We start from the raw sequence: 57,671 nt of genomic DNA on the forward strand, positions 1-57,671 counted from the left end.
GCGACATCGCGACGGAGCTGAAGGGAACGCCGCTCTCTGCCAGCCTGGCCGAGCGCATCAAGGCGATGGGCGGCACGCCGCCCGAGGGTACCCTGGCCGAGGCCGCGCCCGCGGCACCGCAGGAGGCCACCCCCGCCGATCCGACCGGCACCGAGGCGGGACAGGCCGTCGCATCGCTTCCGCCGGACGAGCGGATGAAGATGATCCGCAGCATGGTCGACGGACTGTCGCAGAAGCTGGCCGAAAACGGCGGTGACGTGGAGGGCTGGCTGCGTCTGGTGCGGTCCTATGCCGTCCTGAACGAACCGGAGAAGGCCAGGGATGCGGTGGCGAGGGGGCGGGCCGCACTGGCTTCCGACGCCGGTGGGTTGGCCAAACTCGACGCCCTGGCGCGCGATCTCAACATCGGAGGGTCCTGACGGACCGCTGGAATGACCCGCAAGCAGCGTCGCCTCACCCTGATCGGATCCGCACTCGCCGTGCTCGGCATCGCCGCGGGGCTGGTCCTCTACGCGCTGTCCGACAGCATCGTGTTCTTTCACGGCCCGACGGACGTGGTCGAGAAGAACATCCAGCCGGGGACGCGCTTCCGGCTCGGCGGCCTCGTCAAGGAAGGCAGCGTCCAGCGGGGCGACAATCAGGTCATATCCTTCGAGGTGACGGATACTATAAAGTCGGTGCCGGTCACCTACCAGGGCCTGCTTCCCGACCTGTTCCGCGAGGGGCAGGGCGTCGTTGCCGAAGGGGTGCTCGAGGCGACCGGCCGGTTCCGCGCAGACAGCGTGCTTGCCAAGCACGATGAGAACTACATGCCGAAGGAGGTGGCGGACGCGCTGAAGAAGCGGGGCGTCTGGCACGAATCATCGGGCAAGGACGGCACGCCCCCGGCAGCGGCCCAGGCCTCGGGCGCCGCACCGGCAGGGCAGGCGGGGAGCGCGACGCCATGATCGTCGAAATCGGCCACTACGCGCTCGTTCTCGGGCTCGCGCTCTCGCTTGTGCTCTGCACCGTCCCCGTCTGGGGCGCCGTCACACGGGACGCGGCGCTGATGGCGGTCGCGCGCCCGGTCGCCCTGGCGCTCGCGGGCTTCGTGGCGCTGTCCTACGTTGCGCTGACGGCCGCCTACGTCACCTCGGACTTTTCCGTCGTCAACGTCGTCCAGAACTCCCACTCGGCGAAGCCGCTCGCCTACAAGATCTCCGGCGTCTGGTCGAACCATGAAGGATCGATGCTGCTCTGGGTGCTGATCCTGGCCGTTTTCGCCGGGCTCATCGCGCTGAGGGGCGGGCGCATGCCTGTGCGCCTGCTCGCCACGGTGCTGGCCGCGCAGGGTGCCGTCGCCGCCGCCTTCCTGCTCTTTATTCTCGGCACATCGAACCCATTCGCCCGTCTCTCACCGGCACCGTTCGAGGGGCAGGGGCTCAACCCGATCCTTCAGGACCCCGGCCTCGCGATCCACCCGCCGTTGCTCTACCTCGGCTATGTCGGCTTCTCCGTCGCCTTCTCCTTCGCGGTGGGCGCGCTGGTGGAGGGCCGCATCGACGCGTTGTGGGCCCGATTCGTCCGGCCCTGGACGCTGACCGCCTGGATCTTCCTGACGCTCGGCATCGCGATGGGCTCCTACTGGGCCTATTACGAACTCGGCTGGGGCGGTTGGTGGTTCTGGGATCCGGTCGAGAACGCCTCCTTGATGCCGTGGCTCGCGGGGACCGCCCTGCTGCACTCCACCGTCGTCATGGAGAAGCGGGACGCGTTGAAGGTGTGGACCATTCTCCTGTCCATCCTCACCTTTTCGCTTTCCCTCGTCGGCACCTTCCTGGTCCGCTCTGGCGTGCTGACGTCGGTGCATGCCTTCGCCACCGACCCGACGCGCGGCGTCGTCATCCTCGCTATCCTGGTGGTGTTCATCGGCGGCAGCCTCGCGCTCTTCGCATGGCGTGCGCCGATGCTGCGGCAGGGCGGGATCTTCGCGCCCGTTTCGCGAGAAGGGGCGCTGGTTCTCAACAACCTCTTCCTCGCGGCGTCCTGCGCCGCCGTCTTCATCGGCACGCTGTACCCGCTCGCGCTGGAGGCGGTCACCGGGTGGTGGGATCCGGCCAATCCGGCGAAGATCTCGGTTGGTGCGCCCTTCTTCAATGCCACCTTCCTGCCGCTCGTGATCCCGCTGTTCCTGCTGATGCCCTTCGGCCAGTCCCTTGCCTGGAAGCGTGGCGACCTGCTTGCGGTGGCGCAGCGCTTGGTTGCGGCGGGTGCGATCGCGATCGTGATCGCGCTCATCACGGTCGCACTGACCTGGGGCGGGCCGGTGCTGGCGCCAGTGGCGATCGGTCTCGGCGCATGGCTCATCATGGGATCCCTGACGGAAATCGTGACCCGCTCCTGGCGGCCCGGCGCGACCGTCTCGATCGTCCTGGCCCGCGCGGCCGGCCTGCCGCGTTCGGCTTGGGGAACGGCGATCTCGCACGCAGGCGTCGGCGTGACCGTGATCGGGATCGCTGCGACGGCATGGGGGGTCGAGCAAATCGTGACGATGAAGGCCGGAGACAGGGTCGAACTCGGCGGCTACACGCTGGTGCTCGAGAAGGTCGCCCCGCGCCAGGGCCCGGACTACCGGGAAACAGTGGCTGAGATCGGCGTGTTCCGGGGCGAGACCCGGGTCGGCGAGATAGACCCCGCCAAGCGCATCTTCGAGGCGCGGCAGATGCCGACCAGCGAGGCGGGCCTGCTCACAGTCGGCCTTGGGCAGGTCTATGGCAGCGTCGGCGAGTTCGGGACGGATGGAACGGTCGGACTGCGGCTCTACTGGAAGCCGCTCGTGCTTCTGATCTGGCTGGGGGCCGTCGTCATGGCTCTCGGCGGCTGCCTCTCGCTTCTCGATCGCAGGGCACGGATCGGCGCGCCGGTGAAGGCACGGGCGCCCGCCGGCGCAGTGCCGGCGGAGTAGGGCGGTGCACCGGGCTCTCCGTTCGTTCGTCGCGGTCGCTGTGTTGTGGTCAGCCATGGCCGCCCCGGTGCTCGCGGTGCAGCCGGACGAGGTGCTGCCGGACAAGGCCATGGAGCAGCGCGCCCGCGGCATCTCCTCCGGCCTTCGCTGCCTCGTCTGCCAGAACCAGTCGATCGACGATTCGGACGCACCCCTGGCACGCGACCTTCGGCTCCTCGTCCGCGAGAAGCTGAAGGAGGGCAAGAGCGATTCGGAGATCCGCGACTACCTTGTCGACCGCTATGGCGAGTTCGTGCTGTTGAAGCCATCGTTCACCGGGCACAACCTGCTGCTCTGGGTGGGTCCGTTCGCTGTCTTGGCTCTGGGAGCGGCCGTGGTCTGGGCGAATGCGCGGCGCAGAAGGCCGGCGGCCCCGGCGCCGCTGACGGCCGAGGAAAGGGCGGCGCTGGAGCGGATGACGCAGGGCTGACGGCCGTACCTCCGCCCACCTTTCCAAAGTTTCATCTTCCCGCGATGCGGCTGTAAGCCCGCTTAGCCAATTGTCTTCTTCGAAGCAGGGCCGAGGCCCGCCTTCGAAAGGAGATCAGATCCATGACCACCGCTGACAAGCCCGCCTCCCGGCGCCTCTCGGTCCGCGCCACGCTGATGGCCGGAGCCTGCGCCGCAGCCATCGTCGGCACCGGCGTCGGCGCCATGTATGGCGTCCCGACCCCCGCCCGCGCCGAAATCACCCAGTCCGTCCTGCCGCCGAACGCGCCCGGCACCTTCGCCGACATCGTCGAGAAGGTCCGCCCCGCCGTCGTCTCGGTGAAGGTGAAGGTCGAGACAGCGTCCGATACCGGTGCCGGCATTGCCGACGGCGGTGACGAGGACGGCAACGGCATGCGCGGCCTGCCGCCGGGCATCGAGGAGTTCTTCCGCCAGTTCGGCCAGAAGGGCCAGCGCGGCCAGGGCGGCATGCCCAACATGCATCCGCGTGGTGGGCACCAGTTCGCCCAGGCGCAGGGTTCCGGCTTCTTCATCTCCGAGGACGGCTACATCGTCACCAACAACCACGTCGTCGACCACGGCGTCGAGGTTCAGGTGACCATGGATGACGGCCGCACCGTCGACGCCAAGGTCGTCGGCACGGATCCGCGCACCGACCTCGCGCTGCTGAAGGTGAAGCAGGACGGCAAGTACCCCTTCGTCAAGTTCGCCGGGGCGGAACCCCGTGTCGGCGACTGGGTGATGGCGGTCGGCAATCCGTTCGGCCTCGGTGGAACGGTGACGGCCGGCATCGTCTCGGCCCGCGGCCGCGACATCGGCTCCGGCCCCTATGACGACTACCTGCAGATCGACGCGGCGGTGAACCGCGGCAATTCCGGCGGCCCGACCTTCAACCTGAAGGGCGAGGTCGTGGGCGTGAACACAGCGATCTACTCGCCGTCAGGCGGCAATGTCGGCATTGCCTTCGCCATTCCCAGCGAAGTCGCCGACGGAGTCGTCGAGTCGATCAAGGACACCGGCAAGGTCTCCCGCGGCTATATCGGCGTGCAGATCCAGCCGGTCTCGCAGGAGATCGCCGACAGCCTGGGACTGAAGGACACCAAGGGCGCCCTCGTCGCCGAGACGACCGATGACGGCCCCGCGGCCGACGCCGGCATCAAGTCGGGCGACACCATCGTCAGCGTCGACGGCAAGTCCGTCGCCGGTCCGAAGGAACTCTCGCGAGAGATCGCGATGAAGAAGCCCGGCAGCACCGTCGAGGTCGGCGTGATGCGTGACGGCAAGGAAAAGACGTTGTCGATGAAGCTCGGCGAGTTGCCGAACCAGAAGACGGCGAAGGCCGACACGCAGCAGGAAGATGGCGCCGCCAAGGGCACCAGCTTCGGCCTGAAGCTCGCCCCGGCGGGTTCCGTCGCCGGAGCCGGAAGCAAGGGCGTCGTCGTGACCGACGTGAACCCCGACGGCCCCGGCGCCGCACAGGGCATCAAGGAGGGTGACGTCATCCTCCAGGTGGCCGGCAAGGACGTCTCCGAGCCGTCCGAGGTCAAGTCCGCGCTCGACGCCGCCCGCAAGGATGGCCGCAAGGCGGTGCTGATGCGGGTCAAGACTGGCGACCAGAGCCGCTTCGTGGCGCTGGCCTTCCCCAACAAGGCTGGCTGAGGACGCAGACAGGCGGGAGCGATCCGTTGCTCCCGCCCGTTCTGAAGCCCGGCTCTCCGGCTGCAAACCAGTCCCCACCGCATCGGGGAGCCGCGGTTGTCAGGCGGCAGGTGGACGCGCCCCCGTCCGCCTGCCGTTTTTGTGCCTGGGCCGATCCGGCGGTCTTCCCCGCCGCCAATGTGTGGAAAACTGTCGCGGTGTCGTCAATCCGGCCTTTTGGGCCGCGTTCGTGTCCAGCACGTGATACAACTGATCCAGCCGCTGTTCTGTCGCGTATCGGGACCTCAGATAACAACAAGACGTACCTCATGTTTTTCAACTGGCGCGGTCGGCCGGCGCTGATGTTTCCCACGCTGGCCTTTGTCGTCGAACGTCCAGGAGCAGCGTGGACGAGGTGCAACGCATCCCAGGTTGCGGCTGAAGCGGAGCCGCTGAGCGACGACGAATTCTGGGACAAGTTCGAGGATTGGGCACTGGGCCAGTTTCCGGTGCAGTTCAGTCCGCTCGACAGGTCTGCGGCGCGGCGGCATCCACCCGTCCTGCGCACCGGACAGCCGGCGTCGCATGCGCAGCAGCAGCAACAGCCTCAGGACCCCGAGGACGGCGAATGAGCCGATGCTGGGAGCCGGCTCGCCCTGCTCAGGCGAGCAGGCTCGAGGTCGTGCCGGCGAGAACCGCCGCCGCTGCAAGCAGCAGGGCACCGGACATCACGGAGAAGGCCGTCCGCACCCGCTGGTGCTGGAAAGCGGGAGACAGCAGCTGCCCGGCGAGGCTCCAGCCGTAGAACTTCAAGGACGACGCGATCAGGAAACCCGCGCCGAACCAGCCGCTCGTCCCGGAGTACCCCGACGAGAGCAAGCCGACGAGGAGCACGACCTCGACATAGACGAGCGGGTTGAGCCATGTGACCGCGAGCATCGCCAGCACGGCCTTGCCCCGGCTGCCTAAAGCGGACGTGCTCTCCAGGTCGCACGATGCGTCGGCCCGTCGCAGGATGGCCCTGATGCCGCATGTGATGAGGAAGGCGACGCCCAGCCAGCGCATCGCATCGACTGCAGATGGGTAGCTGGCGGCAGCGAGGCCAAGTCCCGCCAGTCCGACGCCGACGAGGACGATTTCCGAGAAATACCCGGTGGTGGCTGTCGTGAGAGCGTGGCGGCGACTGAGCCCGGCCCTGAGCAGATGGAGGTTCTGTGGCCCGATCGAGAAGATCAGGCTGAACCCCAGAAGAAAACCAGCCGAAGCGGCGGCGAAGGACGTTCCCTGAACCATCATGGCGACAACTCCTCCATCGCGCCTGGCCGGATGTTCGGCGCAGGCGTCGTGGGCCTCGGGCGTTGCTGCAGGAACTCGGTCTGTTTGGTGCCTGAACCGCACTCGGGAGCGGATCTTCAGGCGCGGGATGCACCTCCCCGCCCATGAATGATCCCACCGTTCTCCGTACGGACAAGTGAAAGATCGTGCGTTGACGCTTGAGCTGAACTCACAGTTCGGCCGCAGGAGAAGCCCGCGCGGCGTGCCCCCGAGACAATGTTTCGCATCCTCAGGCGCGGATTGATCAGGTTAAGCTTGCGCGGTCAGCATTGCGTTTGTTCTCCGCGTCGAGGCCAGTGGAGATCGAAGACCATGCCGCGCGTGCCGCTCGTCGCCGTGAGGGCCTTCGAGGCCGTTGTCCGGCTGGGCAGCGTGTCCAAGGCGGCCGCCGAGCTGAACGTGTCGACATCCGCCGTCAGCCACCAGCTGCGTTACCTGGAGGATTGGCTCGGGATACAACTGCTGAAGAAGGAGGGGCGGGGTGTCACGCCCACCCCCGCCGGCCGGATATTCGCGATCACTCTCGGAAACGCCTTCGGCGCGATCGAGACGGCCGCGGCCGCTCTTCGCCAGAGCCGCGACACCCCCGTGCTGACGGTGGCGTCCATCCCGTCCTTCGCGACGCGCTGGCTGGTTCCGCTCCTTCCCGAGTACCAGCGCGAGTACCCGGGCGTCGACATCAGGGTCATCTACGAGCCGCTCGCCGAGCTCAGCGGGTTCGACCGTGCGGAGGTCGTGATCCGGCGTCTGGATGCCGACAAGGCGCGCGATTCGGGTGCCGAACTCCTGCTTCCCGGCTGGACGGCGCCGGTGTGCAGCCCGGAACTCATCCAGAAGCGCGGCCCCTTCCTGTCGCTAACAGATATTGCGCGGGTGCCGCTGCTGCATGACGCCGACAGGCTCTCTTGGCGCACATGGATGGAGGCGGCGGGCCTGGACCCGATGCTGGCGGAGGCCGGGACGATCTTCGAGGACTTTCACCTTCTGAGCGTCGCGGCGGCGGCCGGTCATGGTGTGGCTCTCTGCCCGGTGTCAATGATCGGCGAGGAGCTGCGGTCGGGCAGGCTGGTCGTCCTCTCGGACGTCGCGGGCAACGAGTCGCGGGGCTACTACGTGGTCGTCGCGCCGACGCGGCCGCCCCACGCCGTCACCTTCGCAGGCTGGTTGCGAAACGCCGTGGTCGAACGCCTCGCCCGCGGCGCGACGAACGCCTGAACCCGGCGCGAGTATCGCATGGGGTTCGCCGGAAAAGAGCGGCACTCGGGCACGCGCACGCCTATATTGCACCACGGCGAGCGCTGCCCCGCCGTGGCAAGGCCGCGGGTGACCGGCCGGAGACCTGCGGATAGACCATGAAGCTTTTGATCGTCGAGGATGACCGCGAGGCCGCCGCCTACCTCGTCAAGGCGTTCCGGGAAGCTGGCCACGTGGCGGACCATGCGGCGGACGGGCTGGACGGATACGCCATGGCACGGGAGGGCCAGTACGACGTCCTCATCGTCGACAGAATGCTGCCGAAGCTCGACGGCCTGTCCCTCATCCACGGCCTGCGGGAGCAGAAGGTGGAAACGCCCGTCCTCATCCTGTCCGCGCTGGGACAGGTCGACGACCGCGTGAAAGGCCTCCGGGCGGGGGGAGACGACTATCTCGCCAAGCCTTACGCGTTCTCCGAGCTCCTCGCGCGCACGGAAGTGCTCTCACGCCGCCGCGGCTCCGGGCCTGCTGAAGAGACCCGCTACCGCGTCGGCGACCTCGAACTCGACCGGCTCTCGCACAAGGTCTCGCGAGGGGAGAAGGTGATCGACTTGCAGCCCCGCGAGTTCAGGCTGCTGGAGTACCTGATGAAGCATGCCGGGCAGGTGGTCACCCGCACCATGCTGCTGGAGCATGTCTGGGACTATCATTTCGACCCGCAGACGAACGTCATCGACGTTCACCTTTCGAGACTCCGGGGCAAGATCGACAAGGGGTTCGACAGGCCTTTGATCCACACGGTGCGGGGCGCGGGATACATGGTCCGTGACGGCGCTCGGTAAGCTCTTCCGCACGACGGCCTTCAAGCTGTCGGCCGCCTACCTCGTGATCTTCGTGCTGTTCGCGACCTTCCTGCTCGGCTACGTGGCATGGAACGCGCGTGTACTGATTGCCGAACAGGCGACGGCCACCGTGCAGGCCGAGATCCAGGGCCTTGCGGAGCAGTACAATTCCGGTGGGCTGCGGCGTCTGATCACCACCATCGACCGCCGGTCCAGCCAGCCGGGGTCATCGCTCTACCTCCTGATGACGCCCGCCGGCGACCGGATCACCGGCAATGTCAGCCGTTACCCGGAGAACCTGTTCGAGCATCTCGGCGAGCAGCAGATCCAGTATTTCCCGGGCGAGGACGCCGAGAGCCCGGGCCGCAGCGCGCTCGTCTGGACGACGCGGCTGCCCAGCGGCCACATGCTGCTGGTGGGCCGGGACCTCGGCGAGGCCGACCGGCTCCGCCAGGTTATCCGCCGCGCATTCGGATGGTCGCTGGCTTTCGTCGTGGTGCTCGCCCTGATAGGCGGCTGGTTCGTCACCAGGCGCGTGCTGGGGCGCATCGATGCGATGACGGCGACGACGCGCGGGATCATGCTGGGGGATCTCTCCGGACGCCTTGCCGTCACCGGCGCCAATGACGAACTCGACCGTCTCGCCGGCAACCTCAATGCCATGCTCGACCGGATCGAGGAGCTGATGACGGGGTTGAAGGAGGTGTCGGACAACATCGCCCACGATCTCAAGACGCCGCTCACGCGCCTCCGGAACGGCGCCGAGGAGGCCTTGCGCACGGCGAGGACACCCGAGGAGTACCGCACGACTCTGGAGTCCACGATCGACGAGGCTGACGGACTCATCCGTGTCTTCAATGCGCTGCTGATGATCGCGCGGGCGGAGGCGGGCGGAGCACGCGACGGCATGGCCGAGTTCGACCTGGCGGACGTGGCGCGCGACGTAGGCGAGCTCTATGAGCCGGTCGGCGAGGAGGCGGGGGTGCCCGTGGTGGTCAAGGTCGAGGACGGCCTGACGCTCTTCGGCTCGCGCGAGCTGGTCGGCCAGATGATCGCAAACCTCGTCGACAACGCCATCAAGTACGCCGCTCCTTCAGGAGGAGGCCCGGCGAGCGCCGAACCCGAGGTCATCGTCAGCGCCGGCCGGGCAAACGGTGGCGTGGTGCTCTCGGTTGCTGACCGCGGCCCGGGTATTCCCGATTCCGACCGGGGGCGCGTCCTCGAGCGGTTCGTGCGCCTCGAGGGCTCGCGCTCGCGCCCCGGCTCCGGCCTCGGCCTCTCGCTGGCAGCGGCCGTGGCCAGGCTGCACGGCGGCAGGCTCCGGCTGGAAGACAATGCACCGGGCCTTCGGGTGGTCGTGGAACTTCCGGCCGAAACGCAGGTGATGAAGAGGGCCGCCGAATGACGGCAGCTCCGCAGTCGCTCGCGGCCCGTGTGAATGCGGCACCCGTTCTCGCTAGTCCCGAAGACGCGAAGCGGCGGCTCGATGAGGCGCTCGCTGGCGGGGACGGTGCGGACAGGTCGGCCGATGCCCTCCGGCAACTCGTGTCGGATATTCCGGCCGTGCGCGACCTCCTGCTCGGGCTGGCCGATCACTCGTCCTTCCTGTGGCGCCTCGTGGAGCAGGATCCGGAACGCTGCGCGTCCCTTCTGGCGAGTGATCCCGACCAGCGGGTCGCGTTCCTGATCACGGAAACCGCCGGGTCGTGGCGCGGTCGGGACGATATCGACGACCTCATGCGCGAGCTGCGTCTCGCCAAGCAGGAACTGGCACTTCTCGTCGCGCTCGCCGACGTCGGATGGGCGTGGACACTGGAGCAGGTCACGGCCGCGCTGGCAGGGTTCGCCGACGCAGCCGCTTCTTCGGCCCTCCGGTTCCTGTTGGCGCAGGCTGCCGAGAGCGGGCGCTACCTCGCGCCGGATCCCGGCGATCCCGCCCGCGACAGCGGGGTCGTCGTGGTTGCGCTCGGCAAGCACGGCGCGGAAGAGCTCAACTACTCCTCCGACATAGACGTTGTGGTCTTCTTCGATCCCGAGAAGGCGCCCCTCGCTCCCGGTGTGGAGGCAACACCGTTCTTCGTCCGTATCGTGAAGGGTCTCGTCCGGCTTCTCCAGGAGCGCACCGCGGACGGCTATGTCTTCCGCACGGACCTGAGGCTGAGGCCTGACCCGGCATCGACGCCGACTGCCATCTCGCTGCCGTCCGCCTTCGCCTATTACGAGACCGTCGGCCAGAACTGGGAGCGTGCTGCGCTGATCAAGGCCCGGCCGGTAGCGGGCGACCTGCCGATCGGAGACACTTTCATCAGCGACCTGTCGCCGTTCATCTGGCGCAAGTACTTCGACTTCGCCGCGATCGCCGACATCCACGCCATGAAGCGGCAAATCCACGCCGTGCGCGGGCATGAGACGATCACGGTCGCCGGCCACGACATTAAGCTCGGCCGGGGCGGCATCCGAGAGATCGAGTTCTTCGTCCAGACGCAGCAGCTGGTGTTCGGCGGCCGCCGCCCGACCTTGCGAGGGCGGCGTACTCTCGACATGCTGACGGCGCTCCACGCGGAGGGCTGGATCTCGCAGAAGGCACGGGACGAACTCGCTGCAGCGTACAGATTCCTGCGTACGGTCGAGCACCGCCTGCAGATGGTGGCGGACGAGCAGACCCAGCGCCTCCCCGTCGAGCCCGACGCCCTGCAACGCTTTGCGCGCTTCTGCGGGTACCCGGACGCCCGGCGCTTCTCCGCTGCACTGACGGGCCACGCCGCCAAGGTGGAGAAGCACTATGCACGGCTCTTCGAGGAAGGGCCGGAACTCGCCAACGAGGAAGGAAGCCTCGTCTTCACCGGTACGACGGACGACCCGGAGACCCTCGAGACGCTGCAGCGCATGGGTTTCTCCAATCCCGCGCTTGTGGCCGAGACGGTCCGGGGCTGGCATTTCGGCCGCCGGCAGGCGGTGACAAGTCCGCGCGCGCGGGAAGTCCTGACGGAGCTCGTTCCCGCGCTCCTCAGTGCCTTCGGAGGAAGTGCGGACCCGGACGGGGCGCTCACCGCGTTTGACAATGCTCTGGGACGCATGCCGGCGGCGGTGGAGCTGTTCTCGATCCTCAAGGCGCATGGGCCGGTGCTGCGCCTTTTCGCCGATCTCCTGGGATCCGCGCCGCGGCTGGCCGACATCGTCTCGTCCCGGCCGCATCTCCTCGATGCCGTGATCGACCCGGCCTTCGCCGGTGCCGACATCGGCGTGGACGCGATCATCCGCCGCGTGTCCGACGTGGTGGGCCAGCCGGAGCAGTTGGAGGAGGTGCTGGACCGGCTCCGCGAGGTGGGCCAGCACGAGCTGTTCGTCGTCGGAGCGCGCGTCCTTTCAGGCGCGCTGTCGCTGGAGATGGCCGGTCGAGCCTACGCCGCAGTGGCCGAGGCCATTATTGTAGTGACCCTCCGCGAGGTGCAGCGCCGCTTTGCCGCCGATCATGGAACGGTGCCGGGCGGCAGGATTGCCGTGCTCGGGATGGGGCGCCTCGGCTCGCGCGAGATGACGGCGACGTCCGACCTCGACCTCGTCGTGTTGTACGACTTCGAAGAGGATCAACCCGAAAGCAGTGGCCCCCGTCCGCTCCACGCCGTCGTCTACTACACACGCCTGACCCAGCGCCTGATCAGCGCCCTCACGGTTCCCACGCGCCGCGGCACGCTCTACCAGGTGGACATGCGGCTGCGCCCGTCCGGGAACAAGGGACCCGCCGCCACCCAGTTCAAGGGCTTCGTTTCCTACCATGCGGGCGAGGCGGAGACCTGGGAGCGGCTGGCGCTGACCCGTGCCCGCTGCGTCGCCGGCGACCACAGCCTGCAGGCCGACGTCGCGAGCGCGATAAGGGAGGTGCTCACCCGGAGTTTCGATCCAGCGACGATCCTCAAGGACGCGCGGGACATGCGCCAGCTGATCGCGCAGGAGAAGGGCGAGGACGACCCCTGGGATCTCAAGCTCGCGGCTGGAGGCCTGCTCGACATCGAATTCGTCGCGCAGACGCTCGTCCTGGTTCATGCGTGCCGGCATTCAGACCTTCTGACGACTGAAACCGCTGCCGTGCTGGAGCGCGCATCCGCTCTCGGGTTGCTCCAGCCGGCGGATGCAGACCTGATGCGCCGAGGCTTTGCGCTGATGCGGGATGTCTTCCACTGGCAGCGCATGAGCGTGGCCGGACGCTTCGATCCGGAAGCGTGCGGGCCAGGTCTTCGCCGCCGGATGGCAGCCGTCGCGGGGATGCCGGATTTCCCGATGCTGGACCGCGAGCTCCGTGCCCTTCGCGTTCAGGTGCGCGCGGCTTTCGACCGGTTCATGGCCGGGGCCTGATCAGGCCGCCCTGCCGGACGTTGCGATGCTCAGGCCGCTCGGCGGCATCAGGGGCAGATGCACGAGCACGACCGTGCCGGTGCCGAGGCACGAGCGGATCCGCAGCGCGCCGCCGTGGAGCTCGGCCAGCGACCGGGCGATGGCGAGACCCAGGCCGGAGCCCTCCGTGGGCTTGGACGCGTCCATCGAGACCCATTCGAAGGGCCGCGCGAGGTGCGGAAGCGCCTCTTTCGGAATGCCGACGCCGGTGTCCTCGACGTAGATGTTGACGGCGCCCGCGGCTCCACGAACCCGCACGGCCACCTGTCCACCTTCCGGCGTGAACTTCACGGCGTTGGACAGCAGGTGGCGCAGGATTTTCTTCATCGCCCGCTTGTCGGCGTGCAGGGTGAGGTCCGACGGGGCGTCAGTGTCGATCACGACCTTGCGCTCTGCTGCTTGGCCCTCGAACTCCCTGACGGTTTCCTGGATGGTGCGAGCGAGGTCGAGCGGCTGCCGGTCCATGCGGACGCGGCCCGCTTCCAATTCGGCCATGTCGAGAATGTCGGCGATGAGGCCCAGGAGGTACTGGCCGCTACGGCGGATGTCCCGGCAGTACTCGGTATACTTGTCGCAGCCGAGCGAGCCGAAGATCCCAGCCTCCATGATTTCGGAGAAGCCGAGGATGGCATTCAGCGGCGTCCGGAGCTCGTGGCTCATTTTGGCCAGGAATTCGGACTTTGCGTGGTTGGCGCTTTCCGCTTCGGCCTTCTGCTCGAGATAGCGTTCGGCGAGATCGGCGAGCTGCTGGGCCTGCAGCTCCAGCGTCTGACGTGAGCGCTTCAGGTCGGAGATCATGGCCGTAAGGCGCCGCTCACTGTCGAGGAGGTTCTCCTCCTGGCGCTTCAGCATCGTGATGTCCGTGCCGACGGAGACATATCCCCCGTCCTTGGTACGGCGCTCGTTGATCTGCAGCCAGCGTGCGTCGGGAAGTTGCGCCTCGTAGCTACGGGCGCCGTCGTCGTGGATTTCCCCGAGCCGGCTCTGGATCACGGGGGGCGTGAGGGTCGCCGCGAGAGCCTCGTAGGCCGCGCCAGGAGCAACCTGGTCCGGGGCAAGGTTGTGCAGCTTCTGGAACTTGGAATTGCACATCACCAGCCGGTTCTCGTCGTCCCACAGCACGAAGGCTTCGGAGATCGTCTCGATGGCATCGCGCAGCCGGGCATCCGCCGTTGCGGTTTCCTGGGCGAGGCGGCGCTGCTCCGTGATGTCGATGGTGATGCCGATGAGGTGGGGGTCGCGGCTCTCTCCGTCCCGGACCAGCTCGGCGCGCGCCCGCAACCATACCCAGTCACCCGTGGCGGCGCGGATGCGGAAGGCGTGGTCAACCGTCGTGGCCTCCTGGCTGGCGAGCTGGTCGGCCAGAGCGTAGAGGTCGCCGTCGTCGGGGTGCACGAGCCGATTGACGTCGCCAAAGGAGATGAACTCGCTCTGCCGGTCGTAGCCGAGCATCTCGTACATGGAGTCCGACCAGTAGATCGTACCGCGGGCGATGTCCCAATCCCAAAGGCCGCATCGGCCGCGGGAGAGGGCGGTATCGAGTCGGCGGCGGACACTGTCGCAGATCGCATCGGCATGCCGCGCACGCCAGGCCTGCCAGAAATACGCGGTGCTGATGCCGGTCAGAACCAGAACAGCGGCGCCGACAAGAAGGAAAAACGATGTCGTGCGGCTGCGCCAGCGCTCCAGCGCACCGCTGAGCGGCTGGATGACCGCGACCTGACCGAACGGGGCGGGAAGGCTACGGACGGTCGCAAGTGCCGAGCCGCTGCCGGGAAGGCTCACCATCATGACCCCTGCCTTCTCGGCAAAGGTAGTGAGCGGCTGGGCCGGACCGAACAGATCCACCAGCGTTCCATTGCCGGTGGCGACCATTCCCGTGACGGCGATGATGGCGCCCGCCGGGTCGGTCAGCACGACGCTGAGGCCGGGGGCACGCAGGCGGGGAGGAAGGATATCGCCGAGGACGGCCGGCGGGGGCGGCGCGCCAGCCTCCAGCGCTTCGCTGCGGCGGGAGAATTCCGAGGTCAGGTAGGCAGCGAGCAGGTCGACATTGCCGATGGCGTCTCCGAGCGTCTCTTGACGGCCGGCGGTCGACTGCACGTAGGCCATGGTCCCGAGCGATAGGATGAAGACGGCCATCATGGCCGGGACGATCCTGCGAAGCCAGGGCTCAGCATTGACGAGCTTGAGGTAAGTGGGGGTAGCGATCGATCTCGCCATTCCCGTAATCGCACCCGCATGCGCAGGCGCGCTGGCCGCGAAGCTTCGCGCCATCCGTTAACCCCCTCGGAATCTCTCAAACGCCCCGACCGGAGAGACGTGCCGCATCTTTCCGAATCGGTCTGATCTGAATCCGGAGCCGCTGATTTGTCCAGAGGTTAATGCGAGGTTGACGCTACCGAGTGCCCCATGTGGCGAAGCAATCCTACCCCGAAAGAGGTATAGCTGCGCAAAGATGAATGACGTTGTTCTTCTGCGAGTCAGGCCAGCGAGCGGACGACGATGTCCGAGACATCCGGGGACAGGGAATTCCGGTCCGCAATACGCCGCAACTGGGCCTCGGCGAGCCCTCGCCGGACGGGTTCAAGCGATCGCCATGTCCTGAACGAACCCAGCAGCCGTGCTGCGACCTGCGGGTTGGTGCCGTCGAGGGTGAGGACGATATCGGCCAGGAACGCGTATCCGGCTCCATCGGCGCGATGAAACTGCGACAGGTTGCCCATGGCGAAGCTGCCGATCAGCGACCGGGTGCGGTTGGGATTGGCGAGCGAGAATGCCTCGTGACCCATCAGGCCGCGAACGCGGTCGAGCGTTCCACCCTCCGGAATGGCAGCCTGGAGCGCGAACCATTTGTCGAGCACCAGTGGATCGCCCGAATAGCGGCGCGCGAATTCGGCAAGGGCGTTCTCCCGCGCCTCCCCGGGGATCACAGACAATGTCGCCAGGGCCGCGAAACGGTCCGTCATGTTGTCGGCGGTTTCAAACTGACGGGTTGCCAGGACTGCTCCGCGCTCCGGGTCACAAGCCGCGAGGAGGTCGAGGGCAGCATTGCGCAGGGCGCGGCGTCCGGCGCTCTGTGCATCCGGACTGTAGCTGTCGGACGATGCGCGCGCGGCGTAGACCGCTTCGAGCGTGTCGGCGATGCGCCGGCCCAGCGAAGCGCGAAGCGTTCTGCGTGCTGCGAGAACGGCATCGGGATCGATGTCCGATCCAATTTCCCGGGCGATGTCGGTCTCGCTGGGCAGGGCCATCACCTGCGCCGCAAAGGCGTCGTCGCTGGTGGACGCAAGCAGTTCGCCCAGTGCCTCGGCGAACCGGGGATCGGGGCGGGGCGCGCCGAGCGCCTTCGCAGAGTCCACGCCGGCGATAAGAAGCCGCAACGCAAAGGTCTGTGCTGCCTGCCAACGATTGTAAGGATCCGAGTCGTGCTGGAACAGAACCAGCAGGTCCTCCGGCGTCAGGTCGAGGGTCAGCCTGACCGGAGCAGAAAACCCGCGCAGGATGGACGGGATGGGCCGGACTTGGACATCACTGAAGACGATCGACCCGCTTGCCTGGGTGAGGGCATAGACGCCGGTGCCCCCCTCGGAGGTCTCCGCGAAGGGCGCGTCCGTCCGCAACGGAATAGCCGTGCCGTCTTCTCCGACGAGCCCGAGGCGGATGGGGATGACGACGGGTTCCTTGGTGGACTGGCCGGGGGTGGGCGGCGTCGTCTGGGCGAAGTCCAGCTTCAGCGTGCGGGCAGCCGGATCGTACTCCGACTGCACGACGAGCGTCGGGGTACCGGCCTGCCGGTACCAGGTCGCGAAGCGGCCGAGATCCATTCCGCTGGTCTCGGCGAAGCAGGCCAGGAAGTCCTCTACCGTCGCGGCGGTACCATCGCAGCGGGATAGAAAGAGATCCATGCCGGCACGGAAGGCGCTGTCCCCGACGAGGGTCTTCAGCATCCGCACCAGCTCGGCGCCCTTCTCGTACACCGTCGCCGTGTAGAAGTTGTTGATCTCACGGTAGAGGCTTGGCCTGACGGGGTGGGCGAGGGGGCCTGAATCCTCACTGAACTGCTGCGCGCGCAGGTTGCGTACGTCAGCGATGCGCTTCACCGGCCGCGACCGCTGGTCGGATGTGAATTCCTGGTCGCGGAAGACCGTCAGGCCCTCCTTGAGGCAGAGCTGGAACCAGTCTCTGCAAGTGATGCGGTTGCCGGTCCAGTTATGGAAGTACTCGTGCGCAATGATGGCTTCGATGTTGGCATAATCCGCGTCGGTCGCGGTTTCAGGGCTCGCCAGCACGTACTTGTCGTTGAATATATTGAGGCCCTTGTTCTCCATCGCACCCATGTTGAAGTCGGACACGGCGACGATGTTGAAGACGGACAGATCGTATTCGCAGCCGAACGCCTCCTCGTCCCAGCGCATGGAGCGTATCAGCGCGTCCAGCGCGTAGGATGCGCGGTCTTCCTTGCCCGGCTCGACATAGATGCCGAGCTCGACCTTGCGGCCGGAGCGCGTCGTGAAGGTGCCGCCGACGCGGCCGAGCCGTCCACCGACGAGGGCGAACAGATAGCAGGGCTTCGGATGCGGATCATGCCAGACCGCGAAATGTCGGGCGCCCTCCAGCGTGCCGGTCTCGACCAGGTCTCCGTTGCCGAGCAGGACGGGGGCCTCTGCCTCGTCAGCCGTGATCCTCGTCGTAAAGACCGACATCACGTCGGGGCGGTCAGGGAAGTAGGTGATGCGCCGGAATCCTTCCGCCTCGCACTGCGTGCAGTAGGCCCCGGACGAACGGTAGAGCCCCATCAGCTTGGTGTTGGAGGATGGGTCGATGACGGTCTCGACCCGAAGCGTGAACGGCCGCTCGGGCACATGGGGGATGACGAGGCGCGTATCGGTCTCTTCGTAAAGGCCGTCCCTGAGTTCGCGGTTGTCGAGCCAAACGCCTTCGAGCGTCAGTTCGTCTCCATCCAGAATGAGGGGGGAGCCGGGGATCCCCGATGGGTTTGGCGCAATGCGCAGCGTCGACACCACGCGCGTCGCGTTCGGGTTGAGATCGATGTCGAGGGACACCGTCTCCACGAGGTAGTCCGGCGGCCGGTAATCCTCCAGGCGAACGGGAACGGAGGACTCGGTGCGCATGTCGGGGGAAGCTCCACTCCGGTATTCGGGACACGCCCTTATTTCAGACGCCGACCGGCCCCTCAAGCCTCGGGACACCCTCCTGCGGCGGGCGATGAGGTTCGGTGTGCGTGACAATCCGTACGATCTCGGGAACGTCCGAACGCACGAGATGCTCCAGCTGGTCCACGCGGTCATGCACCGTCGTGACGTCGAGCGCGGGATCGACGCGGCAGTGAAAGTTGACGACGAGCCCGTGTCCCGTCTCGCGAACACGGACACTGTGGACATCGGCGACCGCCCCGGTTTCGGCGGCGTGGCGGATAAGCGAGTCGCGCACGCGTGCCGCCCGGGCCCCTTCGAGATCCCGGCCTTCCAGGTTTGCCACCACCAGCGGCTCGATATGGGTCTCCACCTCCGTGTCGGGTCCAAGCTCCTCGCGAATGGCCGCCTCCAGGCGCGACGCGATGGTGTGGGCGGCGCCCAGTGACATGCGCCCGTCCACCTCGACGTCGAGACTGACCGACAGGCGTCCCTCCAGCTGCTGAACCGTGACGTGGTGGACCGGCACGCGGCGCCGCGCGCTGATCAGGAGAACGCGCTCCAGGACGGTCTCCTCGTCGAGCGCACGGGGCTCAGTCGTCACGATAACGGTTGTCTCGGGCATTTCGGCCGAGACGGATTCGGCGATGCGGGCCTTGATGGCGGTGACCCGCTCCAGCGGCAGCGTCCGCGAGACGCCGATGTGGATGTCCGCGAAGACGCTCGCCCCCACCGGACGGGCCCTGACGTCCTGCACCTCGACGACGCCCGGCACCGCAGCGGCGATGGCGCGCAGCCGCGTCGCAACCCCTGCGGGGGCGGTGTCGACGAGCGCGTCGATGGTGCTGCGCCCGAGACGCCACCCTGCGATGGCGATGAAAACGGCGACACCCATCGCGGCGAAAGTGTCCCCCTGCTGGAACCCGAAGACGGTTGCGCCGAGCCCGATGAGCACGAGGATCGAGGAGACGAGGTCCGATGAGAAATGCAGCGCATCGGCCGCCAGGGCGTGGCTCCTTGTCTCCTCAGCCACGCGCTTGAGCGTGCGGTAGCGGAAAAAGTCCACGACGATCGAGATCACGAGGACGGCAAAGGCCAGAGGCGTGGCGTCGACCTCTGCCGGGTGCCCGAGCAGCCGGCGTGTCGCCTCCCAGAGCACGAACACCGCGAGCACCATCAAGAGCCCGGTCTCGATGAGGGCAGCAACGGCTTCGATCTTGCCGTGGCCGTAAGGGTGCTCCTCGTCGGCCGGCTTGTCGGCGGCGCGTACTGCGAAATAGGTGAGGATGGTGGCCCCGGTGTCGAGCAAGCCATGCCCCGCCTCGGAGATGAGGGCCAGGGAGCCCGACATGACACCCGCGACGAGCTTGCCCAGCGTCAGCAGTCCACTTGCCGCAATGGACCAGAGCGCGACGGACTGCTTCGTCTGTGCGTGATCGCTCATGGGGCCTCCACCTTGGCCGGGCGTACAGGCTCCCGGCCGGGGGATCAACCGGGAGGTGTCTCGGCAAGCACGCCGTACGGATCCGCGAAGATCTGGAATCCGTCGCGCCGGGCAATGCCGGCCAAAGTCAACCCGTGCGATCTGGCCAGGTCGACGGCCAATGCTGTCGGCGCCGAGATGCCGACGAGAGCGGTGGCGCCGCAGGCGAGTGCCTTCTGCACCAGCTCGAAGGAGAGCCGGCTGGTGACGAGAAGGAAGCCCTCGGCGGGGCTTCTGCTCTCGCGAGCCAGTGCGCCGATCAGCTTGTCCAGCGCGTTGTGCCGGCCGACATCTTCCCTGACCTGCTGCAGCGCCCCGGCCGCAGAGGCGAACGCCGCGGCATGGACAGCGCCGGTGTCCGCGTTGAGGCTCTGGAACGCGGGCAGCGCGTCGAAGGCCGCGGCGATCGCTTTGGCCGAAACGACGGGCGTGGTCGTATTCGCGGGATACCGCCGCACGGCCTGTTCCAGCTCGACGACCCCGCAGATGCCGCAGCCGGTCTGGCCGACGATGTTGCGCCGGCGGTTCATTACCGCCCGGCTCCGCTCGTCGGCGATCCGCACCTGTGCCAGGACACCGAGCGAGACAGGCCGGATGTCGATCGCCTCGATCTCGGTGGCCTTCGAGACGACCTCCTCGGTAAGCGAGAAGCCGGTGACGAAGTCTTCCAGGTCGACGGGGCTCGCCATCATCACTGCATAGGCGAGGCCGTTGTAGGAGATGGAGACGGGGGTTTCGGCTGCGAGAATCCGCTCCCGCGCGGTGACGGTCCCGTCTCGCGCTACGAAGGGAGCGGCTGTCGTGAGGGATGGCGCCGGCAGCGCATCGAGGAGCTCGATCCCGTCCTCACTGTCGGCGTCTGCACTCACGAGCGGCTCCGATCGGCGCTGGCCTGCAGCGGCCCTTCCCCTATAAAGACCCTAGGGCGAAAGCGGCCTTGCCGCCAGAACGCCCACAGACACGAGACTGGGACGGAAGCGATGGAATATCTCCACACCATGGTTCGCGTCGGCGACCTCGACAAGGCACTCGACTTCTACTGCAAGAAGTTCGGTCTCGTCGAAGTGAGGCGCATGGACAATGAGAAGGGGCGCTACACGCTCGTTTTCCTGGCGGCTCCCGATGATGTCGAGCGGGCCAGGGACAGCAAGGCGCCGCTGCTCGAGCTCACCCATAATTGGGACGAGAAGGACTATGCAGGCGGCCGGAACTTCGGCCATCTCGCCTACCGGGTCGACGACATCTACGAAACCTGCGACCGGCTGCAGAAGGCGGGCGTGACCATCAATCGGCCCCCGCGCGACGGCTACATGGCCTTCATCAAGTCGCCCGATGGTATCTCGATCGAACTTCTCCAGAAGGGCGAGCCCAAGGCTCCGGCCGAGCCCTGGACCTCCATGCAGAACACCGGAACGTGGTGAAGCTCCGGGCGCCCGCACCTTCGGGGAGGCGGGCGCCGGGATCGCGAAGGGGAGTGGTCGGATGAGCGGGCAGGTGCGGCTCTTCGGAGACGTCGACGGAATTCCGGTGCATGAGGTGACGCTGCAGAACGGCGCTGGCGCGACAGCCGCGATCATCGGCTGGGGCGCCGCGGTGCGGGACCTGCAGGTTCCCGCGCCCAAAGGCGGGCTGCAGCGCGTGGTGCTGGGGCTGGAGACGCTGGAACACTATCGCCAGCACTCTCCGTATTTCGGCGCCATTGCGGGGCGTTACGCGAACCGCATCGGCCATGGCCGCTTTGTTCTCGACGGCAGGGTCTACGACCTCGACCGCAACCAGGCGGGCAAGCACACCCTGCATGGCGGAAGCCGAGGCCTCGGGAAGCGCGCCTGGCAGCTGGCTGACCACGGCCGTGACCACGCCACTTTCACCGTCGTGACCGCCGACGGCGACCAGGGCTTCCCGGGAACGCTGACGGCCACCTGCGTCTACCGTCTGCTCGAGCCCGGTACTCTGCGGGTGGAACTCTCGGCGACGACGGATGCGCCCACGGTCTGCAACCTCGCCCACCATTCCTACTTCAACCTCGACGGCTCGCCGGACACGCTCGACCACGAGATCGAGATCCCGGCCGACTTCATCACGCCGGTGGATGCCGACCTCATCCCGACCGGCGAGGTCCGGCCAGTCGAGGGGACGCCGTTCGATCTGCGAAAGCTTCGCACGATCCGGCATCCCGGCGGCGAGGGCGGAAAGCCCTTTCACTACGACCACAACTTCGTCCTCGGCGGGCGCAGGCCGTCCATCGCCGAGCCGCTGCACCGGGCCGCGCTCGTCCGCTCGCCGCGGAACGGCATGACGCTGGCCGTCGAGACCACCGAGCCCGGCGTGCAGTTCTACGACGGCGCGAAGATCTCGATCCCGGTTCCGGGGCTTGGGGGCGCGACCTACGGCGGCAATGCCGGTTTCTGCCTCGAGCCGCAGAAATTCCCCGACAGCCCCAACAAGCCGCACTTCCCTGATCCGACCCTGAGGCCGGGGGATGTCTACCGGCAGGTGACGGAGTACCGCTTCGCCTGAGGCGCACTGGCACGTCTGTTGGCGCTTGGCTGGACGCAAGCAAGACTGCCGGAAGCCCTGACAATCACCTGCACATGCAGCAATGATGCTGCATGGAGTCGGCCCGCCGGGCCGGTGCAGGGTACTGCTCGCGCTCGACGATGGCGAACGACGCCGCCACCGCCCCTCGTTTCTCGGCCGCCCCTCCGGCAAGCCGGATGGCCGCGGTGCGCCGCCTCGCGCCGGGCATCGCCCTGTCGGCCCTGGTGGCTCTTTTCGCGTATTGCGCCGAGCCCTTCACTGTGGCTGCACTCCGCGGCGTAACCGGGACATCGATCGGCATTCCCGCCGTCGTGCTCGCCCTCGTGGCAGGGATGGCGCTGAACCCCGTGGCGGCGCGCCCGCGCTGGGAGCCGGGCATGGCGTTCTGCGTAAAGAAGCTGCTGCGCATCGCCATCGCCCTGCTCGGAGTGCGCATCGCACTGGGGGACATTGCCGCCCTGGGTGCCGGCACGGCCATCCTCGTAGTGCTCGCCATGGCGGCGACGATCGTGTCCGGGGTTCTGCTGGCGCGGCTGTTCGGCCGCGACGATGCGTTTGGCGCCCTCGCAGGCGCGGCGACTGCGGTGTGCGGAGCATCTGCGGCCCTCGCCACGGCCTCCGTGCTGCCCCGCACCGAGACCCGCGACGCCGACACCGTCTTCACCGTGGTGGCGGTCAACTTCCTCTCGACAGTGGCCATGCTGGCCTATCCGCCGCTCGCCTCGGCGATGGGCATGGACGCGCTGCATACCGGCATCCTGCTGGGAGCCACGATCCACGACGTCGCACAGGTCGTCGGCGCCGGCTATGGCGTCTCGGAGACGGCGGGCAACACGGCCGTGGTCGTAAAGCTGTTCCGCGTCTTCCTGCTTCTGCCGGTGGTGATCGGCATCGGCTGGTGGTTTGCCCGCAGCGGCGGCGACGCCGGAAGGGCGCGGGTACCGGTGCCGGTGTTCGCGATCGTGTTTCTCGTGCTGGCGCTGGTGAACAGCCTCGGTCTCGTCCCGGCGCCGGCGAAAGCCGTTGCGGGTGAGGTCTCGCGATGGGGCCTGCTCGTTGCCATCGCGGCGCTGGGGCTCGGAACATCGGTCACCGCCATCATGCGCGTGGGCTGGAAGCCGGTGGTCATCGTGTGCGGCACCACGACAGTGATCTTCGCCGTCGTGGCCGCCGGGCTGCCGCTGCTGCGCTGAGCCCAGCTTGCCGCGCGCCGAAGGCGCTGCCACGGTGCGGCCATGCAGCCGTCCCGTGCTCTTTACTCTCCCGCCTTTCACTATTTCGGCGCCGTGGCCGAAGCCGGCTCGATCCGCGGCGCCGCGAGGCGGTTGAACGTCGCGTCGTCGGCGATGAACCGGCAGATCCTCCTTCTGGAAGATGCCATAGGCGTCCCGCTCTTCGAGCGCAGGGGCCGGGGACTGCGACTGACGGCCGCGGGCGAGATGCTGCTGAGGCACGTCCGGGCGACCCAGCGCGACCATGAGGGAACGCTCGCCGACATCGACCAGCTGCGCGGGCTGCGCCGCGGCCGGGTGCAACTCGCCACCGTCGAGAGCGCTTCCGTCGGTCTGATGCCCGACCTCGTCGAAACGTTCGCGGCCCGGTTCCCCGGCATCGAGATCGGCGTCGTGGTGGCAGGCTCGGCTGCTGTGGCCACCATGGTCGAGGCGGGAGAGGCCGACATGGGGTTTACTTTCAACCCGCCGCCCAGCGCCGGATTGTCGGTCGCGTTCCGGCGCGACCTGCCCGTCGGCGCCATCGTTGCGCCCACTCATGCTCTGGCGGAGCGCGAGAGCGTGTCCCTCGCCGAATGTGTCGACTACCCGCTCGCCCTGCCGGCAATAGGGCTGTCGCTTCGCGATATCCTGGATGCGGGCCTCGGCACCATCGCGCGGCGGCCGAGGGTCGTGCTGGAAGCGACGTCGCTGAAGGTCATGGCCCTGATGGCCAGGCGCGGGTCCGTCGTCACGTTCCAGACGCGGATCGGGATAGAGGAGGACCTGAAGGATGGTCGCCTCGTCTTCGTTCCGGTTCTTGAACCGAAGCTGCCCGTGGACCGCTTCAGCCTTGTCACGGCGAACGGCCGCAGCCTGAAGCTCGCGCCGGGCGCCTTCTTCGATCATGCCCGCGAGAGGCTGAAGGCACTCCTGCCCGAAGCATGAGCGCAGGCGCACCCTTTTTGCGCGCCTGCTCGCAAATTGCGTGCACTCCTGACGAAACAATGCGCTTTGGCGAGCGCTCGGCATGCGCCATCATGTTTGCCATGAAGCTCACCACGCATGTGCTCGACACCGCCCAGGGCAGGCCGGCCGCAGGCCTGCGCATCGTGCTGACCCGCCTTCGGGACGCGGCGGTGCTCGCCGACGTCGTAACCAACGCCGACGGCCGGGCCGATCGGCCACTTCTGGAGGGCGGCGAGGCGGTGGGGCAAACCTACGAGCTGCAGTTTCACGTCGGCGACTATCTGCGCGCCAGCGGCGTTGCCACCCCCGGGACGCCCTTCCTCGACGTCGTGCCGGTCCGCTTCGGCGTTTCGGAGGACCAGCACTACCATGTGCCGCTCCTCGTCTCGCCTTACGGCTACTCGACCTATCGAGGGAGCTAACCCATGACGCGTAAGGCCATCCGCATCCTGCGCCGGGGCCAGGTCGTCGAGCTCGACAATCTGCCGCCCCGCACGACGCTGCTGGACTGGCTGCGCTTGGGCGAGGGATCCTGCGGCACGAAGGAGGGGTGCAACGAGGGCGATTGCGGCGCCTGCACCGTCGTGCTCGGGCGCGAGAGGGACGGCAGGATCGTCTACGAGCCTGTCAACTCCTGCATTCTCCTCGCGGGGCAGGCGGACGGGGCGGAACTCATCACGGTGGAGGACCTTGCCGGGCCCGACGGCCTTCACCCCGTCCAGGACGCCATGGTCCGCCACCACGGGTCGCAGTGCGGCTTCTGCACCCCCGGCATCGTGATGAGCCTTTTTGCCCTGGCTCATCGATCCGTCGATGCACCCTCGCGCGATGGGGCCAGCGACGCGCTGGCGGGCAATCTCTGCCGCTGCACCGGTTACCGCCCTATTCTCGATGCGGCGCTGGACGCCTGCGCCGGCCCTGTCGACGATGCCTTCGCCCGGCGGGCGGCCGCAACGCTGGAAGTCCTTCGATCGCTCGACGACGAGGCCGACCTGTTCGTCGGGACAGACACGGCGTTCTTCGCTGCGCCCGCGACCGAGGATACGCTGGCCTCCCTGCTCGTCCGCTTTCCGGACGCGACCATTCTCGCCGGCGCCACCGATGTCGGGTTGTGGATCACCAAGCAGCTGGCGCCGATCGAGCGGATCGTCTGGCTCGGCCGGATCCGATCCCTTCAGGTCATCGAGGACGGACCCGAAGGGATCGCATTGGGGGCCGGCGTCACCCACTCTCGCGCCCATCCCTTGCTCGCCGCCATCGACCCGGATCTCGGCGAGATCATGCGCCGCTTCGGCTCGGAGCAGGTGAGGGTTTCCGGCACCGTCGGTGGCAATATCGCGAACGGCTCGCCCATCGGCGACCTCCCGCCGGCCCTGATCGCGCTCGGCGCGACGCTGGAGCTCCGCAAGGGCGATCGGATCCGCACGCTGCCGCTGGAAGACTTCTTCCTCGCCTACCGCAAGCAGAACCGGGAGCCTGGCGAGTTCGTCCGCCGGGTCATCATTCCGAAGCCCGGGCCCGATGACCACGTCCGCGCCTTCAAGGTCTCAAAGCGACGTGACGAGGACATCTCTGCTGTGATGATGGCCTGCCGCGTCACGGTGGTGAACGACGTTGTCACCGCGGCCCGGATCGCCTTCGGCGGCATGGCGGGCGTGCCGAAGCGAGCTCCTTCCGTCGAGCAGGCGCTCACCGGATTGTCGGTGGGTTCGGGCGAAAGCTGGCGCAAGGCTGCTGACGCGGTCGCCGCGGACTTCTCCCCGCTCGACGACCATCGCGCCTCTGCCGCCTACCGCCTTACCGTCGCGCGAAATCTCGTGGTGAAGGCCCTGGTGGAGATCGCGGGTGCGCCCAGCAGCATTACCCGGGTCGCGGGCTTCCGGGAGGTGGCTCATGCGGCTGAATGAGCATGGGAAGGAGGCGCGGCCGTGAGCGCCCGAGCCCTTGACCAGGACGACACGGCGCTGCGCCACGTTCGCCAGCCGCTGGCGCACGACTCCGCCTACAAGCACGTCCAGGGTGCTGCGCCCTACATCGATGACCTGCCGGAACCCAGGGGCACGCTTCACCTCGCCATCGGCGGCGCGCCAATTGCGCGCGGCACAATCGCCTCCATCGACCTCGATGCGGTGAGGGCCGTGCCGGGCGTCGTTGCCGTCATCACCGCGAAGGACGTGCCCGGCCGCAACGACATTGCGCCGGCCCTCGCGGACGAACCGCTGCTCGCCGACCGGGAGATCATCTGCCACGGCCAGCCGGTCTTCCTCGTCGCCGCCGAGACGCGGGACGCAGCCCGCCGTGCCGCGCGCCTCGGTCGGATCGTCGCCGAGGCGGAGGCGCCGAGCGTCACGGTTGAGCAGGGCATGGCGCGCGGCGAGATGGTGCTTCCCGATTACGCCTTCGGCCGCGGCGACGTCGAAGCGGCGCTGAAGGCGGCGCCCGGGACCCTCGCGGGGACCTTCCATATCGGCGGTCAGGAGCATTTCTACCTCGAGGGGCAGATCGCCATGGCTGCGCCGGGCGAGGACGGCTCCGTTCACGTGCATTCCTCGACGCAGCACCCGACCGAGGTGCAGCACGTCTGCGCCCGCATCCTGGGCATCCCGGATGCCATGGTGGTGTGCGAGATCCGCCGCATGGGCGGCGGCTTCGGCGGCAAGGAAAGCCAGGCGACCGCCTGGGCGGCCATGGCCGCGCTTGCGGCGCGCGTGACCGGCCGGCCCTGCAAGCTGCGGCTGGACCGAGACGACGATTTCGTGCTCACCGGCAAGCGCCACGACATGCGCGCCGACTGGCGCGTCGGCTTCGACCCCAGCGGTCGCATCGAGGCCTATGATGTGGACTTCGCCGTGCGTTGCGGCTGTTCGGCCGACCTCAGCCAGGGCGTGGTGGACCGGGCCATGTTCCACGCCGACAGCTCGTATCATCTTCCCCACGTCCGCATCGGCACGAGGCGGGTGAAGACGAACACGGTGTCCAATACCGCATTCCGTGGATTCGGCGGCCCTCAGGGCATGCTGGCCATGGAACGGGTCATCGATGCCGTGGCCTGGAAGCTCGGCCTCGATCCGCTCGACGTGCGGCTCGCAAATCTCTACGGCCCCGATCGGGAACACACGCCTTACGGCATGGCCGTCGAGGATCATGCGGAAGGCCGGGCGCTGCTGGAGCGGCTCGCAGAGACCTCGGACTATCGCGCCCGCCGCGAGGTCGTGAAGGCCTTCAACGCCGGCTCGCCGATTCTCAAGAAGGGCCTTGCGCTCACGCCGGTGAAGTTCGGCATTTCCTTCACGCTGACACATCTGAACCAAGCCGGCGCGCTGGTGCATGTCTACACGGACGGTTCGGTGCACCTGAACCATGGCGGCACCGAAATGGGGCAGGGGCTGTTCCAGAAGGTGGCGCAGGTCGTGGCCGAGGAGTTCGGCATCGGCATGGACCGGGTCCGCATCACGGCCACGACGACCGACAAGGTCCCGAACACGGCCCCGACCGCCGCCTCGTCGGGCTCCGACCTCAACGGCATGGCGGCGCGCATCGCTGCGGGGCAGATCCGCGACCGCATGGCCGAAGTGGCCGGAGATCTCCTCGGGGTCCCGGCCGCGGAGGTCGCGTTCCGTGACGGACGCGTCTTCGCCGGCAATGAGAGCATGGGCTTCGCCGAACTCGCCAGGGCCTGCCACGTGGCCCGCGTCCAGCTTTCGGCGGCCGGCTACTACAAGACGCCCAAGGTGGTCTGGGACCGCGCCAAGGCGCAGGGCCGCCCATTCTTCTACTTCGCCTGGGGCGCCGCCTGCGCCGAGGTCGTCATCGACACGATGACCGGCGAGAACCGGGTCTTGCGCGTGGATATTCTCCACGATGTCGGAAAGTCGCTGAACCCGGCCATCGACATCGGGCAGATCGAGGGCGGCTTCGTGCAGGGCATGGGCTGGCTGACGACCGAGGAACTTGTTTTCGCCACCGACGGCAGGCTGCTCACCCATGCGCCGTCGACCTACAAGATTCCCGTCGCCTCCGATGTACCGGCCGATTTCCGCGTGTCGCTGTGGGACGGTGCATGCCGGGAGGACTCGATCTACCGCTCCAAGGCGGTCGGCGAGCCGCCCGTGATGCTGGCGAATGCAGTCTTCTCGGCCCTGGCCGATGCGGTGCACGCCTGCGCGCCAGGGCGGCACGTGCCGCTGGATGCACCGGCGACGCCGGAGGCCATTCTCAAGGCGTTACAGACGCTTGCGGGTGAGGATTCGACAACGGCATGAGGCGCTTGAATCAAAGTCTCAGCTGCGGAGGGGCAGGCCGATGATCCCGGTCTGGTCCCGTCTGCAGGATGCGGTGGAGGCGGATGGGATTTCCGCCCTGGTCAGCGTCGTTGCCGTGTCCGGGTCGGCCCCGCGCGACGCAGGCGCATACATGGTTCTGCGCTCCGACGGCGGTTTCTGGGGCACGGTCGGGGGCGGCGAGCTGGAATGGCGCCTGATGGCCGAGGCGCGGGACATGATCTCAGCCGGCCAAAGTGTCGCGCGCCGGCGTGACTGGCCGCTCGGACCGGATCTGGGCCAGTGCTGCGGCGGCAGGGTTGCTACTGTGGTCGAGGTTTTCACCCGCCAGGATCTTGTCTCCCTGCGAGGCCTCGCGGCACGAGAGGTGGTCGAGACATTCACGCTGCAGGCCCGCATAGGACCGGACGGACGGGTCCATCGCGAGCCGGCGACGGATGTCGTTCCAGCGGGCGGCTGGCTCGAGAGCTTCGGCGATTCCAGCTCGGCGTTGTTCCTCTTCGGGGCCGGGCATGTCGGCCGCGCGCTGGTGCTCGCACTGGCGCCCCTGCCGCTTCGCGTCGTCTGGATCGACCCTCGTCGCGAAGCTTTTCCGTCGCACATGCCGGCCAATGTGAGCGCCATCCACTCTCCCGACCCGCCTTCGGAACTCGCCGCCGATCTTGTCGGCGCCGATGTGATGGTCATGACGCACTCACACCCGCTCGACCTCGCCATCGTCGAGGCGGCGCTCCGGCGTCCGGATCTCGGCCACGTCGGGCTGATCGGCTCCGCCACCAAGCGGGCGCGATTCATGACCAGATTGCGCGCTGCCTCGCTCGGCGAGGCCGCCGCGCAGCGGCTCGTCTGTCCCATCGGCGTGCCCGGCATCGCCGGCAAGGAACCCGCCGTGATTGCCGCCTCGGTGGCGGCGCAGCTCCTGCAATGGCAGAACGAGGCGATGGTGCGCCGGCCCCGGCCGGCGCCGTCCCTACGCCTAGCAGGAGCCAGACGATGACCGTTGAAGCCGCCGACCGCACCTTCCTCAAGCGCGCCGTGGATCTCTCCTACGACCACATGCGCTCCGGCGAGGGCAAGCCCTTCGGCGCCGTCCTGGTGCTCGACGGAAAGCTGGTCGCAGAGGGCTGGAACAGCGTCTTCGCCAGCAAGGACCCCACCGCTCACGCCGAGCTGATGGCAATCCGCCGGGCCTGCAAGGTGCTCGGCACGGCCGATCTGTCGGGTGCCACGCTCTACGCTTCGGGCGAGCCCTGCCCGATGTGCCTCGGTGCCATGTACATGGCCCGGGTCGCGCGCTGCTTCTACGCGACCACCGTGTCGGAGGCGAACCGCATCGGCAACGTGTCCGAGGCGGTCTATGCCGAATACGCCAAGGCGCCGGCGGAGCGCGCGCTGCCCTGTGTGCATGTACCCATGCCGGAGGCGAGCGCCGCCTTCGACGAGTGGCTGACGCGCGCCGGCTGAAACGGGGGAAGCATATGGCCGCGACGAGCACTGCCGACGATCTGCGTCACCTCGCCCGCGCCGCCGAGCTTGCGCGCGAGCGGATGGAAGCCAATCTCGGCGGTCCGTTCGGCGCCGTGATCGTGCGGGACGGCAAGGTTCTGGCCGAGGGCTGGAACGAGGTGACCTCCGCGAACGACCCGACGGCGCATGCCGAGGTCGTCGCAATCCGGCGCGCCTGCACGTCCGTCGGCGACTTTTCGCTCGCCGGTGCGACGCTCTACTCGAGCTGCGAGCCCTGCCCGATGTGCCTCGCTTCGGCCTACTGGGCCCGCATCTCACGCATTGTCTACGGCAATACGCGCGACGATGCGGCAGCGATCGGCTTCGACGACGCCTTCATCTATGACGAGATACCCAAAGATCCGCATGCGCGGGCGCTCGCCATGGAGCACGTGCCGTCGCCCGAGGCCGCCGAGGCTTTCGCCGCGTGGATGCGCAAGGCCGACAAGATCGCGTACTGACCGGGCGCCGGAGCAGGGGAAGAGGGCAGGGGGACATGCAGGCGTTCGCGGTCGACTGGGTCAATCTCGCGTTGAGGTGGTTCCACCTGATCGTCGGCATCGCCTGGATCGGCGCCAGCTTCCATTTCGTGTGGCTCGATTTCAGCCTGCGCGCCCGCGAAAAGATGAACCCCGGCGTTTACGGCACCTCATGGATGGTGCACGGCGGCGGCTTCTACCACGTCGAGAAGTACGTGGTGGCCCCTGCCTCGTTGCCGCCCGACCTGCACTGGTTCAAGTGGGAAGCCTATCTAACCTTCCTGTCGGGCGCCGGGCTCCTCTTCGTCCAGTACTACTGGAACGCGTCCGCGTTCCTCGTCGACCCCGCAATTCTCGACATCACCGGCCCAGAGGCGGTGCTGATCTCGCTCGTATCATTGGCCGCGGGCTGGTTCGCCTACGACGCCATCTGCCGCTCTCCGATCCGCGACAACACCGCACTCCTCGCGGTTGCGGTGTTCGCGCTGATCCTGGTTTTCGCGGTGTTCTTCACCAGCGTCTTCTCCGGCCGGGGAGCCTTCATCCATTGCGGAGCGATGATCGGCACGATCATGGCGGCCAATGTCTTCCGGGTCATCATCCCCAACCAGAAGATCGTCACGGCGGACCTGCTGGCGGGCCGCACCCCGGACGCGCGGTTCGGCAAGATCGGCAAGCAGCGCTCGCTTCACAACAACTACCTGACGCTGCCCGTCCTGCTGTTCATGGTGTCGAACCACTACCCGTTCCTGTACTCGCACCCGCATTCCTGGCTGGTCGTGGCCTTGATCGTGGTCACGGGCGGCTGCATCCGGCATTTCATCAACAGGGTGGATGCCGGCGACGCGCCGGTGAAAGTGGCCTGGGCGCTTCCGGTCGCCGCCGTGGCACTGCTCGGCGCCGTCGTCTGGACCGCGCCGCGCGGCGGCACCGCGACGGCGGCCGTCAGCCAGGCGGAGGCGATGACCATCGTCCAGACGCACTGCGTGATGTGCCACGCGAAGTCGCCGACGCACGAGGGCTTCAAGGGCGGCGAGCCTCCGAAGGGCGTGATGCTGGACACCCCTGAGGGGCTGAAGCGGCATGCGCAGCAGGTGCTGGTCCAGGCCGTGCAAGGCAGGGCCATGCCGCTCGGCAACGAGACTCACATGACCGACGAGGAACGTGCCAAGCTCGGGGCCTTCCTCGCCGCCAGGTAACGCGGCATGAGAGCCGGCATGAGAGCCGGGATGTGAGGCCGAGATGCCGCAAGATCGCCTGTCCCTTGCCACCGCGAACGCCATGCCGGCTGCCGACTTCGCCGCGGCCTTCGGGGATATCGCCGAGCATTCGCCCTGGGTCGCCGAGGCGGCTGCGCGCGCACGGCCCTTCATCTCCCGGGACGCCATGGTCGAGGCCTTCCAGCGGGCCGTCCTGGATGCCGGCGAAGCCGCGCGGCTCAGTCTGCTCGAGGCTCATCCCGACCTCGCCGGAAAGGCCGCGATCGCGGGCAATCTGACTGCGGATTCACGCCGGGAGCAGGCGGGCGCCGGGCTGGACAAGCTCACCCCGGAGGAGTTCACCCGCTTCCACGCGCTGAACTTCGCCTACCGCGTACGATTCGAGATCCCCTTCATCTTCGCCGTGCGGGGGGCAACCAAGCAGCAGATTCTCCAGGCCTTCGAGGCGCGCGCCAGCGGCACCGTGCTGGAAGAACGTCTCACCGCCCTCGCGCAGGTGCTCCGGATCATCCGCTTTCGGCTGGAGGACCGCATCGAAGCTGCTTGAGCCTATGCACAAAGCACAGTGTCTACCGGTACTTCAGATGAGCGTGGTCGGGCGCCATGGTGAAATGCCATTTCCGCACGGGGCCGGCCATGACGTTGAGGTACCAGAGGTCAAAGCCGTGCGGCGCGCCGACAGGGTGGTAGCCCTTCGGCACCAGCACCACGTCGCCGTCATACACCGCCATCGTTTCGTCGAGCGACAGGTCGTCGGTGTAGACACGCTGGAAGACGAAGCCCGTCCCGCGGGCGAGCCGGTGATAGTAGGTCTCCTCGAGATACGTCTCGTTGGGCGGATCGTCGGTGTCGTGCTTGTGCGGGGGATAGCTGGACCAGTTTCCGCCCGGCGTGATGACCTCCACCACGAGGAGGCTCTCCGCATGCGGGCTGTCGTCGGGCAGGATGTTGCGCACGTGCCGCGCATTCGTGCCCGTGCCGCGCGTCTCCTGCCCCACTTCATCGGGAGGGATCAGCCGGGCCGGCTTCCCGCCCTTTGCGGGGGATAGGCATACCGCGAGCTCGACCTCCGTCTGCGCCGTGACCGTCCATGACGACCTGGCCGGCACGTAGACCGACCAGGGCAGCCCCTGGAACGGCGAGGTTCTTTCACCGATCACGCCGAACTCGAGGCCGCCACCGGCGACCGCAGCCTTGCCGCCGACGAGAACCAGGCAGGCCTCGTCTCCGTCAGTGTCTCGCGACAGCGTCTGACCAGGTTTCAGCCGGTACACCTCGAAGCCGACATAGCCCCAGCCGGCCGAAGCCGGCGTCACCGACAGGATGCGCCCATCGGGCTCGGGCGCATGCGGGTGGACGAGGAGGTTGGGCATAGGGATCTCCGGCTAGTTGGCGAGGATGTCAGCGATTGCTGTTCTCAGCCTTCCTGCGGTCTCCGGATCAAGCTTGCCCGCTACCCGGATCACACGCTCACGGGCAATGCAGGCCACCTTGACCGGGCGGATCACCGATGGATGAGAAAGGCCAGCGGCAGCGGGATCGGCAATCAGGATATCGCTGGTCCAGCCCTGATTGGCGGAACTGGTGATCATGGCGATCCAGACGGTCTTACACTTCAGCTTGGAACTTTCGATTTCCGTTCAATCCCCCACGCTCTGCAGCGTGGTGGCTTCCTCGTATTTGCGCCGGGCGGCCAGAACCTCGGCGCGCTGGGAGACCTCGGGGACGGCCACCTCCCACCAGTGGCCGCCGGCATCCGTGCTCGCGAGAGGGTCGGTGTCGATGACGACGACGGACGTGCGGCCGGCCGAGCGGGCGCGGCGCAGGGCAGCCTCGAGGTCGCCGATCCCGTCCACCTTTTCAGCCAGGGCGCCCAGTGAGCGCGCATGCGCGGCGAAGTCGATCTCGGGAAGCACCTCGTGCTCCGCGTGCTGGAGGAGATTGTTGAAGCTCTCACCGCCGGTCGCGCGCTGCAACCGGTTGATGCAGCCGAAGCCGCGGTTGTCGAGCACCACGATGGTGAGCTTCACGCCCATCATCACTGCCGTGGCGATCTCCGAGTTCATCATGAGGTAGGAGCCGTCGCCCACCATCACGGTGACGTCGCGGGACGGATCGGCCATCTTCACGCCGATCCCGCCCGCGATCTCGTAGCCCATGCAGGAGTAGCCGTACTCCAAATGGTAGCCGCCCGGCGCCCCGGCCTGCCAGAGCTTGTGCAACTCGCCGGGCAGTCCACCCGACGCGCCGACGATGACGTCGGTGCGCTCGGCCGTCCGCTGCACGGCCCCGATGACCTGCGCGTCGGAAGGCAGGTCGGCGTTGGTGGAAGCCGTGTAGTGCGCCGCCGTCTTGCGCCAGGCCGACTTTTCTTCGATCGCCAGTGACGTCCACGAGGCCGGCGCCTTCCAGCCGCCGAGCGCGCGGTCCAGCTCTTCCAGCCCGGCGCGGGCATCCGCGACGAGGGGCAGGGCACGATGCTTGGTGGCGTCGAACACCTGCGTGTTCAGCCCGATGATCCGCCGGCCCGGATTGCGGAACAGGGCCCAGGATCCGGTGGTGAAATCCTGCAACCGTGTCCCGACGGCGAGGATGACGTCTGCCTCCTCGGCCAGCCGGTTCGCGGCCGAGGTGCCCGTCACCCCGACCGCACCCATGTTGAGGGCCTCGGCGTCGGCCAGGGTGGACTTGCCGCCCTGCGTTTCGCAGACCGGCAGGCCGTGCGCCTCGCAGAACACCTTGAGCCGCTCCTCGGCCTGCGAAAACAGCACGCCGCCACCGGCGATCACCAGCGGACGCTTGGCCTCCTTCAGCGCGCGGGCAGCCTCAGCCAGCTCGGAATCGTCCGGCCGGATGCGGCGCGGCGCCCAGAGCCGCTCCTCGAAGAAACTTTCGGGAAAATCATAGGCCTCGGCCTGGGTGTCCTGGCACAGGGCGAGCGTCACGGGCCCGCACTCGGCCGGGTCGGTCAGGACGGTCATCGCCCGCTGGAAAGCCGGAATGATCTGCTCGGGCCGCACGATGCGGTCGAAATACCGCGATACCGGCCGGAAGCAGTCATTGACGCTCGCGGTACCGTCGCCAAAGTTCTCGGCCTGCTGCAGCACCGGGTCCGGGCGCCGGGTGGCGAAGATGTCTCCGGGCAGCAGGAGCAGCGGGATGCGGTCGACATGGGCCACCGCTGCAGCGGTCACCATGTTGGTCGCGCCGGGGCCGATGGAGGATGTGCAAGCCATCGCGCGGCGCCGGCGCATGGCCTTGCCGTAGGCGGTGGCCGTCAGCGCCATGGCCTGCTCGTTGTGGGCCCGCCAGGTCGGAAGCTGCTTGCGGACGCCGTACAGTGCCTCTCCCATGGCAGCGACGTTGCCGTGGCCGAAGATGGCCCAGACCCCGGCGAAGTAGGGCACGCTCTTGCCGTCGACCTCGGTCATCTGCGCCGCCATGGCGCGCACCAGCGCCTGGGCCATTGTCAGCCGCACGGTCTTGGGCATGGGTGCATCCTCCGCTGCCGGCGTGCGCCCACCGGCGCCGCCTCGATCTCGTTGTCCCGATCCTAGCCGAACCGGGCCGCTCGTCACGCGTATTGGTAAACGCGCCTAGGCTTCTGCCTTGGCGTTCGTCCAGGCTTCAACCAGCCGGGCGAAGCGCCCGGCCATCTCGGCGGTCGCGGCGGCATCGTCGATCTCGCCGGCCAGCCATGCCCGGGCGGCGGACGCAAAGATCGTGCGGCCCACGGCGAATCCCCTGACCGTGCGGCTTGCGGCGGCGAGGCGGAAGGCGGCGGCAAGGTCGTCCTCCGGCGCGTCGAGGCCGAGCAGCACCACGCCGCGGCACCATGGATCGTTGCGCTCGATGACGGCATCGATCGCCTCCCACGCGGCTGCCGAGGGCTGCCCCTCCAGCTTCCACCAGTCCGGCCGGATGCCGAGGTCGTAGAGCCGCTGCATCACGCGCGCGGAGGTGTCGTCCTTCACCGGTCCGTGCTTGGAGGCGATGATCTCGACGAGAAGCTCACGGCCGACGGTGCGTGCGGCGTCGAAGACGCGGAGGAGTTCGCGCTCCTGCAGGGTCCGGAGCTCCGGCGGATCGTCGGGATGGTAGAAGCACAGCACCTTGACGCAGTGGCCGACCGGCCATTCCGCGAGGTGAGCACCCAGCGAATCCATGTGGTCGAAATCGAGCGGCCGCGAGCCGGGCTTCTCGATCGGCCGTCCGATCCAGAAATCGTGGTCGGCGGCGCGAAACAGCGCCTCGCGGCCGTAGGTTCCGTCGATCAGCATGCCGAAGCCCGGCCGCCCGCCTGCGACGCGTGCCGCCGCATCGACCGCCAGCCGCTTGAAGTGCGGGATGCGTTCGCGCTGCGCGCCGACCTGGTCGGCCATCTCCTCGAACTGGGCGCGATGGTCGACCGCCAGAGCCGCGAGGGTCGGCGCCAGCGGCCGGCGCGTCGTCGCCCAGTGCACGTGGTTGAGGTCGGCGTCCTTGCGCAGCGCGCGATGCGGCGAGCCCTTGGCCAGGAACTGCGAGAGTTCGGCCCAGGTGGGGCTCTCCGGCGAGCACAGCAGGCGCGAGACCGCGAAGGCGCCGCAGGCGTTGGCGTAGGCGCAACTCGTCTCCCAGGGCTCATCCCTGAGGTAGCCGCGCAGCAGGCCGGACATGAAGGCGTCCCCGGCCCCCAGCACATTGTAGACCTCGACCGGGAAGCCCGGCCCGCGGATCCCTTTTTCGATGTCGTCCGGAATGGCGCCGGGAAAGACGACGCAGCCCATCGGACCGCGCTTGCACACGATGGTTGCGGGGCTGAGCGCCCGGATCCTGCGGATCGTCTCCAGCGTGTCCTCAGACCCGCCGGCAATGTGGAGTTCTTCCTCGGTGCCGACGATCAGGTCGCAATCCGGGAGGATCTCCTGCAGATGGGCGGTGACCGCGTCGGACTTCAGGTAGCGCTCCTCCCCGGCGCCATGACCGGCCAGTCCCCAGAGGTTCGGGCGGTAATCCACGTCGAAGACGACCTTGCGTCCGTGCCGGCGTGCGATGTCCATCGCCTTCTTCTGCGCCCTGGCGGAGTTCTCGCGCGAGAAATGCGTCCCGGTGACGACGACGGCTTTCGCCGAGGCGACATAGGCCTCGTCGACGTCGCTCTCGTCGAGCGCGGAGTCGGCGCAATCGGTTCGATAGAAGATCAGCGGGAACTGCTTCTCGTCACGCACGCCCAGCACGACGAGCGCCGTGAGGCGCTGCGGATCGGTGTGCACGCCGGTGACATCGACCCCTTCGCGGACGAGCTGCTCACGGATGAAGCGGCCCATGTGCTCGTCGCCGACGCGCGTCACGAGCCCGGACTTCAGCCCCAGCCGGGCCGTGCCGATGGCGATGTTGGCCGGGCAGCCGCCGACCGCCTTGACCAGCGTCTGCATGTCCTCCAGCCGGCCGCCGATCTGCTGGCCATAGAGGTCGACTGAAGAGCGCCCGATCGTGATGACGTCCAGCACCGGTTCGGTCATGGTCAGGCCTGCCTTCCAGCCACCGTAGCTGCCGGTTGAAGTCCGGCGGCCTGGGCGTGAGTTCCATTCGCCCCGCCGGGGCGCGAAGCTGCCTTGTCCACGGCAGAGCAGCCCGCGTCAATGAAACGGAAAATCCATTAGCGCGTCAATTCGGAACATGTATTCTCCGGCCGGCAGATGGCACTGCCGCTTGCCTCCCTCCCGCTCCAGCGCGACAAGGGCGTGAGCACGGCGGGAAAAGCCGCCAGGCCGGACGTGCCATCCCGCGAAGCGGGGGCGAGGGAGGACAGCATGATTCGTATCGGGCTGCTGGGCGCAGGGCGCATCGGCAAGATCCACGGCGCCAACGCCGCGGCACACCCCCAGGCAAAGCTCGTCGCGGTTGCCGACGCCGTGCCCGAGGCGGCACAGGCCATCGCCGGGGAGCATGGCGCCAGGACGGCCAGCATCGACGCCATCGTCGCTGACAAGGACATCGACGCTCTGCTCGTCTGCACGCCGACCGACATGCACTCCGATCTCATCGAGGCCGGTGCAAAGGCTGGAAAAGCGGTGTTCTGCGAAAAGCCGGTCGACCTCTCGTCCGACCGCATCCGCTCCTGCCTGGATGTGGTGAAGAAGGCCGGCACGCCGTTGATGATCGGCTTCAACCGCCGCTTCGACCCCAATTTCGCCGGGCTCAAGAAGCGCCTCCTGGCCGGAGAAGCCGGAAACGTCGAGCTCGTCACCATCATCTCCCGCGATCCCGGCCCGCCCCCGGTCGAGTACATCAAACGCTCCGGCGGCCTCTTCCGCGACATGATGATCCACGACCTCGACCTCGCGCGCTTCCTGCTCGACGAGGAACCGGTGGAGGTGCACGCGGTCGGCTCGTCGCTGGTCGATCCCGGGATCAAGGCGGCCGGCGACGTTGACACTGCGGCGGTGCTGCTGAAGACGGCGTCGGGCAAGATCTGCCAGATCTCGAACTCGCGCCGCGCCACCTATGGCTACGACCAGCGCATCGAGGTGCATGGCTCCAAGGGCATGCTGCGGGCCGGCAACATCCACAATACGACGGTCGAGCTCGCCAACGGCTCCGGCTTCACTGCGGATCCGATCCAGAACTTCTTCCTGGAGCGCTACGAAGCCGCCTACAGGCTTGAGCTGGACGCCTTCGTTTCCGCGATCACGTCCGGTAAGGCGCCAACGCCCTCCGGCGAGGATGGCCTGCGCGCCCAGATCCTGGCCGATGCTGCGACGCAGTCGTCCCAGACGGGACAGACCGTGAAGGTCTGACGTCCGGTTTGCGGCGCGAGTGATGTCGCTCGCGCCGCTGCCCTGATCAGTACGTCTTCACGCCACGAACGAGCGTGTAGTACGAGTAGAGCGATGTCGTGCCGCAGATGAACAGGCGGTTGCGGCGCTTGTCGCCGAAGCAGACGTTCGCCACGACCTCGGGAACCTTCACCTTGCCGATCAGCGTGCCGTCAGGCTCGTAGACGTGGACGCCGTCGGCCGCCGACGTCCAGATGCGGCCGTCCTCGTCGACGCGGAAACCGTCGAAAAGGCCGTTCTCGCAGACGGCGAATACCTCGCCACCCCGAAGCGTCTTGCCATCCACCACGTTGAAAACGCGGATATGCCGCGGGCCGTCCTCGACATGGGTGGCGCCGGTATCGGCGATGTAGAGCTTCGACTCGTCGGGCGAGAAGGCAAGGCCGTTTGGCCGCACGAAGTCGTCGGCGACGATGCTGATCTCGCCGCTGGAGGGATCGATGCGGTAGACGTTGCAGGCGCCGATCTCGCTCTCGGCCCGTTCGCCCTCATAGTCCCAGTCGATGCCGTAGGCGGGGTCGGTGAACCAGATCGAGTTGTCGGTCTTCACCACCACGTCGTTGGGCGAGTTGAAGCGCTTGCCCTGGAACCGGTCGGCCAGGATCGTGATCGAGCCGTCATGCTCGGTGCGCGAGACGCGCCGGCCGAGATGCTCGCAGCTGATCAGGCGGCCCTGGCGATCGACGGTGTGCCCGTTGGTGTTGTTGGAGGGCTGGCGCCATACCGAGGTCACGCCGCTCGTCTCGTCCCAGCGCATGATGCGGTTGTTGGGAATGTCCGACCACAACAGATACCGGCCGGAGCCGAACCAGGCCGGTCCTTCCGCCCAGCGGCACCCCGTATAGAGCCGCTCCAGCTTCGCCACGCCGTTGATCAGCGGTTTGAACCGCTTGTCGCGCACCTCGAAAGGCGTCTCGAGGATGTCGTCATACGGATGGCCCATCGCGTCTCTCCCTGAATCGTCCGGCGCTCTGCGGGCCGGTGTCCCTGCGGGTCGGCAACACTGTGACGATCACGCCCCCGCAGGGCAAGTGCACTGGCGGCGGCCCGGGCATGCCGGTTCGCCGGGATGGCCGAAGGGTGCTCTCGACGCCGGGCGGCGCAGTGTCTATGGGATCGCACGAATAAGCGCGAACTCCAGGGGAGACGCTTGCATGTTGGTTCGCCGGGAATTTCTCGCCCTTGCGGGCGCCGGTCTGGCCGTGATGTCCGCAGGTCGCGTCGCTCTCGGCCCGACCCCGGCCGCGGCTGCGCGGACGGACGCGATCATCGGCATCAGGCTCGAGCCGCCGCACCTCGACCCGACCGCCGGCGCTGCCGCGGCCATCGGCGAGATTGTCTATGCGAATGTCATGGAGGGGCTGACCCGCATCGGGCCGGACGGCTCGGTGAGGCCCGGCCTCGCGGAAACCTGGGAGATCGCGCCGGACGGCAAGTCGATCCTGTTCAAGCTGCGGTCCGGCGTGACCTGGCACGACGGTTCGCCGTTCACGGCCGAGGACGTGAAGTTCAGCCTCGACAGAGCCCGAGCCGCTGACAGCGTGAACCCGCAGAAGGGCCTGTTCGAGCCCATCGCGAGTGTCGAGGTGGTTGACCCGCACAGCGTTCGCCTCAACCTCTCGCGTCCGACGGGCACGCTGCTGAGCTTCCTTGGCTGGCCTGCGGCGGTCATCGTCTCGCCTCGCTCCGCGGAGGGCAACAAGGCCAACCCGGTGGGCACCGGACCCTTCCGCTTCTCCGGCTGGACGAAGGGCGCGAGCATCGATCTCGTCCGCAATCCGTCCTACTGGGGCACGCCCGCCAGGCTGGACAAGGTGACGTTCCGCATCATCGGCGATGCGTCCGCAACCTATGCGGCGCTGCTCGCCGGCGACGTAGATGCCGTCCCCATTTATCCCGCCCCGGAAAACCTCGACCAGTTCCGTGCAGATCCTCGCTTCGTCGTGGTCGACGGCCAGACCGAGGGCAAGACCATCCTGGCGCTGAACAACGGCCGCAAGCCGTTCGACGACGTCCGCGTCCGCCGGGCCATCGCTCACGCCATCGACCGGAAGGCGATCATCGACGGCGCCATGTACGGGACGGCTCAGCCCATCGGATCGCACTTTTCGCCGCTCGACCCCGGGTATGTCGACCTCACCGGGCAATATCCGCACGATCCCGAGAAGGCGAAGGCGCTGCTGAAGGAGGCGGGTGTCGCTGAAGGGCTGACGCTGCGGCTCGTCCTCCCGCCGGTGGACTATGCGAGGCGAAGCGGCGAGATCATCGCCTCGCAACTGAAGGCCGTCGGCATCACCGCCGAGATCGTGCCGGTGGAATGGGCGCAGTGGCTGTCGGACGTCTTCAAGGCCAAGAACTACGATATGACGATCGTATCGCACGTAGAGCCGCTCGACCTCGATATCTATGCGCGGGACGACTACTACTTCAATTACAGCAACCCGGCCTACAAGGCGCTGATTCAGGAGATCGGCAGCACCGTGGACGACGCCAAAAGGCGCGAACTCTACGGGAAGGCCCAGCGGATCCTCGCCGATGACAGCGTCAACGTGTTCCTCTTCCTGCTGCCCAAGAGCGGGGTGTGGAGCGCCAAGCTGAAGGGGCTGTGGGAGAACGCGCCGATCCCGGTGACCGACGTGACTGGCGCCTACTGGGCCGACTGAGGCGGGGAGCGGCAACGGCCGCCCTTTGCGTCCGGCGCACGGGCACGCTACGCATCCCCGATTGTCCCGCCGGGCTCCCGATGCTCGCCTTCGCGCTGCGCCGTCTCGCCGCCCTTCTCGTCACGCTCGTCGTGGCCAGCGCCGTCGTCTTCGTGGCGCTGGAGGTGCTGCCCGGCGATCCCGCCGAGGTGATGCTTGGCACCCAGGCTCGCCCCGACACGCTCGCTGCGCTGAGAACCAAGCTCGGTCTCGACCGGCCCGCGCCGGAGCGCTATGCGGCCTGGGCGACGGGCTTCCTCACAGGCGATCTGGGCACCAGCAACACCTATGCGGTTCCGGTGGCCGAACTGCTGGCCCAGCGCCTGCCCGTGTCGCTGCCGCTGGCAGTCCTGTCCCTCGTGCTCACCGCCGCCATCGGCATTCCGCTCGGCGCGCTGGCGGCTGCCCGGCGGGGCAGGGGGGTCGACGCCGGCGTGATGGGTCTGACCCAGCTCGGCATCGCCGTCCCGAACTTCTGGTTCGGCATGCTCCTCGTCCTCGTCTTCGCCGTCACGCTGCGCTGGTTGCCCGCCGGAGGCTTTCCCGGCTGGTCGGTGGGCCCGGGGCCCGCACTTCGCGCGCTTCTCCTGCCCGCAATAGCGCTCGCGGTCCCGCAAGCCTCCATTCTTGCCCGCGTCATGCGCTCCTCTTTGCTGGAGACGCTGGGCGAAGACTATGTCCGCACGGCCCGTGCCAAGGGTTTGTCGGCCGGGGAAGCCTTGCGCCGTCATGCGTTGCGCAACGCGATGATTCCCGTCCTGACGATCATGGGCCTGCAATTCTCCTTCCTGTTGGCCGGCACGATCATCGTCGAGAACGTCTTCGTGCTGCCGGGGCTCGGCCGGCTCGTGTTCCAGGCCGTAAACCAGCGCGACCTCATCGTCGTGCAGAGCGTCGTGATGCTGCTGGTCGCCTCCGTCGTCGTCGTGAATTTCTGCATCGATCTCGCCTATGCCGCCGTCGATCCACGGCTGAGGACGCGCCGGTGAGTGCCCTCGTGGGTCGCCCCCGGGCCCGCGGCCTTCGCCGCGCCCTTTTGCACCCCAGCTTCACCGCTGGCCTCGTGCTGACGCTCGTCCTGGTCGCGCTGGCCGCTCTTTCCCTCGCCTGGACACCGCACGACCCGACGCTCATCGACATCGCGGCGAGGCTCAGGCCTCCCTCCCTCTCCAATCCCCTGGGGACGGATCAATTCGGCCGCGACGTCCTGTCGATGATCATGGCCGGGGCCGTGACCTCCATCGCCGTCTCCGTCGTGGCCGTCGGCATCGGCATGGCGATCGGCGTGCCGATCGGGCTCGCTGCGGCGGCGGCGGGCGGAACGGCCGATCTCGCGCTGATGCGCCTGTCCGATTTTCTCTTCGCCTTTCCCGCTTTGCTTGTGGCGATCCTCCTGAGGGAGGTCTTCGGGCCGGGCGCCTTCAACGCGATGCTGGCCATCGGCATCTTCAACGTGCCGGTTTTCGCCCGCGTCGCGCATGGCGCCGCCCTGCCGCTGTGGACGCGCGATTTCGTCTCCGCCGCCCGCATGGCGGGGAAGGGCCCGGCGCTGATCACGCTGGAGCACATCCTGCCCAACATCGCCGCGATCCTGATCGTGCAGGCGACCATCCAGCTGTCGCTCGGCATTCTCGCCGAATCCGCCCTGTCCTATGTCGGCCTCGGTGTACAGCCACCCCGGCCCAGTTGGGGCAGGATGCTCAACGAGGCGCAGACCCTCATGGCGGTCGCGCCGCGCCTCGCCATCGTGCCCGGCCTCGCCATCGTGCTCGCCGTGCTCGGCCTCAACCTGCTCGGCGACGGCGTTCGCGACCTCGTCGATCCCCGCCTGTCGCGGGGGCGCTGAGTGCCGATCCTCGACGTCCGCGGCCTCGACCTCTCCATCGCCGGCACGCCGATCCTGCGCGGCGTCGACCTTGCCGTGGGCGAGGGTGAGATCGTCGGCCTCGTCGGCGCATCGGGCTCGGGCAAGTCGCTGACGGCCCTGTCGATCATGCGCCTCCTGCCGCCCGGCTCCCGTCTCGGCGGCACAGTGCTGCTCGACACGGGGTCACGCACGCCCGTCGATCTCGCGCGGCTCGACGAGGCTGCGCTCTGCGACATGCGGGGCCGCGACGTGTCGCTTGTGTTTCAGGAGCCGGGAACGGCCCTCAACCCGCTGAAGACCATCGGCGAGCAGGTGGCCGAGATGTTCCGCCAGCACCGCGGCGCCTCGAAACGGGAGGCTGCCGAAGAGGCCGCCGCCATCCTCGGGCAGGTCGGGCTCCCGGCGACCCGCGCCGAGCCGGGCCGTTACCCGCACGAGATCTCCGGCGGCCAGCGCCAGCGTGTCGTCATCGCCATGGCGCTGGCGCTGAGGCCGAAGCTGGTCCTCGCCGACGAGCCCACCACGGCGCTGGACGTCACGACGCAGGCGCAGATCCTGCGGCTGCTGCGCCGGAGCACGGCGGGGGAGGGGGCGGGCCTGTTGCTGGTCACGCATGACCTCGCCGTCGTCGCCGCCATGGCCGACAGGGTGCTCGTGCTCGACGGGGGGCGCGTGGTGGAGGAAGGCACGCCGGCCCGCCTCCTGCGCCATCCCACCGCCCCAGCGACGCGCCGCCTGGCCGAAGCCACGCGCCACGTGCCGCGGTCACCCGCCGTGCCGCACGGACCGCCTCTCCTCGTCGCAGAGCAGGTCACGCGCACGCACCGCCTGCCTCGCAAGACGCTGTTCGGGCCGGCAGGGCGCCTCGTCGCGATGGACGACGTGTCCTTCACCATCGCGGAGGGCGAGAGCGTCGGCCTCGTCGGAGAATCGGGGTCGGGCAAATCCACGTTGTCCAGGGCGGTGGCGGGGCTGGAAGTGCCCCAGGAGGGCCGGATCACACTGGGCGGTGTCGCGGCCGCGGAACTCTCCGCCCGCGACCTGCGGGCCTGGAGACGCCGCGTGCAGATGGTCTTCCAGGACCCCTACGGTTCTTTCGATCCCCGTCACAAGGCTGGCCGGCTCGTCGCAGAGCCCCTGCATCTCACGCCCGGCCTGTCCGCCGCCGAACGGCGCCGGCGCACGGTGGAAGCCCTGGAGGATGTAGGCCTGTCCGCCAGCGATGCGGAGCGCTATCCGCATGAGTTCTCGGGAGGTCAGCGCCAGCGCCTGGCCATCGCGCGGGCACTCGTCACGCGCCCGAGCCTGGTCGTCCTCGACGAGCCCGTCTCCGCCCTCGACGTGGTCACCCGGGCGCAGATCCTCGACCTCCTCGCCGGACTGCGCGCTCGCCACCGGCTCGCCTATCTTTTCGTGTCCCACGATCTCGCGGTCGTCCGGGCTGTCACCGGCCGCGTGCTCGTCATGAAGGACGGCCGCATCGTCGAAACCGGCCCGACTGAAGAGGTGCTCGGCGCTCCCCGAGATCCCTACACGCGTGCCCTCGTCGAGGCGTCGCTGCATCTGGAGGCGGAACTCGAACGGGGGTGACGAACGAGGCTGCCCCGACGCCGCCTCAAAGCCGCCTGAGCGTGACGGCAGCCGGGGTCTCCGACCGCTGCAGAATCCCACGGACGTCGTAGACGAGCCCGCCATCACGGAGCAGGCCGCTCACCAGCGGCCAGCCCCCCTCCCGGAAAGTCCGGTGAGACACGGCGAGAATGACAGCATCGGCCGGGCAAAGTTGCCGGATGTCCAGCAGATCGACGCCCTGGGCAGCCGCCGCCTTCCGGTCTGCAGCGGGATCATGAACCTGGACGTCGACACCGGCGGCGCGGAGCCCGGCGAGGATGTCGACAACCCGCGAGTTGCGGGTGTCCGGGACATTCTCCTTGAAGGTCAATCCGAGCACCGTGACCACCGGCCTCGCGCGACCCGACGCCATCAGCCACCGCACGCAGTCCTGCGCGATCCGCTCTCCGACAGCGTCGTTGACGCGCCGTCCGGCCAGGATCACTTCGGGATGGCACCCCGCCTTCTCGGCCCGGTAGGTGAGATAATAGGGGTCGACGCCGATGCAGTGGCCACCGACCAGCCCCGGCGTGAAGGGCAGGAAGTTCCACTTGGTGGAGGCCGCAGCCAGGACGTCGCCCGTGTCGATCCCGAGCCGGCCAAAGATGATCGAGAGTTCGTTCATGAAGGCGATGTTGAGATCGCGCTGCGCGTTCTCGATCACCTTGGCGGCTTCAGCGACCCGGATCGAGGGCGCGCGATGAATGCCGCCCCTCACCACGGCGCCATAGACTGCCGCGACAATGTCCAGCGTCGCGGCATCCTGCCCGCTCACCACCTTGGCGATGGTCTCGAAGCGGTGTTCGGCATCGCCCGGATTGATGCGCTCGGGCGAGTAGCCGACCGTGAAGTCTGCCCCGCCCCGGAGCCCCGACGCGGCTTCAAGCACCGGCAGGCAGTCCTCCTCGGTGGCGCCGGGATAGACGGTCGACTCGTAGACGACGATGTCGCCACGCTTCAGGACGCTCCCGACGACTTTGGAAGCCGAGAGGAGAGCCGAGAGATCCGGCCGTCTCGCGGCGTCGATGGGCGTTGGCACTGTGACGACGAAAAAGTCGGCACTGGCCATTTCGGACGGCTCGGCCGTGAAGAGAAGCGCTTTGTTCGCCAGACGAGGCGTTCTGACCTCCAGCGTCCTGTCGTGCCCCGACTGAAGCTCCTGAATGCGACCCCGATCGAGGTCGTACGCAACGACTGTGAACCCGCACTCCGCGAACGCCACGGCGACGGGAAGGCCGACATAGCCCAGCCCGACAACGGCGATCCTGCGCTGGTTCGCCGTGCTCAAGGCCGTTGTCCCCGGTGTCGTCCGCCCGGCGTGCCCGGCACGTTACAGCTGGTCAGCAATGTAAGGCTCCGCCTTCACGAAAAACCACGACGCGACGACGAGCAGCACGGCGATCAACGGCAATGATACCAGAAGGTACACGGGCGCCGCCTCGCCAGCGCCCGTCAGGGAATATCGCGCAGTCTCGATGATGCTCGCCATGGGATTGAGCAGCAGGACGGCTTCGCGAAGACCGGATGGGATCAGCTTGGAGGAATACAGCACCGGCGTCATGAGCATGAAGACCTGAACCACATAGGTGGTCATGTAGATCATATCCCGGACGAAGGCGGCCACTACGGTCAGCACCATGCCGACCGCAAGTCCGAGGGCGAGAGCCGCCACCATGCAGACTGGAAACAGCAGCAGTGCGGGACCCGTGTTGATCCACCAGTCCCCGGTCCGGATCCCGAAATAGACGACCGTCAGCGCGTACAGCCCAAAGATGACAAGCGTTTCAACCAGCGGCGGACCGATGGACGCGACAGGCAGAAGAAGCTTTGGAAAGTAGGTCCGCCGCATCAGCACCGAGCTCCAGACAAGCGCTCGCGGCATGATCTGCACCACGGACTGAAACAGCGTCCAGGTGATGTAGCTCGAGAGGAAGAAAATGGGGTAGGGCTCGCCATGAGTATCGAGCGGCACCACCTTCGTGAAGAGGATCACGGTGATCACTGCCGGGATCAGGGGCCGGACGAGGAGCCACCAGACGCCGAGCAAGGTCTGCCGGTACCGGCGCATGCTGATTTCGTTGAACAGCACCGGGTAGAAAAAGCGGTGCCGGAACGCGGCCTTCACCTGCTCCAGCAGTTTGGGGCTGCGCGCCTCGATGACTGTGATGTTGGTGTCGGTCATGGCCCTGTATGGCTCGCGGTGTCGGGCCCCTGGGGCGTCAGTGTCCAGGTTCCGGGAGGGCTGATGAGCCCTGGCCGGGTCGCCTTCCAGTTGGCCCAGACGGAGCGCTCGACATCGGCATTGAGAACCCGAAATGAAAGGGGCGCTTTGGTGGAAGCCTTGGCCTCGCCGGTCGACACCGTGAACAGGGCTTCGTACACGCCGTCATTCAGGAAGCTGCCCGGGATGCTGATCCGCACGGTGTGAACCTCTCCCTCGCGCATGCGAAGAGGCCCCTGCGACGTCCTCGTCACCAGCCGATCGGCTCGATTCAGCCGCATCTCGATCACCGCCTCGCAGTCGTGCTCCGCCGAAAGGAGGCATTCGATGGCGAACGGCTCCGTAAGCTGGGCGACCCCGATCTGGCCTCCGGAAAAGTCGGCGAGCCGCACATCGAGCACCTTCACGTCCATTGAAGCGCCGGACCGAGAGGAGGCCTCATCTGCCACCAGAACCTCCCGGACATAGGCCGTGATGACGTCCTCCGGCTCGCCAGACATGCGAACGCGCCCCCTGTCCAGCCATATGATTCGCGTGCAAATCCGGCGAAGGGCATTCAGGTCGTGGGAGACGAACATGACAAGGCCGCCTGATGCCGCGACTTCCAGCATCCTCTGCTCGCACGCCTCGCGAAAGTCGGCGTCCCCCACCGCAAGAACCTCGTCCGCCAGTACAATCTCCGCAGGGAATCGGACGAGAGCGGCGAAGCAGAGGCGCACGAAGCTGCCCGCCGGGCAATGCCGCATGGGCACGTCGTCGTAGTCCCGCAGGTCAGCGAGTTCGATGATCTCCTGCACCAGCATGGACGCCTGCCGCCGCGTAACGCCGGCCGCAAGACCAAACATTTCCACCGTTTCCGAAACGGTGAGTTCGGGCGCGAAAGTGGCGCCCAACTCAAGGAGAGCCAGGACGCGGCCGCGTAGCCGCGCCTGTCCGCCGGTAGGCGGATGCACGCGGGCGAGAATCTTGAGCAGCGTCGTTTTGCCCGCGCCGTTTCGGCCGATGATGCCGAGGACTTCGCCAGGCCGCCCTTCGAGGGAAAGGCCGTCGAGCGCCTTGAGAACGTTGGCTGGCGCCTTGGCGCGCCGGCCTGTCAGGTCGCGTAGCAGGCGTATCAGCGCCGGCACGCCGCGCGAAGCGACCGCGGCCGCACGTCCGTCCGCTCCGATGATGAAAGTTTTGACGAGCTCGCTGATCTCCACGAGCGGCGGAACGCCGGTCATTGGCTGAACTCGAGCGACTGCATCTGGTCGAGATGCCACGCGAAGCCGGTGTTGATCACCGGGCCTGCGCGCTTGCCGCGGCCGGCGACCCTGACGAGCACCGCCCCCGGAGCCCTCAGCACGTGCTGCTGGTCCCCGACCTGGGACACCAGGAAGAAGTTGAGGGAGTAGTCGCCGTCTGCGAGATACCGGAGCGGCAGACTTACGCTGCACGATACCGTTTCGGGCGCCACGCATCGGGACGGAGAGGGTGAAACGGAACGCATCACGACCACGCCGCTCTGCGCCATCACGTCGACGAGAGGCCGGTAGACCTGCGCTTCCTTGAGCCGGATCGACAGATCCACCCGGCCGTCCTCCTCCTCCTCCGCCGCAGCAGGGCCGGCGTGGACGAATTCGAGCGTTGCGACGACACCCTCCGCGAGGGGAGCCGGAACCGAAAGGGTGAGCCCAGGGCAGCTGGAGGGATCATCGTCGTCCACGCCTTCGAAATCGATCAGGCGACCGTCGCTGATGGCAAGGATCCTGGCACCGAGTTCCTCGGCAAACGCCTCGTCCGGCGGGACGATGAGCGCCGAGGAGCCGGCTTCGCGCAGTTGCCGAAGCTGCCGGATGCAGTGCCGACGGAACGCGACGTCGCCCGTTCCGAGAATGTCGTCCATGAAAATGATGTCGGGCTGCGAAGCGAAAAGCTGCGCTACGCACAGCCGCATCTGCATGCCGCTCGAAAGCTTGCCGGAGGGGGCGTTCTCGAACCCCTCGAGTCCGGCAAGAGCCACGATCTCGGCCTCGCTCCCGGCTTTGCGGTCCCTGCTCGCGGTCGCCAGCTCCTTGCGAATGGACTGCCGCACCGAGAGATGACGCTCAATGGCGTCCTTGATGTCGATCAGCGCTCCAACCCGGCCGCGCAGGACCGCCTTTCCGGCGGTAGGGGGAAGGCTGCCCGACAGAATTCGCAGGAGCGTTGTCTTGCCGGCGCGGGCGGGGCCTTGCAGGCAGACAATCTCGCCAGGCGGCACGTGAAAGGTCACGTCGCTCAGGGCCGCAACCGGTTCACGGCCGATCGCCCGCGTGACGTCCCGGGCCCCACCGCCCAGTCCCGCAATGCCCAGCAGAACACGGCCGATCTGTGCCGGCTTGAGCTTGCCGACCTTGACCGGCAGGTCGAAGACCTTGTCGAGACCAGACGCCTCGATGCGCGGGAGCGCTGTCGGACCACGTGGCGCAATCATTGAGATGCGTTGTCCTCGGCCGGAATGCGTCAGCGTCGCCGTCAGGCGTCCGCTCTGACCCGCCAGCGGCAAATCTTTCCAAACCAGCGGAAAGTCAAGTCTGGCGCCCGGACTTCCTGGAAGGCGCTCGGTCGGGTTGTGCCCTTAAGCGACTTCAGTTATCTGCCCAATGACGTTTACGCCAGCCACACAGCGTCGCCGGGATGGTTGGCCACGGTAATACCGCGCCGGGCGGGGTGAATTTCATCCGGTCCGGTTTTAACCGCGGACGCAACACACAGCGTTCGAGATCGTTCGGAGATCGGACCGGCCGTGAAGATCCTCCTGGTGCTGAGGCACCCGTTCTTTCTCAAAAACTTCACCGCCGGGGTGAAGGACCTTCTTGCAAGGGGACATCAGGTCGAGATCGTCTTCAGCGAACCTCCCAAAGGCCGGGTCGGCGAGAACCTCACTGCCGAGGCCGGACTGGAATTGCCCGGCGTCTCCCTGTCGCATCACGTTCGAGAGAACAGCGCTCAGGAGGGCGTCTGCGAGATCGTGTCGACTGTCATCGACGTGCTGCGCTACGACACCGACCTCTATGACACCTCCGAATTCCTGCGCAGGCGTGCCTACAAGATGATCCGCCCCCTCATGGGGGCGAAGACGCTGCTTCAGAATGCACGGAGGATTGTGGCGAAGCAGGGATACAAGGCTGCGCACGACAGCCTTATGGCCCTCCTCGACGGCCTGAAGCCGGCCCCCGACATCAAGGCCCGGATCCGGTCCAGCGGTGCCGAAATCCTGGTCGTGTCTCCGCTGACCCCCTTCGGCAGCGAGCAGGCGAACTGGATCCTTGCCGCCCGGTCGCTGGGTATTCCGGCGATCTACAGCATGTACTCGTGGGACAACTTGACCAACAAGGGCATGCTCCGGCCACTGCCGGATGGCGCCATCGTATGGAACGAGTCCCACCGCAGAGAAGCGGTCGAACTACACGGCATGGAACCAGACCGCATCCTGCTGGCCGGAGCACCGGGCTACGATGTCTGGTTCGATACACAGCTGACGACAGATCGGGCGACGTTCTGCCGCCGTGTCGGGCTCGACCCGGACCAACCCTTCGTCCTGTACACCTGCTCGTCGGGGTCGATTGCCCAAGAGCACGAGGCTGACTTTATCGAGGCATGGATCCAGGCGATCCGCTCGCATTCAGACCCTCAGGTCTCCAGGCTCGGGGTGCTCGTACGCCCGCATCCGCAGAACGCACAGGCGATCGCCAGCCTGGACGCGCGCGCGTTCGGCAACGTCAGCGTGCACCCTCGAAAAGGGGCCGTGCCCTTTGCCGGGACGGCGCGGGAGGACTTCTACTGTTCGATCGCCCACAGCATGGCGGTCATCGGTGTCAACACCTCCGCCATGGTCGAGGCCGCCATCATCGGCAGGCCAATCATTGCCTTCGAAAGCGACGTCTTCGGCCAGGGCCATCTCGGCACGCCGCATTATCGCCAGTTGCTGAGCTACCGGTTCCTGATACGAACCCCGACGGTGGCGGAAAACCTCGACGCTCTCGCCAGGATTGTCGGGCAGGATGCCGAACTCACTCGTTATTACAAGGAAGGGAACGCGCGCTTCGTCGATGAATTCATTCGTCCAGGGGACCGACTGACCCCCGCTGCGAAACGATGGGCGGACGCCGTGGAATCGCTGGCGCAGGGCGTCCGCGGACGGCAGCGTCTGCCAGCGGCAAACCCGCCCAGTTCGGTGCCGACAGGCCGCCTTCTGATCTCGGGTTGGACCAACGCCTTCCTCGGCTCGCACGTCAAGAGAGTGCTGCGCGGGCTGAAGCGGAGGGGCAGGGATGCGCGGACGCGCGTCGCGCGCGCGGTGGGAAGCCGCCGTGTAAGGCTGGGCGCCCGTCTGGACAAGCGCATGCGCCGCGTCAGCGACGTCTACGTGCATGTCAGGCTGTTCGGCATCCACGCGTTGCCTCTGAGCGGCGCGGACTTCGTGGCGGAGCGTGAGCGCAAGCGTGCCGCTCTGTCCGAAAGGGGGCTGGTTGCACGCATCTACGACAAAGGCCCATACCGGATCCTGCGCGACATCGAGGCCGCCCTGAACGGCGGCGGAACCGCACCCGAGGTGCTGCTTCTCGGTGACTCCGTCCACTATCGCGTTCGCTACAACGATCGCGACAACTCGACGCTCTCGGAAATGGTCGCTGGTCTTTTGGCACCCCGGTCGTCGTTCGGACTGAACGGAGCCGCATTTCATCCGCGGCTGTTCCTGGCAACGATCCGCTGCGTTGCGCAGATGCCCAACAGGCCTAAGGTCGTCGTCATTCCAGTCAACCTCCGCAGCTTCTCGCCGCAGTGGTGGCTGAAGCCGGAAAATGACTATGTCAACGAAATCGCGGCACTCGAGGCTCACCGGCCCGGCGACGAGGTTCCGACGCTTCCGCCGTTCCAGAAGAACAAGGATGGCGAACGGTACCGCGCGCTGGCGGTGACCTACCCAGGAACGACCCTGTCGAGTATCGGCGAGTTCCTCGCGGTCATCGACGGCAAGTCCGACGACACTGCGCGTCAGGCCTGGCGCGACCGGCAAATCGCCATCTTCCATTTCATGCACACGCTCGAACCGGACCATCCGTGGCTGCAGGACATCGTTCGGTGCGTCGAGGAAGCGCGTGCTGCCGGGATGAGGCCGGTCGTGTACGTCACGCCCATCAACTATCAGTGGGGCGTGCGGTCCGTTGGCGACCTGTTCGCCACCGCCGTCGGACGCAATACAACCACGTTGCGGCATGTGCTCGAACCGGTGGTAGACCGTCTCGGCGGCACATACCGGGACTGGAGCAGGGCGTTTGTCGACAGGCTCTTCTTCAATCGCGACGAAAAGACGGAGCACCTGTCGGACGAAGGCCGCAGGAAGCTCGCGCGAATGATCGTCGACGAGCTAAGGCCGTATCTGAGGTAGGGCTGGCGTCACGGCGTCTTCGTCAACCTCGCCCGGCTTGCGGCTGGCTTGCGCGGGCTTGGCACCGCCCCAACGCCATTTCCTGATGGTCCGGCGCTCTACTGCCACCCAGACGGTGCCGAGAACGATCGACCCTACCGCCGCCACGAGGGAGCGCAGCACAAACTCCAGGTCCGGCCAGTGCGCCATCTCCGCCGCCCTGACCAGCGCCGCCCTGTAGTGCGACACGTCCACCAAATAGTCCGTGAACATGAAGTGGATCATGTAAACGGGGTAGCAGAGGTCACCTGCCCATTTCGACCACTCGCTTTCCCGCCCGGTCCACGCGAACAGGACCAAGAGGATCGCGGCGACCGAAGCAACGTTGACGGCCGTGCCGTTCGCCGACTGAAGCGCCTGGATGGCAGTGACGTTCCAAAATCGCAGTGTGAACAGCAGCACGGCGGCAAGAAGAAGCATACCTGCCCATGTCAACGTGCTGCGTGCACCTTGCGGCAGGCTCCATTGCGCTTTTGCCTGCAGGTCGAAGGCGAGCGCGCCGATGCCGAAGTAGAGAGCCGAGCCCAGAACGCCCTCGGGCGTTCCGGACGCTGTCCAGTAGAGACCGAAGGGCTCTATGAGATCGCTGGCCGGCCGCAACCAGCAGAACGCGAGAACACCCACAGCGAGGTATGTCAGGATGCCTGTGCGTCCGAATCGAAAGATGAGCGGGGCCAGAACATAGTAGATAAGCTCGAAAGGCAGCGTCCAGGCCGGCTTGTTGAAAAATCCGGCATAGCGCGGGAGGAGCATGAAGCTCAGCATGACCGTCATGGGCAGGCCGAGGTCTCCAAACATCGTTGCATATTCCGTCCGGCGTTCGGAGACGAAGGAGGGAAAGAGGATCCAGATGAGGCAGCACAGCACGATGTGCAGCGGATAGATCCGCAGAATCCTGTTCCAGTAGAATGGGAGAACGGCCCTGCCATAGTTCGACGAAAGCGTCAGCATCATCAGGTAGCCGCTGACGACAAAAAACGCGCTCACCATGGAGCGCGAAGTCGCCTCCGGCAGAAGTTTGCCGTGAGCGAGAAGGACGCCGAAGGCGAGCAGCAGGCGGGCATGTCCCAGCATGATCTTCCCCGGCAGACCGGAATGGATGCCCGGCACGTGGTGCAATTGCGACGGCGCAAAGCGTCGAAGATGCCTGTCTATCCTCCGCCACGCCGCCGCATCAAGAGATGGACAGCATCGCCTCGAACGGGATATTCCCGCGGTTGCGATCTAAGGTTGCAGACCGAGCGCTCTTCGGAGATGACGCCGGCTCCGGCGCTGCATCCCTTCTGGATGGTCGTTGCCGGCGCGAGCCCGACGAACGGAGACATGGCTGAGTGGCGACCCTGACGGAACAACGCGGCCTGGACGCGGCAGATGGCAGCTTCGCTTCGACGCTGCGCGTCCTCGCCCAGTCTCCGGAGTATCGCTCCTACGCCGACACGCGCGACTACGTGCTACGCCTCTTGGAGAGCGAGGGCGCGATGGCCGGCGATGCCCGCCCGAGCGGGTACTGGCAGGAGGAACTGGCCGGCTTCGACTACATGCTGGACGCCTCGCCTCTCCTCGTCCGCAAGCTTCGGCACCAGTGCTACCACCTCACCGGCCTGAAGGTTTACGACTACCGTACGCACGCAACCAAGTTCCGCGACAATTTCAAGACCCGGCTCGACATGCTGAAAGCGGTCGATCCCGCGGGCCTGCTGGTCCCGGAAGCCCGGGATCTCGGCGGCTTCGGGCACGAGATCGACGGAGAGCTCTACAATGTCGATACGCTGAAGTTCTACGAGGCGCTGATCGCGCTGGAACTGGGAGGGGTGCTGCCCGGGCTTCGCGAGGGACAGCGCAAGGTCGTCATCGAGATCGGGGCAGGGTGGGGCGGCTTTGCCCGGGCGCTGACGGCCAAGGTGCCGGGCGTCACCTACGTGATCGTCGACCTTCCACAGGTGCTGCTCTTCTCGGGCACCTATCTGAGCGCGCTTCGGCCCGACTGGAAGGTGTTCAAGACTGAGGCAGGTCACACGCTTCCGCCGGACCGGTATGGCGACTACGACCTTGTCCTGATCCCTCACTTCCTGTTTCCGCAGACGCCTCTCCCCGCGCTGGACCTTGCCGTCAACATGGTCTCGTTCCAGGAGATGACGAAAGCCCAGGTGGAAGGCTATGTGGAGCGGCTGCACGCTGCGGGCTGCCCCTATCTCTACAGCCTCAATCGTCCGAAATCGGCCTACAACCCCGAGATCGACGACGTGCTCGCCATTATGGAGCGCCGGTTCAGGGCCCAGGTGATCCCCGTTCTGGCCAGTTCCTACACGAAGTTCGATCCGTCGAAGCTGGCCTCGGCCAAGAACACGACCGACCGCAACGACTACCGGCACATCGTGGGTTGGCGAAAGGCATCGCCATGACGAGCGCCCCGCGCGTCGTGATCGGCGTCCCGCTCTACAACCATGAGAGCAAGCTGCGGGAGGCGCTGGACACCCTCCTGGGTCAGACCTATCGCGACTTTGCCGTGCTGCTCGTCGACGACGGCTCGACCGACGCCACGCCGGCGATCGCGGCAGAGTACGTCGCGCGCGACCCGCGTGTCTGCTTCGAGACCAATTCTCGACGCCTCGGCTACAACGGTAACGCCAGCCGGTGCTTCCGGCGGGCGAGGGAGCTCTTTCCCGCCACAGAGTTCTTCGCCTGGGGAAGCGACCACGACGTCTGGCATCCCCGCTGGCTGGACGTTCTCGTCCGCGAACTCGACGCCCATCCGAACGCCGTCCTGGCCTTCCCTGCGGCCTTCATCATCGACGAAACCGGCTATCCGGTCGCCCGCAAGGACATCAAGTTCGTTCCGTCGCGCGAGGACGCCCCCTTGCCGCGCATGCTCGCAGCCTTCTCGGGAATCCCGATGGGCAACGCCATTTACGGGCTCTTTCGCGCCGCGAGCCTCGAGAAGGTCCCCGTGCTGCGCCCGCACCTTCTCCCCGATCGGCTTCTCCTCACCGAATTGGCCTTGCTGGGCGAGGTTCGGCCGGTCCGGCAATACCTGTTCTACCGCCGATATCGCAGCCTGTTCTCGACGCAGCGACAGATCCGCGCCTCGTTCGTCGACGGTGTGCCGCTCTACGCGCGCCTTCCCTGGTGGCTGAGCCACAGCGCAGCGCTGTTCCGCAGCTACGTGGCGGCTCCCTCCAAGGAGGCCCCGATCGATCGCGTCACAGGGCTTAAGGTCGCGGGATCCTACCTCGCCCTCGGCATCGGTCACGATGTCAGCCGGGCAAGGCGGCTGGCGCGCAAGGCCTATCGCGAGCGGCTGAAACAGGCCAAATCCGTCCTCGCCCGAAAAATGCCGCGGTCTCTCAAGAGCGCGGCGCGGACCCTTGCGTCGCCCCGCCGCTGACGGCCCAGCGCCATGCGAGTCCTCCTGGTCCTCCAGTACCCCGGCTATCTCCGCTACTTCGACAGTGTCGTCGCCGAACTCGTTGCGCGGGGGCACGAGGTGCGGCTGATCTTCGACCGCATCGACAAGCAGACGGAAGGCCTCGCCGCGCTGGAGAACGCGCCGGCACAGGTTGTGGTCGACCGGCAGAACTTCCCTCGCCGGAACGACCGCTGGAAGCCGCTGGCGCAGGCCCTGCGGGGCACGGTCGATTATCTGCGCTACCTCGACCCGCTTTACGCCAACTCACCGTATCTGCGGCACAGGATCGACCATCTCGTCCCGCGCGGGCTCGGTTTCCTGAAGCGCATGGGCCCGCTGCCCAAGCCGGTCGCGGTGGCGGCATTGCGCGGGGCGGCGGCGCTCGAGCGCGTGATCCCAAGTTCGGCGCGCGTCGAGGCGAAGCTGCGCCAGCATGCGCCGGACCTCGTCGTGGTGTCGCCGCTCGTCAACCCGCGCTCCTGGCAGACGGACGTGGTGAAGTCGGCCAAGGCGCTCGGCATCCCGGTCGCGCTTGCCGTGGGCAGCTGGGACCACCTGACCTCCAAAGGGTACATCCGCGCTCTCCCTGACCGCATCTTCGTCTGGAACGAGACACAGAGGGAGGAGGCCTTCACGCTGCATGCGGTGCCGCGGGAGAGGGTCGTCGTCACCGGCGCGCAACCCTTCGAGAAGTGGTTCGGCCGCAATCCGAAGCGCAGCCGCGAGGCCTTCCTCGAGATGGTGGGGCTGCGACCGGACAAGCCCTTCGTGTTGTTCACGGGATCGACGGCCTCCATCAGCCGCCCGGATACGGAGATCGCCTTTCTGCGCCGCTGGGTGGAGGCAATCCGGTCGAGCGGAGATCCTGCTCTTGCGGATGTCGGCCTGCTCATCCGGCCGCACCCTTACAACAGCGCCCACTGGGAAGGCGCTGACTTCGAGGGGCTCGGCAACACGGTCGTCTTCCCCCGCACGGGCATGAACATCGTCGCCGAGGACAATCGCGAGATCTACCTGGAGTCGATCGCCTACAGCGCTGCGGTTGTGGGCATCAACACCAGCGCCATGGTGGAGGCCACCATCTTTGGCAAGCCTGTGCTGACGGTGCGAGACCCGGTGTTTGCCGACACGCAGGACGGCACGGTGCACTTCAAGTACCTGCTGCCGGAGAATGGCGGCTTTCTGCTGGTCGCGCCGACGCTGGAGGAACACGTCCGTCAGCTGGCCGGTGCGCTGGCCGATCCGGCAGCACGCCAGCCGATCCTGGAGCGTTTCGTCCGCAGCTTCCTTCGCCCGGACCCCGACCGCAGCGCCACGCAGACGCTGGTGGATGGGCTGGAGGACCTGGCCGCGCGTCGTCCCGCGGCCAAGGTACGGCCCGGCGGCGGTACTCAGGCCGCCGGGACGCCGCTCACGCCGGCGGACGGGCGTTGACGTAGACGTCGCGCAGGTCGGAGTAGACGTCGAGCGCCTCGGTGCCGGGTTCGCGGGTGCCGTTGCCGGAGGCCTTCACGCCGCCGAAGGGCATGTGCGGCTCCGAGCCGTGCGTGCCGCCGTTCACCACCGCCACGCCTGCCTGGACCCGGTCGCAGAAGGCGAGCGCCCGGTCGAGGTCGCGGGTGTGGATGGAAGCCGTGAGGCCGTAGGGCGAAGCGTTGGCCAGCGCCACGGCCTCCTCGAATCCCTTGACCCGGTAGACCGCCGTGATGGGCCCAAAGAGCTCCCGGCCCGAGATCTCGGCGGCGGGATCGACGCCCGCGAGAATGGTGGGCTCGACATAGAAGCCGGAGGCAAGGTCGGGCGCGGACGAGCGCTTGCCGCCGGTGAGCACCTTCGCTCCCTCCGCCACGGCCGCGTCCACCGCCGCCAGCATGCCCGTCAACTGGCGCTCGTTGATGACGGGGCCGAGGTC

At 67.3% G+C, this 57,671-nt stretch carries 46 protein-coding genes and 1 pseudogene (2 of these 47 cut by a window edge); 31 read left to right on the forward strand and 16 right to left on the reverse strand.

The genetic code is table 11. The features are described 5' to 3' along the window. The 6 genes from ccmI to AC5JCN_RS24730 all read left to right on the forward strand — a co-directional run. A protein-coding gene (ccmI, locus tag AC5JCN_RS24705) for a c-type cytochrome biogenesis protein CcmI (protein WP_495757800.1) crosses the window boundary here: on the forward strand, positions 1-419 show its final stretch. The gene continues 751 nt to the left of window position 1, outside the view; only the last 419 of its 1,170 coding nucleotides appear in the window; its start codon lies beyond the left edge, outside the window; its stop codon occupies positions 417-419. Between the two features lie 12 nt (positions 420-431). Further along, complete coding sequence (ccmE, locus tag AC5JCN_RS24710; RefSeq protein WP_495757801.1) at positions 432-947, forward strand: cytochrome c maturation protein CcmE; 516 nt, start codon at positions 432-434, stop codon at positions 945-947. Beyond that, positions 944-2,944, forward strand: a complete 2,001-nt coding sequence (locus tag AC5JCN_RS24715; RefSeq protein ID WP_495757802.1) for a heme lyase CcmF/NrfE family subunit — start codon at positions 944-946, stop codon at positions 2,942-2,944. The genes ccmE and AC5JCN_RS24715 overlap by 4 nt, the downstream gene beginning before the upstream one ends. 55 nt (positions 2,945-2,999) lie before the next feature. Further along, positions 3,000-3,413: a cytochrome c-type biogenesis protein gene (locus tag AC5JCN_RS24720; RefSeq protein ID WP_495757942.1), complete on the forward strand. Its 414-nt coding sequence runs from the start codon at positions 3,000-3,002 to the stop codon at positions 3,411-3,413. A 122-nt stretch (positions 3,414-3,535) separates the two neighbouring features. Continuing rightward, positions 3,536-5,092, forward strand: a complete 1,557-nt coding sequence (locus AC5JCN_RS24725; protein ID WP_495757803.1) for a Do family serine endopeptidase — start codon at positions 3,536-3,538, stop codon at positions 5,090-5,092. A gap of 308 nt (positions 5,093-5,400) precedes the next feature. After that, entirely contained in the window at positions 5,401-5,703 is a 303-nt protein-coding gene (locus AC5JCN_RS24730; RefSeq protein WP_495757804.1) for a hypothetical protein, read from the forward strand. 28 nt (positions 5,704-5,731) lie between these two features. Here the strand turns inward: AC5JCN_RS24730 and AC5JCN_RS24735 are convergent, their stop codons facing one another. Further along, on the reverse strand, positions 5,732-6,367 hold the full coding sequence (locus AC5JCN_RS24735) for a LysE/ArgO family amino acid transporter (RefSeq protein ID WP_495757805.1): 636 nt from the start codon (positions 6,365-6,367) through the stop codon (positions 5,732-5,734). A gap of 351 nt (positions 6,368-6,718) precedes the next feature. Between AC5JCN_RS24735 and AC5JCN_RS24740 the strand changes: the two genes are divergently transcribed. The 4 genes from AC5JCN_RS24740 to AC5JCN_RS24755 all read left to right on the forward strand — a co-directional run bounded on the left by AC5JCN_RS24740 (position 6,719) and on the right by AC5JCN_RS24755 (position 12,795). Next, positions 6,719-7,621: a LysR substrate-binding domain-containing protein gene (locus AC5JCN_RS24740; RefSeq protein ID WP_495757806.1), complete on the forward strand. Its 903-nt coding sequence runs from the start codon at positions 6,719-6,721 to the stop codon at positions 7,619-7,621. Between the two features lie 137 nt (positions 7,622-7,758). Beyond that, positions 7,759-8,442 (forward strand): winged helix-turn-helix domain-containing protein, encoded by a 684-nt coding sequence (locus tag AC5JCN_RS24745; protein ID WP_495757807.1) that lies wholly within the window; start codon positions 7,759-7,761, stop codon positions 8,440-8,442. Continuing rightward, positions 8,426-9,847 (forward strand): sensor histidine kinase, encoded by a 1,422-nt coding sequence (locus tag AC5JCN_RS24750; protein WP_495757808.1) that lies wholly within the window; start codon positions 8,426-8,428, stop codon positions 9,845-9,847. The genes AC5JCN_RS24745 and AC5JCN_RS24750 overlap by 17 nt, the downstream gene beginning before the upstream one ends. Next, on the forward strand, positions 9,844-12,795 hold the full coding sequence (locus AC5JCN_RS24755) for a bifunctional [glutamine synthetase] adenylyltransferase/[glutamine synthetase]-adenylyl-L-tyrosine phosphorylase (protein WP_495757809.1): 2,952 nt from the start codon (positions 9,844-9,846) through the stop codon (positions 12,793-12,795). Before AC5JCN_RS24750 ends, AC5JCN_RS24755 begins: the two co-directional genes overlap by 4 nt. Here the strand turns inward: AC5JCN_RS24755 and AC5JCN_RS24760 are convergent, their stop codons facing one another. From AC5JCN_RS24760 to fdhD, 4 genes are all read right to left on the reverse strand, one after another. Then, on the reverse strand, positions 12,796-15,057 hold the full coding sequence (locus AC5JCN_RS24760) for a PAS domain-containing sensor histidine kinase (RefSeq protein ID WP_495757810.1): 2,262 nt from the start codon (positions 15,055-15,057) through the stop codon (positions 12,796-12,798). Positions 15,058-15,317: 260 nt separating this feature from the next. Further along, positions 15,318-17,969, reverse strand: coding sequence for an aminopeptidase N (pepN, locus tag AC5JCN_RS24765; protein ID WP_495757811.1), 2,652 nt, complete (start codon positions 17,967-17,969; stop codon positions 15,318-15,320). A 43-nt stretch (positions 17,970-18,012) separates the two neighbouring features. After that, on the reverse strand, positions 18,013-19,434 hold the full coding sequence (locus AC5JCN_RS24770; protein WP_495757812.1) for a cation-efflux pump: 1,422 nt from the start codon (positions 19,432-19,434) through the stop codon (positions 18,013-18,015). A gap of 44 nt (positions 19,435-19,478) precedes the next feature. Beyond that, a complete protein-coding gene (fdhD, locus tag AC5JCN_RS24775; protein WP_495757813.1) occupies positions 19,479-20,342 on the reverse strand; it encodes a formate dehydrogenase accessory sulfurtransferase FdhD in 864 nt (287 codons plus the stop codon). A 111-nt stretch (positions 20,343-20,453) separates the two neighbouring features. Between fdhD and gloA the strand changes: the two genes are divergently transcribed. The 12 genes from gloA to uraD all read left to right on the forward strand — a co-directional run bounded on the left by gloA (position 20,454) and on the right by uraD (position 32,226). After that, positions 20,454-20,894: a lactoylglutathione lyase gene (gene gloA, locus AC5JCN_RS24780; protein WP_495757814.1), complete on the forward strand. Its 441-nt coding sequence runs from the start codon at positions 20,454-20,456 to the stop codon at positions 20,892-20,894. A 61-nt stretch (positions 20,895-20,955) separates the two neighbouring features. Next, complete coding sequence (locus tag AC5JCN_RS24785) at positions 20,956-21,993, forward strand: aldose epimerase family protein (RefSeq protein WP_495757815.1); 1,038 nt, start codon at positions 20,956-20,958, stop codon at positions 21,991-21,993. Positions 21,994-22,085: 92 nt separating this feature from the next. Continuing rightward, positions 22,086-23,207 (forward strand): YeiH family protein, encoded by a 1,122-nt coding sequence (locus AC5JCN_RS24790; RefSeq protein WP_495757816.1) that lies wholly within the window; start codon positions 22,086-22,088, stop codon positions 23,205-23,207. A 42-nt stretch (positions 23,208-23,249) separates the two neighbouring features. Then, a complete protein-coding gene (locus tag AC5JCN_RS24795; protein ID WP_495757817.1) occupies positions 23,250-24,173 on the forward strand; it encodes a LysR family transcriptional regulator in 924 nt (307 codons plus the stop codon). 92 nt (positions 24,174-24,265) lie between these two features. Then, positions 24,266-24,616, forward strand: coding sequence for a hydroxyisourate hydrolase (gene uraH, locus AC5JCN_RS24800; protein WP_495757818.1), 351 nt, complete (start codon positions 24,266-24,268; stop codon positions 24,614-24,616). Between the two features lie 3 nt (positions 24,617-24,619). Next, positions 24,620-26,101, forward strand: a complete 1,482-nt coding sequence (xdhA, locus tag AC5JCN_RS24805) for a xanthine dehydrogenase small subunit (protein WP_495757819.1) — start codon at positions 24,620-24,622, stop codon at positions 26,099-26,101. Positions 26,102-26,122: 21 nt separating this feature from the next. Beyond that, complete coding sequence (xdhB, locus tag AC5JCN_RS24810; protein WP_495757820.1) at positions 26,123-28,456, forward strand: xanthine dehydrogenase molybdopterin binding subunit; 2,334 nt, start codon at positions 26,123-26,125, stop codon at positions 28,454-28,456. A gap of 40 nt (positions 28,457-28,496) precedes the next feature. Continuing rightward, on the forward strand, positions 28,497-29,471 hold the full coding sequence (xdhC, locus tag AC5JCN_RS24815; RefSeq protein WP_495757821.1) for a xanthine dehydrogenase accessory protein XdhC: 975 nt from the start codon (positions 28,497-28,499) through the stop codon (positions 29,469-29,471). Then, the gene (locus AC5JCN_RS24820; RefSeq protein ID WP_495757822.1) at positions 29,468-29,938 is read left to right on the forward strand and encodes a nucleoside deaminase; all 471 of its coding nucleotides are present in this window, start codon (positions 29,468-29,470) and stop codon (positions 29,936-29,938) included. The genes xdhC and AC5JCN_RS24820 overlap by 4 nt, the downstream gene beginning before the upstream one ends. A 14-nt stretch (positions 29,939-29,952) precedes the next feature. Continuing rightward, complete coding sequence (locus AC5JCN_RS24825; RefSeq protein WP_495757823.1) at positions 29,953-30,441, forward strand: nucleoside deaminase; 489 nt, start codon at positions 29,953-29,955, stop codon at positions 30,439-30,441. A gap of 35 nt (positions 30,442-30,476) precedes the next feature. Continuing rightward, positions 30,477-31,658: a urate hydroxylase PuuD gene (locus AC5JCN_RS24830; RefSeq protein ID WP_495757824.1), complete on the forward strand. Its 1,182-nt coding sequence runs from the start codon at positions 30,477-30,479 to the stop codon at positions 31,656-31,658. A 43-nt stretch (positions 31,659-31,701) separates the two neighbouring features. Next, positions 31,702-32,226, forward strand: a complete 525-nt coding sequence (gene uraD, locus AC5JCN_RS24835) for a 2-oxo-4-hydroxy-4-carboxy-5-ureidoimidazoline decarboxylase (RefSeq protein ID WP_495757825.1) — start codon at positions 31,702-31,704, stop codon at positions 32,224-32,226. A gap of 22 nt (positions 32,227-32,248) precedes the next feature. Here uraD and iolB read toward each other — a convergent pair whose 3' ends face one another. The 4 genes from iolB to AC5JCN_RS24855 all read right to left on the reverse strand — a co-directional run bounded on the left by iolB (position 32,249) and on the right by AC5JCN_RS24855 (position 37,183). Next, on the reverse strand, positions 32,249-33,052 hold the full coding sequence (iolB, locus tag AC5JCN_RS24840; RefSeq protein WP_495757826.1) for a 5-deoxy-glucuronate isomerase: 804 nt from the start codon (positions 33,050-33,052) through the stop codon (positions 32,249-32,251). A gap of 12 nt (positions 33,053-33,064) precedes the next feature. Further along, complete coding sequence (locus AC5JCN_RS24845; protein WP_495757943.1) at positions 33,065-33,313, reverse strand: type II toxin-antitoxin system PemK/MazF family toxin; 249 nt, start codon at positions 33,311-33,313, stop codon at positions 33,065-33,067. A gap of 6 nt (positions 33,314-33,319) precedes the next feature. Next, a complete protein-coding gene (gene iolD, locus AC5JCN_RS24850; RefSeq protein ID WP_495757827.1) occupies positions 33,320-35,170 on the reverse strand; it encodes a 3D-(3,5/4)-trihydroxycyclohexane-1,2-dione acylhydrolase (decyclizing) in 1,851 nt (616 codons plus the stop codon). 105 nt (positions 35,171-35,275) lie between these two features. Next, the gene (locus AC5JCN_RS24855) at positions 35,276-37,183 is read right to left on the reverse strand and encodes a bifunctional 5-dehydro-2-deoxygluconokinase/5-dehydro-2-deoxyphosphogluconate aldolase (RefSeq protein WP_495757828.1); all 1,908 of its coding nucleotides are present in this window, start codon (positions 37,181-37,183) and stop codon (positions 35,276-35,278) included. Positions 37,184-37,474: 291 nt separating this feature from the next. Between AC5JCN_RS24855 and iolG the strand changes: the two genes are divergently transcribed. Next, positions 37,475-38,461, forward strand: coding sequence for an inositol 2-dehydrogenase (gene iolG / locus AC5JCN_RS24860; protein ID WP_495757829.1), 987 nt, complete (start codon positions 37,475-37,477; stop codon positions 38,459-38,461). 46 nt (positions 38,462-38,507) lie between these two features. On the opposite strand, the gene AC5JCN_RS24865 is transcribed toward iolG, so the two are convergent. Further along, positions 38,508-39,443 (reverse strand): SMP-30/gluconolactonase/LRE family protein, encoded by a 936-nt coding sequence (locus AC5JCN_RS24865; RefSeq protein ID WP_495757830.1) that lies wholly within the window; start codon positions 39,441-39,443, stop codon positions 38,508-38,510. 211 nt (positions 39,444-39,654) lie between these two features. Here AC5JCN_RS24865 and AC5JCN_RS24870 point away from each other — a divergent pair, with 211 nt between their 5' ends. The 4 genes from AC5JCN_RS24870 to AC5JCN_RS24885 all read left to right on the forward strand — a co-directional run bounded on the left by AC5JCN_RS24870 (position 39,655) and on the right by AC5JCN_RS24885 (position 44,659). After that, a complete protein-coding gene (locus tag AC5JCN_RS24870) occupies positions 39,655-41,163 on the forward strand; it encodes an ABC transporter substrate-binding protein (protein WP_495757831.1) in 1,509 nt (502 codons plus the stop codon). Between the two features lie 80 nt (positions 41,164-41,243). Then, positions 41,244-42,191 (forward strand): ABC transporter permease, encoded by a 948-nt coding sequence (locus AC5JCN_RS24875; protein WP_495757832.1) that lies wholly within the window; start codon positions 41,244-41,246, stop codon positions 42,189-42,191. Continuing rightward, positions 42,188-43,048 (forward strand): ABC transporter permease, encoded by an 861-nt coding sequence (locus tag AC5JCN_RS24880; protein WP_495757833.1) that lies wholly within the window; start codon positions 42,188-42,190, stop codon positions 43,046-43,048. Before AC5JCN_RS24875 ends, AC5JCN_RS24880 begins: the two co-directional genes overlap by 4 nt. After that, positions 43,049-44,659 (forward strand): dipeptide ABC transporter ATP-binding protein, encoded by a 1,611-nt coding sequence (locus AC5JCN_RS24885; RefSeq protein WP_495757834.1) that lies wholly within the window; start codon positions 43,049-43,051, stop codon positions 44,657-44,659. Positions 44,660-44,684: 25 nt separating this feature from the next. Here AC5JCN_RS24885 and AC5JCN_RS24890 read toward each other — a convergent pair whose 3' ends face one another. From AC5JCN_RS24890 to AC5JCN_RS24905, 4 genes and pseudogenes are all read right to left on the reverse strand, one after another. Next, on the reverse strand, positions 44,685-45,968 hold the full coding sequence (locus AC5JCN_RS24890; protein WP_495757835.1) for a nucleotide sugar dehydrogenase: 1,284 nt from the start codon (positions 45,966-45,968) through the stop codon (positions 44,685-44,687). A gap of 42 nt (positions 45,969-46,010) precedes the next feature. Next, a complete protein-coding gene (locus AC5JCN_RS24895; protein WP_495757836.1) occupies positions 46,011-46,862 on the reverse strand; it encodes an ABC transporter permease in 852 nt (283 codons plus the stop codon). Then, positions 46,859-47,929: pseudogene (locus AC5JCN_RS24900) on the reverse strand (ABC transporter ATP-binding protein); the annotation flags it as partial. The gene AC5JCN_RS24895 and the pseudogene AC5JCN_RS24900, both read right to left, overlap by 4 nt. Before the next feature lie 191 nt (positions 47,930-48,120). After that, entirely contained in the window at positions 48,121-49,356 is a 1,236-nt protein-coding gene (locus AC5JCN_RS24905) for an ATP-binding cassette domain-containing protein (protein WP_495757837.1), read from the reverse strand. 312 nt (positions 49,357-49,668) lie between these two features. On the opposite strand from AC5JCN_RS24905, the gene AC5JCN_RS24910 reads away from it, so the two are divergent. Then, the gene (locus AC5JCN_RS24910) at positions 49,669-52,314 is read left to right on the forward strand and encodes a hypothetical protein (RefSeq protein ID WP_495757838.1); all 2,646 of its coding nucleotides are present in this window, start codon (positions 49,669-49,671) and stop codon (positions 52,312-52,314) included. Here the strand turns inward: AC5JCN_RS24910 and AC5JCN_RS24915 are convergent. After that, positions 52,294-53,427, reverse strand: a complete 1,134-nt coding sequence (locus AC5JCN_RS24915) for an acyltransferase family protein (RefSeq protein WP_495757839.1) — start codon at positions 53,425-53,427, stop codon at positions 52,294-52,296. The two genes, AC5JCN_RS24910 and AC5JCN_RS24915, sit on opposite strands and share 21 nt — an antisense overlap. 257 nt (positions 53,428-53,684) lie before the next feature. Between AC5JCN_RS24915 and AC5JCN_RS24920 the strand changes: the two genes are divergently transcribed. From AC5JCN_RS24920 to AC5JCN_RS24930, 3 genes are read left to right on the forward strand one after another with little or no spacing between them, the layout of a single operon-like run. Further along, positions 53,685-54,755, forward strand: coding sequence for a putative sugar O-methyltransferase (locus tag AC5JCN_RS24920; protein WP_495757840.1), 1,071 nt, complete (start codon positions 53,685-53,687; stop codon positions 54,753-54,755). Further along, positions 54,752-55,738, forward strand: a complete 987-nt coding sequence (locus tag AC5JCN_RS24925; protein ID WP_495757841.1) for a glycosyltransferase family 2 protein — start codon at positions 54,752-54,754, stop codon at positions 55,736-55,738. The genes AC5JCN_RS24920 and AC5JCN_RS24925 overlap by 4 nt, the downstream gene beginning before the upstream one ends. 12 nt (positions 55,739-55,750) lie before the next feature. Then, entirely contained in the window at positions 55,751-57,193 is a 1,443-nt protein-coding gene (locus tag AC5JCN_RS24930; protein WP_495757842.1) for a glycosyltransferase family protein, read from the forward strand. On the opposite strand, the gene AC5JCN_RS24935 is transcribed toward AC5JCN_RS24930, so the two are convergent. After that, a protein-coding gene (locus tag AC5JCN_RS24935) for an aldehyde dehydrogenase family protein (protein ID WP_495757843.1) crosses the window boundary here: on the reverse strand, positions 57,171-57,671 show its final stretch. It continues 963 nt past the right edge of the window; 501 of the gene's 1,464 nt are visible here — the last part of the coding sequence; the start codon falls outside the window, past its right edge; the stop codon is at positions 57,171-57,173. The two genes, AC5JCN_RS24930 and AC5JCN_RS24935, sit on opposite strands and share 23 nt — an antisense overlap.

This window comes from Alsobacter sp. (assembly GCF_059501845.1).

Bases quoted from the DNA above. Each gene is read 5' to 3' on its own strand.
- AC5JCN_RS24865 (WP_495757830.1), bottom strand. From the start codon at position 39,443: ATGGGCCATCCGTATGACGACATCCTCGAGACGCCTTTCGAGGTGCGC.
- uraH (WP_495757818.1), top strand. From the start codon at position 24,266: ATGTTTGCCATGAAGCTCACCACGCATGTGCTCGACACCGCCCAGGGC.
- xdhC (WP_495757821.1), top strand. From the start codon at position 28,497: ATGATCCCGGTCTGGTCCCGTCTGCAGGATGCGGTGGAGGCGGATGGG.
- AC5JCN_RS24855 (WP_495757828.1), bottom strand. From the start codon at position 37,183: ATGACCGAACCGGTGCTGGACGTCATCACGATCGGGCGCTCTTCAGTC.
- AC5JCN_RS24745 (WP_495757807.1), top strand. From the start codon at position 7,759: ATGAAGCTTTTGATCGTCGAGGATGACCGCGAGGCCGCCGCCTACCTC.
- AC5JCN_RS24785 (WP_495757815.1), top strand. From the start codon at position 20,956: ATGAGCGGGCAGGTGCGGCTCTTCGGAGACGTCGACGGAATTCCGGTG.
- AC5JCN_RS24825 (WP_495757823.1), top strand. From the start codon at position 29,953: ATGGCCGCGACGAGCACTGCCGACGATCTGCGTCACCTCGCCCGCGCC.
- AC5JCN_RS24770 (WP_495757812.1), bottom strand. From the start codon at position 19,434: ATGAGCGATCACGCACAGACGAAGCAGTCCGTCGCGCTCTGGTCCATT.
- AC5JCN_RS24915 (WP_495757839.1), bottom strand. From the start codon at position 53,427: ATGCTGGGACATGCCCGCCTGCTGCTCGCCTTCGGCGTCCTTCTCGCT.
- AC5JCN_RS24760 (WP_495757810.1), bottom strand. From the start codon at position 15,057: ATGGCGAGATCGATCGCTACCCCCACTTACCTCAAGCTCGTCAATGCT.
- AC5JCN_RS24820 (WP_495757822.1), top strand. From the start codon at position 29,468: ATGACCGTTGAAGCCGCCGACCGCACCTTCCTCAAGCGCGCCGTGGAT.
- AC5JCN_RS24795 (WP_495757817.1), top strand. From the start codon at position 23,250: ATGCAGCCGTCCCGTGCTCTTTACTCTCCCGCCTTTCACTATTTCGGC.
- AC5JCN_RS24905 (WP_495757837.1), bottom strand. From the start codon at position 49,356: ATGATTGCGCCACGTGGTCCGACAGCGCTCCCGCGCATCGAGGCGTCT.
- AC5JCN_RS24925 (WP_495757841.1), top strand. From the start codon at position 54,752: ATGACGAGCGCCCCGCGCGTCGTGATCGGCGTCCCGCTCTACAACCAT.
- AC5JCN_RS24715 (WP_495757802.1), top strand. From the start codon at position 944: ATGATCGTCGAAATCGGCCACTACGCGCTCGTTCTCGGGCTCGCGCTC.
- xdhA (WP_495757819.1), top strand. From the start codon at position 24,620: ATGACGCGTAAGGCCATCCGCATCCTGCGCCGGGGCCAGGTCGTCGAG.
- AC5JCN_RS24870 (WP_495757831.1), top strand. From the start codon at position 39,655: ATGTTGGTTCGCCGGGAATTTCTCGCCCTTGCGGGCGCCGGTCTGGCC.
- AC5JCN_RS24830 (WP_495757824.1), top strand. From the start codon at position 30,477: ATGCAGGCGTTCGCGGTCGACTGGGTCAATCTCGCGTTGAGGTGGTTC.
- uraD (WP_495757825.1), top strand. From the start codon at position 31,702: ATGCCGCAAGATCGCCTGTCCCTTGCCACCGCGAACGCCATGCCGGCT.
- AC5JCN_RS24720 (WP_495757942.1), top strand. From the start codon at position 3,000: ATGGCCGCCCCGGTGCTCGCGGTGCAGCCGGACGAGGTGCTGCCGGAC.
- gloA (WP_495757814.1), top strand. From the start codon at position 20,454: ATGGAATATCTCCACACCATGGTTCGCGTCGGCGACCTCGACAAGGCA.
- AC5JCN_RS24930 (WP_495757842.1), top strand. From the start codon at position 55,751: ATGCGAGTCCTCCTGGTCCTCCAGTACCCCGGCTATCTCCGCTACTTC.
- AC5JCN_RS24895 (WP_495757836.1), bottom strand. From the start codon at position 46,862: ATGACCGACACCAACATCACAGTCATCGAGGCGCGCAGCCCCAAACTG.
- AC5JCN_RS24740 (WP_495757806.1), top strand. From the start codon at position 6,719: ATGCCGCGCGTGCCGCTCGTCGCCGTGAGGGCCTTCGAGGCCGTTGTC.
- AC5JCN_RS24735 (WP_495757805.1), bottom strand. From the start codon at position 6,367: ATGATGGTTCAGGGAACGTCCTTCGCCGCCGCTTCGGCTGGTTTTCTT.
- AC5JCN_RS24875 (WP_495757832.1), top strand. From the start codon at position 41,244: ATGCTCGCCTTCGCGCTGCGCCGTCTCGCCGCCCTTCTCGTCACGCTC.
- ccmE (WP_495757801.1), top strand. From the start codon at position 432: ATGACCCGCAAGCAGCGTCGCCTCACCCTGATCGGATCCGCACTCGCC.
- AC5JCN_RS24790 (WP_495757816.1), top strand. From the start codon at position 22,086: ATGGAGTCGGCCCGCCGGGCCGGTGCAGGGTACTGCTCGCGCTCGACG.
- iolG (WP_495757829.1), top strand. From the start codon at position 37,475: ATGATTCGTATCGGGCTGCTGGGCGCAGGGCGCATCGGCAAGATCCAC.
- AC5JCN_RS24725 (WP_495757803.1), top strand. From the start codon at position 3,536: ATGACCACCGCTGACAAGCCCGCCTCCCGGCGCCTCTCGGTCCGCGCC.
- pepN (WP_495757811.1), bottom strand. From the start codon at position 17,969: ATGCGCACCGAGTCCTCCGTTCCCGTTCGCCTGGAGGATTACCGGCCG.
- AC5JCN_RS24730 (WP_495757804.1), top strand. From the start codon at position 5,401: ATGTTTTTCAACTGGCGCGGTCGGCCGGCGCTGATGTTTCCCACGCTG.
- iolD (WP_495757827.1), bottom strand. From the start codon at position 35,170: ATGCCCAAGACCGTGCGGCTGACAATGGCCCAGGCGCTGGTGCGCGCC.
- AC5JCN_RS24755 (WP_495757809.1), top strand. From the start codon at position 9,844: ATGACGGCAGCTCCGCAGTCGCTCGCGGCCCGTGTGAATGCGGCACCC.
- iolB (WP_495757826.1), bottom strand. From the start codon at position 33,052: ATGCCCAACCTCCTCGTCCACCCGCATGCGCCCGAGCCCGATGGGCGC.